General features: G+C 52.8%; 43 protein-coding genes, 2 tRNA genes and 1 pseudogene. 32 read left to right on the top strand and 14 right to left on the bottom strand.

What is annotated here, in order from left to right; genetic code table 11:
* The 3 genes from Q8902_15615 to ruvA all read left to right on the top strand — a co-directional run.
* The coding region (locus Q8902_15615; GenBank protein ID MDP4200985.1) for a hypothetical protein at positions 1-524 on the top strand (524 nt) is incomplete at its 5' end.
* Between the two features lie 104 nt (positions 525-628).
* Positions 629-2,641, top strand: coding sequence for a penicillin-binding protein 2 (gene mrdA, locus Q8902_15610; GenBank protein MDP4200984.1), 2,013 nt, complete (start codon positions 629-631; stop codon positions 2,639-2,641).
* A 126-nt stretch (positions 2,642-2,767) separates the two neighbouring features.
* Positions 2,768-3,358 carry a Holliday junction branch migration protein RuvA gene (ruvA, locus tag Q8902_15605; protein MDP4200983.1) on the top strand — a complete coding sequence of 197 codons (591 nt, stop codon included), beginning with the start codon at positions 2,768-2,770 and terminating at the stop codon, positions 3,356-3,358.
* A 13-nt stretch (positions 3,359-3,371) separates the two neighbouring features.
* Here the strand turns inward: ruvA and Q8902_15600 are convergent, their stop codons facing one another.
* From Q8902_15600 to Q8902_15560, 9 genes are all read right to left on the bottom strand, one after another.
* Positions 3,372-4,331, bottom strand: coding sequence for a 4-hydroxy-3-methylbut-2-enyl diphosphate reductase (locus tag Q8902_15600; protein MDP4200982.1), 960 nt, complete (start codon positions 4,329-4,331; stop codon positions 3,372-3,374).
* 52 nt (positions 4,332-4,383) lie between these two features.
* Positions 4,384-4,968: a hypothetical protein gene (locus tag Q8902_15595; protein ID MDP4200981.1), complete on the bottom strand. Its 585-nt coding sequence runs from the start codon at positions 4,966-4,968 to the stop codon at positions 4,384-4,386.
* A gap of 42 nt (positions 4,969-5,010) precedes the next feature.
* Positions 5,011-5,688, bottom strand: a complete 678-nt coding sequence (cmk, locus tag Q8902_15590) for a (d)CMP kinase (GenBank protein MDP4200980.1) — start codon at positions 5,686-5,688, stop codon at positions 5,011-5,013.
* Positions 5,689-5,759: 71 nt separating this feature from the next.
* Positions 5,760-6,392, bottom strand: coding sequence for a hypothetical protein (locus Q8902_15585; protein MDP4200979.1), 633 nt, complete (start codon positions 6,390-6,392; stop codon positions 5,760-5,762).
* Positions 6,393-6,559: 167 nt separating this feature from the next.
* Positions 6,560-6,633: transfer RNA gene (locus Q8902_15580), tRNA-Asp, on the bottom strand.
* 94 nt (positions 6,634-6,727) lie between these two features.
* A tRNA-Ala gene (locus tag Q8902_15575) sits at positions 6,728-6,800 on the bottom strand.
* A gap of 371 nt (positions 6,801-7,171) precedes the next feature.
* Positions 7,172-7,408: a hypothetical protein gene (locus Q8902_15570; GenBank protein ID MDP4200978.1), complete on the bottom strand. Its 237-nt coding sequence runs from the start codon at positions 7,406-7,408 to the stop codon at positions 7,172-7,174.
* A 210-nt stretch (positions 7,409-7,618) separates the two neighbouring features.
* On the bottom strand, positions 7,619-9,199 hold the full coding sequence (locus Q8902_15565) for a YifB family Mg chelatase-like AAA ATPase (GenBank protein ID MDP4200977.1): 1,581 nt from the start codon (positions 9,197-9,199) through the stop codon (positions 7,619-7,621).
* Positions 9,200-9,262: 63 nt separating this feature from the next.
* Positions 9,263-10,828: a hypothetical protein gene (locus tag Q8902_15560; GenBank protein MDP4200976.1), complete on the bottom strand. Its 1,566-nt coding sequence runs from the start codon at positions 10,826-10,828 to the stop codon at positions 9,263-9,265.
* Positions 10,829-11,069: 241 nt separating this feature from the next.
* Between Q8902_15560 and fusA the strand changes: the two genes are divergently transcribed.
* The 4 genes from fusA (at position 11,070) to Q8902_15540 (ending at position 17,424) form a co-directional block, all read left to right on the top strand.
* On the top strand, positions 11,070-13,166 hold the full coding sequence (gene fusA, locus Q8902_15555; GenBank protein ID MDP4200975.1) for an elongation factor G: 2,097 nt from the start codon (positions 11,070-11,072) through the stop codon (positions 13,164-13,166).
* A 114-nt stretch (positions 13,167-13,280) separates the two neighbouring features.
* Entirely contained in the window at positions 13,281-14,504 is a 1,224-nt protein-coding gene (locus tag Q8902_15550; protein MDP4200974.1) for a hypothetical protein, read from the top strand.
* Positions 14,501-15,907: an O-antigen ligase family protein gene (locus Q8902_15545; protein MDP4200973.1), complete on the top strand. Its 1,407-nt coding sequence runs from the start codon at positions 14,501-14,503 to the stop codon at positions 15,905-15,907. The genes Q8902_15550 and Q8902_15545 overlap by 4 nt, the downstream gene beginning before the upstream one ends.
* A complete protein-coding gene (locus Q8902_15540; GenBank protein ID MDP4200972.1) occupies positions 15,904-17,424 on the top strand; it encodes a glycosyltransferase family 87 protein in 1,521 nt (506 codons plus the stop codon). The genes Q8902_15545 and Q8902_15540 overlap by 4 nt, the downstream gene beginning before the upstream one ends.
* Here Q8902_15540 and Q8902_15535 read toward each other — a convergent pair.
* Positions 17,377-19,788, bottom strand: a complete 2,412-nt coding sequence (locus Q8902_15535) for a YfhO family protein (GenBank protein ID MDP4200971.1) — start codon at positions 19,786-19,788, stop codon at positions 17,377-17,379. The genes Q8902_15540 and Q8902_15535 overlap by 48 nt on opposite strands.
* Positions 19,785-22,214: a YfhO family protein gene (locus Q8902_15530; GenBank protein MDP4200970.1), complete on the bottom strand. Its 2,430-nt coding sequence runs from the start codon at positions 22,212-22,214 to the stop codon at positions 19,785-19,787. Before Q8902_15530 ends, Q8902_15535 begins: the two co-directional genes overlap by 4 nt.
* A gap of 448 nt (positions 22,215-22,662) precedes the next feature.
* Here Q8902_15530 and tuf point away from each other — a divergent pair, with 448 nt between their 5' ends.
* The 22 genes and pseudogenes from tuf to Q8902_15420 all read left to right on the top strand — a co-directional run bounded on the left by tuf (position 22,663) and on the right by Q8902_15420 (position 35,802).
* On the top strand, positions 22,663-23,871 hold the full coding sequence (tuf, locus tag Q8902_15525; GenBank protein ID MDP4200969.1) for an elongation factor Tu: 1,209 nt from the start codon (positions 22,663-22,665) through the stop codon (positions 23,869-23,871).
* Positions 23,872-23,949: 78 nt separating this feature from the next.
* The gene (gene rpsJ / locus Q8902_15520) at positions 23,950-24,252 is read left to right on the top strand and encodes a 30S ribosomal protein S10 (GenBank protein MDP4200968.1); all 303 of its coding nucleotides are present in this window, start codon (positions 23,950-23,952) and stop codon (positions 24,250-24,252) included.
* Between the two features lie 106 nt (positions 24,253-24,358).
* Positions 24,359-24,994, top strand: coding sequence for a 50S ribosomal protein L3 (rplC, locus tag Q8902_15515; GenBank protein MDP4200967.1), 636 nt, complete (start codon positions 24,359-24,361; stop codon positions 24,992-24,994).
* A 7-nt stretch (positions 24,995-25,001) separates the two neighbouring features.
* Positions 25,002-25,676 (top strand): 50S ribosomal protein L4, encoded by a 675-nt coding sequence (rplD, locus tag Q8902_15510; GenBank protein ID MDP4200966.1) that lies wholly within the window; start codon positions 25,002-25,004, stop codon positions 25,674-25,676.
* Positions 25,677-25,688: 12 nt separating this feature from the next.
* Positions 25,689-26,006, top strand: a complete 318-nt coding sequence (gene rplW, locus Q8902_15505; GenBank protein MDP4200965.1) for a 50S ribosomal protein L23 — start codon at positions 25,689-25,691, stop codon at positions 26,004-26,006.
* Positions 26,007-26,009: 3 nt separating this feature from the next.
* Entirely contained in the window at positions 26,010-26,846 is an 837-nt protein-coding gene (gene rplB / locus Q8902_15500) for a 50S ribosomal protein L2 (protein MDP4200964.1), read from the top strand.
* A 21-nt stretch (positions 26,847-26,867) separates the two neighbouring features.
* On the top strand, positions 26,868-27,149 hold the full coding sequence (gene rpsS / locus Q8902_15495) for a 30S ribosomal protein S19 (GenBank protein MDP4200963.1): 282 nt from the start codon (positions 26,868-26,870) through the stop codon (positions 27,147-27,149).
* Positions 27,150-27,155: 6 nt separating this feature from the next.
* A pseudogene (gene rplV, locus Q8902_15490) lies at positions 27,156-27,488 on the top strand (50S ribosomal protein L22).
* Between the two features lie 144 nt (positions 27,489-27,632).
* A complete protein-coding gene (rpsC, locus tag Q8902_15485; protein MDP4200962.1) occupies positions 27,633-28,550 on the top strand; it encodes a 30S ribosomal protein S3 in 918 nt (305 codons plus the stop codon).
* 25 nt (positions 28,551-28,575) lie between these two features.
* On the top strand, positions 28,576-28,995 hold the full coding sequence (gene rplP, locus Q8902_15480) for a 50S ribosomal protein L16 (GenBank protein MDP4200961.1): 420 nt from the start codon (positions 28,576-28,578) through the stop codon (positions 28,993-28,995).
* Positions 28,996-29,005: 10 nt separating this feature from the next.
* Positions 29,006-29,212, top strand: coding sequence for a 50S ribosomal protein L29 (gene rpmC, locus Q8902_15475; protein ID MDP4200960.1), 207 nt, complete (start codon positions 29,006-29,008; stop codon positions 29,210-29,212).
* Between the two features lie 8 nt (positions 29,213-29,220).
* Positions 29,221-29,520, top strand: a complete 300-nt coding sequence (gene rpsQ, locus Q8902_15470; protein MDP4200959.1) for a 30S ribosomal protein S17 — start codon at positions 29,221-29,223, stop codon at positions 29,518-29,520.
* Between the two features lie 44 nt (positions 29,521-29,564).
* Entirely contained in the window at positions 29,565-29,933 is a 369-nt protein-coding gene (gene rplN, locus Q8902_15465) for a 50S ribosomal protein L14 (GenBank protein ID MDP4200958.1), read from the top strand.
* Positions 29,934-29,974: 41 nt separating this feature from the next.
* Positions 29,975-30,298 (top strand): 50S ribosomal protein L24, encoded by a 324-nt coding sequence (gene rplX, locus Q8902_15460; GenBank protein ID MDP4200957.1) that lies wholly within the window; start codon positions 29,975-29,977, stop codon positions 30,296-30,298.
* A 59-nt stretch (positions 30,299-30,357) separates the two neighbouring features.
* Positions 30,358-31,071: a 50S ribosomal protein L5 gene (rplE, locus tag Q8902_15455; protein ID MDP4200956.1), complete on the top strand. Its 714-nt coding sequence runs from the start codon at positions 30,358-30,360 to the stop codon at positions 31,069-31,071.
* A gap of 32 nt (positions 31,072-31,103) precedes the next feature.
* Positions 31,104-31,289, top strand: coding sequence for a type Z 30S ribosomal protein S14 (locus Q8902_15450; GenBank protein MDP4200955.1), 186 nt, complete (start codon positions 31,104-31,106; stop codon positions 31,287-31,289).
* 44 nt (positions 31,290-31,333) lie between these two features.
* Positions 31,334-31,720, top strand: a complete 387-nt coding sequence (gene rpsH / locus Q8902_15445) for a 30S ribosomal protein S8 (protein ID MDP4200954.1) — start codon at positions 31,334-31,336, stop codon at positions 31,718-31,720.
* Positions 31,721-31,817: 97 nt separating this feature from the next.
* Entirely contained in the window at positions 31,818-32,357 is a 540-nt protein-coding gene (gene rplF / locus Q8902_15440) for a 50S ribosomal protein L6 (protein MDP4200953.1), read from the top strand.
* Positions 32,358-32,376: 19 nt separating this feature from the next.
* Positions 32,377-32,733 carry a 50S ribosomal protein L18 gene (rplR, locus tag Q8902_15435; protein ID MDP4200952.1) on the top strand — a complete coding sequence of 119 codons (357 nt, stop codon included), beginning with the start codon at positions 32,377-32,379 and terminating at the stop codon, positions 32,731-32,733.
* Positions 32,734-32,748: 15 nt separating this feature from the next.
* The gene (gene rpsE / locus Q8902_15430) at positions 32,749-33,252 is read left to right on the top strand and encodes a 30S ribosomal protein S5 (GenBank protein ID MDP4200951.1); all 504 of its coding nucleotides are present in this window, start codon (positions 32,749-32,751) and stop codon (positions 33,250-33,252) included.
* Between the two features lie 17 nt (positions 33,253-33,269).
* The gene (rpmD, locus tag Q8902_15425; protein MDP4200950.1) at positions 33,270-33,461 is read left to right on the top strand and encodes a 50S ribosomal protein L30; all 192 of its coding nucleotides are present in this window, start codon (positions 33,270-33,272) and stop codon (positions 33,459-33,461) included.
* Positions 33,462-33,849: 388 nt separating this feature from the next.
* Positions 33,850-35,802 (top strand): FAD-dependent oxidoreductase, encoded by a 1,953-nt coding sequence (locus Q8902_15420; GenBank protein ID MDP4200949.1) that lies wholly within the window; start codon positions 33,850-33,852, stop codon positions 35,800-35,802.
* A gap of 431 nt (positions 35,803-36,233) precedes the next feature.
* Here Q8902_15420 and Q8902_15415 read toward each other — a convergent pair whose 3' ends face one another.
* From Q8902_15415 to Q8902_15405, 3 genes are all read right to left on the bottom strand, one after another.
* On the bottom strand, positions 36,234-37,088 hold the full coding sequence (locus tag Q8902_15415) for a tetratricopeptide repeat protein (GenBank protein ID MDP4200948.1): 855 nt from the start codon (positions 37,086-37,088) through the stop codon (positions 36,234-36,236).
* An 8-nt stretch (positions 37,089-37,096) separates the two neighbouring features.
* Complete coding sequence (locus Q8902_15410; GenBank protein MDP4200947.1) at positions 37,097-37,408, bottom strand: HU family DNA-binding protein; 312 nt, start codon at positions 37,406-37,408, stop codon at positions 37,097-37,099.
* Between the two features lie 93 nt (positions 37,409-37,501).
* On the bottom strand, positions 37,502-38,677 hold the full coding sequence (locus Q8902_15405; protein ID MDP4200946.1) for a glycosyltransferase family 1 protein: 1,176 nt from the start codon (positions 38,675-38,677) through the stop codon (positions 37,502-37,504).
* A 240-nt stretch (positions 38,678-38,917) separates the two neighbouring features.
* Here Q8902_15405 and Q8902_15400 point away from each other — a divergent pair, with 240 nt between their 5' ends.
* The 3 genes from Q8902_15400 to Q8902_15390 all read left to right on the top strand — a co-directional run bounded on the left by Q8902_15400 (position 38,918) and on the right by Q8902_15390 (position 40,829).
* Positions 38,918-39,145, top strand: a complete 228-nt coding sequence (locus Q8902_15400) for a hypothetical protein (GenBank protein MDP4200945.1) — start codon at positions 38,918-38,920, stop codon at positions 39,143-39,145.
* A gap of 5 nt (positions 39,146-39,150) precedes the next feature.
* Positions 39,151-39,495, top strand: coding sequence for a type II toxin-antitoxin system PemK/MazF family toxin (locus tag Q8902_15395; protein ID MDP4200944.1), 345 nt, complete (start codon positions 39,151-39,153; stop codon positions 39,493-39,495).
* A 74-nt stretch (positions 39,496-39,569) separates the two neighbouring features.
* Positions 39,570-40,829, top strand: coding sequence for a hypothetical protein (locus Q8902_15390; protein ID MDP4200943.1), 1,260 nt, complete (start codon positions 39,570-39,572; stop codon positions 40,827-40,829).
* Positions 40,830-40,921 lie beyond the last annotated feature (92 nt).

The following is a 40,921-nucleotide window of genomic DNA, read 5'->3' as shown; positions in this document are numbered from 1 at the left end:
GCGAGGAAACCCATCACCCTGTCCTCTCCCCACAAGGGGAGAGGGAAACAGTAGAAGAGAATCCTGTCGTCATCATCAACTCGTTCGAGTATGCGCCGCTGAACCGGAATGGCAAGTGGTGGATGGCACGCGAGATACTCGAGTTGCAGGAGTCGCTCTCGCTGACGGTAATCCTATTCTCGCATGAGATGCGGAGCGATTTGGAATCAGGATTGCCGGGTCGTGGATCAGTGGGACTCATCAGTGGTCAGGCAGCCTCGGTTGTGCGACTTACGGACCCGTTCGAACACCTGATCCGCAGTCGGAAACCCAGAAAGCAGCCAGAACGGGCCACTATTCATGAAGCACAAATGCTCGCGCCGGGCTTCTGTGAAGATCAGAATATTTCTGAAGAAGGGCAGGAAATCGACGTCATTGCGATGAGCGCGGAGCGCGAAGAAGCAATCCCGCGCACGAAGTCAATCGGACTTCGCACGCGGGACCGCGCCGTCGGCCTTCGGCCTGCGCGCAATGACGTATCGTAGTGAAGTGAGGTATAGACCGCAAGAAAAAGGAAAATGAAGGACGAATAACTGAGGATACATTCGCACAGCGATTGAATTCTCAGAGTCAATTGTTAGTGTAACGCATGGCCGATCTTAACGAACACGAGTTTGCATCTACTCTTCGGGGAAAAATATTTGCGGGGGCGATCATTGTCGTATTCCTCGGATTCCTCGTGCGCTTCGTTCAGCTTCAGATCATTGAAGGTCCCGCGCTACGCGGCGCGGCGATCGAGCAAGGACTAAAGAAGATCGAGCGAGTGCCGGTTCGTGGCACGATTTACGACCGTCGTGGGCGAGTTGTGGCCGCGAGCGTGCCGTCCTTTAGTGTAGCCGTCACACGGCAGGATTTCGATCCGTACCGCGCGCAAACGTTGCCGTTACTTGCGCGGATTCTGGGTGTCGATACGAATTATATACTCGAGCGTATCAATCAAGGTGGCTTTTACACGCGGTTTCAGCCGATCAAAGTTTGGCGAGATGCCGATCCGCGAATCATCGCTCAGATCGAAGAACGGCAGGACCAGTTGCCAGGAGTTGACATCGTTTCCGAATCGAAACGCGAATACGTAGCACCGATTCGTGCTTCGCATTTGCTTGGCTACACCAAGGAGATTTCGGAGGCAATGCTCGATCGGCTCGATAGTACCGCTGATAGTGAATACTATCACCCTGGCGATGTCGTTGGTACCACGGGGCTGGAGCAGGTGCATGAGCGTGAATTGCGAGGCACCAAAGGATATGAGTTTCTCGCTGTCGATGCGAAGGGTCAAAAGCAGGCTCGATTGAATCGAGGTCTTACCGATATTCCCGGAATCGATGGCGCGAACATTCAGCTCGGAATGGACATCGATTTACAGGAGTATGCCGAGCAATTGCTATCGCCATACCATGGTGCGATCGTCGCGCTCGACCCTCGAAATGGTGATATTCTGGCACTCGTATCGAAGCCCGATTTCGATCTAGACGTGTTTAGCGGAAAGACGACGAAGAAAGAATATCAGGCGGTGATGCTCGATCCCGATCATCCGCTTTACAATCGCGCAACGCAAACGCGCTATCCGCCGGGATCGACGTGGAAGCTGATGATGGCCGCCGCGTGTCTGACGACGAAGACCATTCCATTCGATTTCAAGCTGACGTGTCCAGGTTCGTTCACATTTGGCAATCATACGTACAAGGACGATCAGGTCCATGGAGTGGTCGATGTTCACCAATCGATTGTCCGCTCATGCGATGTGTTTTACTATCGCATGATATTGAAGCTCGGGATCGACTCGATGTACAAATATGCGCGGGAGTTTGGCTTCGATCAGCCGACGGGCGTTGATATTGGTCACGAAGGAAGCGGATACATACCGAACACCAAACGGATGAACAAGCTCTATCCGCATGGATGGACTTTGGGGTATGTCGTGAGTCAAGGCATCGGACAAGGAGAGATCGGTGTGACGCCAATTCAGCAGGCCGCATATATGGCCACCTGGGCGAATCATGGCGTGTGGGTCGAGCCCCATGCTGCCCATCGCATTTACAACATGCAAAGCGGTACTTGGGATACAGTCGCATATAAGTCTCGGCGGCTTGATGTGCCGGATACTGTGATCGAGACGGTGCGTCGTGCCATGCTGGGTGTTGTCAACGAACCGGGTGGGACCGCGCACCAGGCCGCAATTCCGAACTCCAGTATTCTCATTGCAGGTAAGACAGGCACGGCACAGAATCCCCATGGCAAGGACCACGCATGGTTCGATTGCTTTGCACCATACGATCATCCGAAGATCGCAATCTGCGTGCTTGTCGAAAATGCCGGTTTCGGAGGTGTGGTCTCCGCGCCGATCGCGCGCAAGCTGATCAACTATTATCTAACTGGGACGCGTGAAGATCCCACGCCATCGATCGTGCCAAATACGCCAGCCTACGAAGCATGGAAGATGGAGATCTATGGAGGAAAATCAAAAGGTGCAAGGAAAGACAGCGTGGGCACCTCGGCTCCATCTGTGAGCGCACGGCCAACTTCTACCAAGGCTCTTCAACCATCGCGAAAGCGGCATGCCTCTCGAAGCGATTATGAAACACCATGGCGCAGGTTTGGGTGAATGGGACATGGCGAGCTCAGACCAGTGATGGTCTCCTGAAAATTTATTGAAATTGGGAAGGTTCTTTTCATTCCTATTTCCTAATTTCTGAGGATGGCTCGGCGAAGTCCGTAATTTCGTTTGTACATGATCTCGCTACTACACGGCACAGTCCGGCATAAGGTACCATTTTGGATCGTCATCGAAGCGGCCGGTGTCGGCTACGAGGTGTTCTGTACACAGGAGGCGTTCGAGCTGGCAGGGAAGGTTGGTACGGAGGCCGAACTGTGGACGCGCTTGGTGGTGCGCGAAGACTCGCTCACACTTTATGGATTTGCGCGTGTGGAGGAGCGGGCGCTCTTTGACCAACTCGTCGCGATTAGTGGTGTCGGGCCAAAGACTGCAGTCGGTATTCTTTCGGGGCTCGGTGCGGATCATCTCCGCGAGGCTATCGCCACTGGTGATACTGGACGGTTGACAGGTATTCCCGGTATTGGCCGGAAGACCGCCGAGCGGCTTATTGTCGAGTTGCGGGACAAACTTATGAAAGAAGAGACGTACGCTCCTCCAACGACGAGCGGGGCGAGGGTCCGAAGTGATGCCCTGCAAGCGCTTATCGCATTGGGCTATCAGAGAGTGCTGGCAGAGAAAGCAATCAGAAATGTGGTTCGGGATACCCCGGAGGCAGGGAAGAGCGTGGAGGCACTTATTAAAGCAGCGCTGAAGGAAGCAGCTTAGCGCAGATAACGGGCTACTGCAGCACCGGCAACAACTGGGCTTTCTCGGGCTCGCCACACAGCTTGTAAATGGCATCGCCGACGCGTTGCATGAGCCATTGCGGGGTGCTAGTTGCACCTGTCACGGCAACGTTGTTTACTTTTTCGAACCACTCGGGCAAAAGTTCACGCTCATCCTCGATGAAGTAAGTATTCGGGTTGGCATCCTTGGCGACATTAAAGAGGACCTTGCCGTTCGAGCTGTTATGGCCGGCAACAAATATTACCAAATCCTGCTGGCGTGCCAGTTCCGCGAGCTTCGTTTCTCTGCCGGAGACTTGACCGCATATCGTATCTTTGGCCTGAAATTCGACCGCTGTCTCTTCCATCGTATCCACGACAAGATCGGAGATACGCTCTTTCAGGCGGTCCCGTATTTCACGGAAAGTGGGGCGATCCATCGTCGTTTGCGAGAAGAGCACCGTGGGGCGATCGAATTTGATTTTGGCCAATGCCTCTTCGACCGATTTCACCACAATGGCTTCATCGTTGACCACACCCCTAAGTCCGATTACCTCGGCATGTTCCTTCTTACCAAAAATTACGATCTGGTAGTTCTTGTCATAAAACTTTCGAATGCGCTCCTGAACTTTGCCAACGACTGGACACGTCGCATTGACGACTTCGAGGCCAAGCTCTTGCAGCTTCGTATAAGTCGAAGGCGGTTCGCCGTGAGCTCGAATCAGTATCTTAGACTGGATGCCGAGTGTGCGATTCTCTTCAGCAATTCGCTCGAAATCACCATGCCCGATGGTCTCAAGTCCTTCGGAGCGAAGGCGATCGACCTCGACGGGATTGTGGATGATATCACCCAATGAGTATAAACGTGGCGCATGACCATTCCCGGCCTGACCGCTCAACTCCGCCTCGGCCATATTCACGGCCCGGACGACGCCCCAGCAAAACCCGGAATTCTTATCGACAGTGACTTGCATTCGAACAGATAACGTGAAGACAAGCCGAAAGGTTAAGCCGGCTCGTGATACTCTATCGGAACGCGTGGACGTATCCAATTTGGATAGCGGGTTTGAGCTCCCCAAATAGGAACCCAAGCTCCAGATAGAAGCCAGCCGAATTCAACTCGTATGCGGGCCCAATTCCATAGAAATCATGCTCAATTTGCTGATGCGTCATCGTGGTTGCAAGAAGAAGCGAAATGTCCTGAGAAGTATTCTCGGAGCGGGTGATATTGATCGGAATACCAAGCTGGAAACCAGAAATGCCACCGAGATACAGACCACTGAATCGCACGCCGGCCCGCCGTCCAAAATATCCCGCAACGACATTGAACATTGCCGGTGTCCCGATGGTCAGACCGAACTCGCCGAAATCTGACCATCTGTGTCTCGTATAATTGATCGTCATGATTGTCGAGCGCAAAACAAGGAACGGCCTGCCGTCTTCATCGGAGATGAAGACCGAGTCCGCAGTTTCGCGCGAAATATGTCCATTGATGATTTGCCCACTCAGTGTCGTGATTTCTGCAGTGAGATGGTCGTCTGCTGGTTGGGTTTGAGCATGTAGGGATCCAGGGACAAGGAGCACCAAAAGATAGAAACACAGTTTTAGCATAACTCAATAACTCATGTAAAGCCTGAAATTGCATCCGAAATATCAAACCGATCGACTGCTCTTTTCCAGAGCAAGCTCATAGACCCGTTCAACCTGCCCCTCAATCGTCAGACTTGTCGTATCGACCTCGATTGCGTCATCCGCCTTGCGGAGCGGGGATATGGCACGCTCGCTGTCTCGGCGGTCGCGCTCTTCGAGCTGTTGGCGCAACTCTTCGAGCGGCATATGGGTGCCAATTCGCTCCATCTCCAATTGGCGACGCTTGGCGCGGACTAATGCATCGGCGACCAGAAAGATTTTTAGCTCCGCATCAGGAAACACAACGGTGCCAATATCACGACCCTCAAGGACCACACCTCCATCCTTGCCGATCAGGCGTTGTTTCTCGACCAGCTTCGCGCGGACTTCCGGATTCGTTGAAAGTTCGCTGGCAAGCAGTGCAATGTCCGGCTCCTGAATTTCGCGCGAGACGTCGATGCCATCGAGTTGGATGGTCCCGGCAGGAGAGAAGCGGATGTCGGCCTCCTCGATAAGGGTATGGACGCGAGCCGGATCATGACCGTGATGGTCCCGTCGCCGGACCAGCAGCGCGAAGGCGCGATACATCGCGCCGGTATTCAAATGGAGAAAGCCAAGCCGTGCAGCGACTTGTTTTGCAGTCGTGCTTTTGCCGGATGCTGTTGGTCCGTCAATCGCGATGATGATTCCGTTGGTGCGCAAAGTGTCTGAGTAACGAGTAACGAGTCATTTCGTTCAGTCGAACTCGTTACTCGCTGCTGATCCACTGGTTACTACGACCGGAATTCCGTATTCACGATTGTCAGCTCGCCGGGATATCGCATGCTGCCAATCGGTGTGGCCATGGTTGGGACGGCCTTCAGTTGAATGTGCGAGGATCCGCCCTGACCCGAAAGCGCTAGTGCAAGATTGATCATATCGTTATAGCCCTGGTTCGCAAAGAACTGCTTGAGATCGACTGTGACTTGCAGAGGCATAATTGCCGTCGAGCCCCCGGCCGGGACACCAATCGGTGCACCGATGTTGCCCGAGATCGTTTCATGCCCATCGAGCAGAAGTCTCCAAGGAAAATCGGTTACCTGCAATGCGCCATACGCTGCGTTCGGCGCATTCGGATTCTTCGCCGCGACATTCAGCGTGAAGGTCAGTGGAAAGTGCCCCGAAGAGAACGCGCCCATCAGGTTAATCCCGTCCATTACGCTAAAATCGGAAACGCTGTGCTTATTCGCCACGTCGATGCCTGCGAGCCGAACACTCTGGACGTTTTGTAGCATGAACTGAATGCGGGAAAGTCCTGCCAGCGCGTTGAGGGTCGCGCAGGAGTTCAAGCTCGATGATATCACGCCCGCGCCTAAGACGAGTGCTACTGCGGCACCCCAAATACTCGATCGTCTCAATAGCTTCATGGTTGCTCCAATGTGTAAATGTGCGTCCTGCAAGATGCTTGTTATTGGGACGGCGTCAGTGGGAAGAAGTTACGTGAGAAAAGAATCAGTAATGTGCAACGAGTGATGAATGGCGAGTCGAGGAAGCTCGTTACTCGCAATTCATCACTCGTTACCATTGCAGGCTGCGGAGCGGACGGGACTCGAACCCGCGACCTCCTACGTGACAGGCAGGCGTTCTAACCAGCTGAACTACCACTCCAAAACGAAATTCAATACCCATGAAGGGCTGCCGTTAACGGCTAATCCCGGTTGCTAATTCCGCAATAATGATTTTAGATCGTTGTTGTGTCGTGTGGACCCAAGGGGAATCGGACCCCTGACCTCTTGAATGCCATTCAAGCGCTCTACCAACTGAGCTATGGGCCCCAAGTTCTCAATTTGGAATTACGAATTGAAAGCTCTGAAGGCGGGCGCTAAACGGCGTTTGGAGGAGACAGGTTTCCACAAAGTAATGTACGAATTAGTTACGAGTTCGACAGCGATCAATATGCGAACTGAATACTCCGCTTCAGTTCTTCCATGTTACGAACCAATTTCTCCACATAGGAACAGCTTCCTTTAGCCACGCAGGAAAAAAAGAGGCAGAGCCAGCCTTCATTCGAGACTGATTCTGCCTATAAGCGCTCTCTTGTGCCGGTCCCTAATAATAGGGATCAGGCAAACAACTATGATTTCATTGTTCTGAAAATAATTAGACAAACGGTGTGCCGGATCCCTAGAGGTGCCGGATCTCTGTATTAGAGTCCGCCAGCGCCGCTTTCTCCGTAATCGGCGCCTTCGTAGCCATCGGAGCGATAGTCTTCCTCTTCGCCGAACGTGTCACTATTTCCCATGTCATCGAAGAAATCCTGGACCGCTTCCGAACGAACAATAGCATAGATCAGGCCGGTCGCGGCAACCGCCGCTGCAGCCCACGGCATCCAGGCCGGGAGCCCAAGAAGGGTCCGTTTCACTTTGCGACGGGCAGTTTTCATTGTGCGTTTTGCAACTCGAGTGGCTGGGGCAATGACGTGGCGATTCGCTTCGGCTGCTATCGAGTGGGAGCGATTGCGGCGGGATGAGCTACGTCGCTTCGTGGCAATTCCGTTGCCATTTTCCGAATGTGAATTTCCTTGGAAGCTTCTGATGGTTGGCATATGAACTCCTTTCGGATCTGTATTACACAACCGGAGTGCCAGCGCAACCTATGCATTCCAAAATTGCCGGTCAAGACTGCGATACTGGATGGCCTCGCTGAGGTGTGCGGTGGAGATCGATTCTATGCCGGCAAGATCGGCGATGGTGCGCGCGACTTTCAGGATGCGGTCGTAAGCGCGAGCAGAATAGCCCATGCGGTTCATCGCCATCTTGAGAACATTGCGGCCTTCGTCTGAAATTTCGCAGAATTGCTCGACCATCTTGGAAGGCAGGTCGGCATTCTTGTAGATGCGACGTTTGCCGCCAGGAACGGTCGATTCTTTGTAGCGAGCATTCTGCCGGTCGCGTGCGGTGAGCACACGCTCGCGAATTCGCTTGGATGATTCGCCGGTTGATTTCTTCGAAAGCTCCTCGATCTTCACGCTGGGTACTTCCACGTGGATGTCAATGCGGTCGAGCAGCGGACCAGAAATCTTGCTCATGTATCGCTGAATCGATCCTTCGGCGCAACTACAGGAATGAATCGCAGAACCGAAGTTGCCGCAAGGACATGGGTTCATCGCACAGATCAACATGAAGTTTGCTGGATATTCAACGGTCATTCGCGTCCGCGAGATGGTAATCGCTCCATCTTCGAGTGGCTGTCGCAGGACTTCAAGGACGTTCCGCTGAAATTCTGGAAGCTCGTCGAGAAAGAGTACTCCATGATGCGCGAGCGAAATTTCGCCGGGACGAATACTCGCCATGCCTCCGCCGACAAGCGCAGCATCCGAAATGGTATGGTGTGGTGAACGAAATGGACGCGAGGTTAACAAAGGAGTGTTCGGAGCGAGCGTGCCAGCCACGCTATGGATCTTTGTGGTTTCCAGAGCCTCATCAAAGGTGAGTGGTGGTAAGATAGATGGGAAGCGCTTCGCCAGCATACTCTTGCCCGAGCCAGGAGCGCCGACCATGATGAGATTGTGTCCACCTGCCGCCGCAACTTCCAGCGCGCGTTTGACAGCTTCCTGCCCCTTCACGTCGGCAAAATCAAGAATTCCATCGTGTGTATCTTCACGGAAGATCTTGTCGATATCGATCTTGATTGGATCGGGAGTCAGGAGGCCGTTCAAAATATCGACAGACTCGCGCAACGTGCGAACACCATACACTTCGATATCCTGCACAAGGCCAGCTTCATTGGCATTCTCAATCGGCACGATCATACCTTTGAGATTTGGCAGCTTCTCACGGAGCTTCCGAGTGTGCAATGCGACGTTCAGCGATCCTCGAACAGGCCGTACGGTACCGTCGAGAGCGAGCTCGCCGAGTAAAACATACTCCTGCAGCCGTTCCGTCTCGACCACTCCAGCAGTAGCAAGCAGCCCGAGAGCAATTGGCAAATCGAATGCACTGCCTTCCTTGCGGATATCGGCCGGAGCCAGATTGATGGTGATCTTGCGATTCGTGTCGAACGGAAGCGAGCTGTTCTTCATCGCGCTTAGTACACGTTCTTTGCTTTCGCGGACTGCAGAGTCTGGCAGTCCTACAATTGCATAGCTCGGCACATGCGCCTCGACGTGCGTTTCAATTTCGACGGTATAAGCTTCGATTCCTTGGGTAGTAGCAGCGTAACAACGGGAGAACATACGGCGAAAATACGGTGAGGATTGAGTCAGCCGAGGAAATCCATATTGGCATCCGCTACACCATTACTCCCGTCTGCGGTAAATCGTCCAGCCAGGAAACACTGTATCATGCAGGTAATTCATGGCAAGAATGCTATCGAACCCCGGGATATAATGCTGATAATAGAGGGCGCTATGAATGAGTTGGTCGGAATCACCAATGATAATATACCGAGGCCGAACTGTGACGATGGAATCGATAAATTCCCGACGCCACCGTTTTTGATAATCCATCAGCCCGCTTCCAGGTTGCTGGAGGACCAAAGGATTCATCGTTGTAAAGCGGCTCGCCGATGCTGTATGAGTGCGCCAGTAAATGCCAGGCGTCATACCCCAGCACTCAATGCGGCCACCAGCGACGGATTCCTGGTTCAAGTAATCGACAACGGGTTGCATCAAAAGAAGCTTATCAGCCGCCCCATTCGCGTCGTTGCGATATGCATACTCGAGCGGATGCGCCTCGCCCCGCGCGATCGCTTCAATATAAAGAATAGTGAAGTTGTGGCGTAAGAGAAGAAGGATCATCAGCCCAGCAATAATCGCCGGAAATTGGCGCCGGAGAATGGGGAGAACGTTGGTCAAGCGCTCGAGCAAATCCGCGAGGAGAAAGGCAGTTAGCAGAAGTACCATCGCATAATGCTGCGGGAAGAACTTCTGCATAATGAGAATCGAAAGGCGTGCGACCAGCATATAGAGTATGAACAGCATGACGTTGGCGCGAGGGAGTACCCACCTCGATGTTCCGCCCGAGCTTCTCGTCGCAATTGCAATAATGCACCATAGCAATAGAACTGCATCGGAGGCAAGTTCGACTCGATGATGGAGTAGCATTCGAAATGGTGTGGCGTATCCAGGTCTCGCATATACATCGAAATTGAATCGAATTGCTGCGAAATAGAGCGCATGCAGACCTCCGGAAACGAAGAGGTAAGGAAGAATGCTGAGTAAGAATACGCAGGTAAATCCGACCCCAAACGGAATGATATATCTGAATGCCTTCCGTTTATGGATAAAGGCCAGTACGGCGGCGAGCACCATCGCGAAGAGCGCATAGGTGGGCCGGAAGGTTGTGGCCAAGCCAAACAAGGCACCGGTTACACCATGAATTGAGAGTTGACCTATCGTATTTGTCTTGCGGTCGCTGAGAGCTCCCCACTGCAGACAGATTGTGGTGCCGAGGAGAATAAAGACTGTTGCAAATACATCGAGTTGACCGGAAAGCCACGTGCCACACCAAAGATATAGCGCTGCGGAGGAGATTGCAGCGTAGAAAGCAAATCGATTCGAGAAACGATGACTTGAAAGATGAAACACCAACATTGCCTGAACACAGGTTAAAATCAGAGTCACGATTCGCAAGGCAAGCGGTGATGTGCCAAACCAGAATATGATTGCCGCATGAAAATACACGATTCCTGGGAAGTTGTGCGCCCACGTTCCGATACAAGGCAATTGATGAAAATGGGCGAGTTGCCATCCCATAGCTTGGTAGTGATCTACATCATTATTAAGCGGCTGCAAGAGATCGGGCAGCAGAATAATAGCAGATGCAATTAGAGTAGCGATCCACCACGAGCGAGTTGAAAACACCGTTGATTTGCGTTTGGAATCCGTGCAGGAATTCGATTGGAATGAAGCGTTGCCTAACCAAACGATGCTATTCTCCGTGCCAGAGTCTGGTGAAGACCCGCCCGGTATTTGCCTGGCACGAACTAAGAATAGCCCCTGTGGGTTAATGGCCCGCCTAAAAGATTCGTCTTCACTCTTGTTCAAATTTGAGCGAATTGAGGCACAATCTTAGTTAACCAAGGGAAAGATCAGCGAAAGTTTTATGCCACGCAAGTACGCACTCGAGCACACTCGGAATATTGGAATCATGGCGCACATCGACGCCGGGAAAACTACGACTACCGAGCGAATTTTGTTTTATACCGGCGTAGTCCATCGCATGGGTGAAGTCCACGAAGGTGGCGCCACCATGGACTGGATGGAGCAGGAAAAAGAACGGGGGATCACGATCACGTCGGCAGCAACTGCATGCATTTGGCGCGATACTCAGATAAATATCATCGATACACCCGGCCACGTCGATTTCACGGTTGAAGTCGAGCGTTCGCTCCGCGTACTCGATGGTGCGGTCGCGCTGTTTTGCGCGGTTGGCGGCGTCGAACCCCAGTCCGAGACCGTCTGGCGTCAGGCAAACAAGTATGGAGTCCCACGTATTGCGTTCGTCAACAAGATGGATCGTACCGGCGCGGACTTCTTCAATGTCATCACGATGATCAAGGAGCGGCTGAGCGCCAATCCGATTCCGATCAATCTCCCAATCGGCGAAGGCGAGATGTTTGCTGGCGTGATCGATCTCGTGACGAACACTGCTCGGATGTACAATGAGAACACGCTTGGCACGACCTTCGAAGATGTTCCAATTCCAGAGAACCTGAGGGAGCATGCGAAAGAATGGCGGACACGGTTGTTCGAGTCTGTCGCGGAAGTTGATGATACGCTTCTGCTGAAGTATCTCGAAGGTCACGAGATCACCGCCGAAGAAGTCATGCGTGTCCTTCGTGAGGCTGTGATCCAATCCAAGATCATTCCTGTCCTCTGTGGTTCAGCGTTCAAGAATAAAGGCGTTCAGAATCTACTCGATGCGGTCGTTGATTTTCTTCCGAATCCGCTTGATGTCGGAGCGGTTGAAGGGCATCATCTAAACCTCACGGACCACATCAGTCGCGAGCCGCGCGATAATGAGAAGTTCGCCGCTATCGCTTTCAAGATCATGACCGACCCGTATGTCGGCAAACTCACGTTCTTCCGTGTATACTCGGGTACCCTGAAGGCTGGTTCTTACGTGTTGAATTCCATCAGTGGTCGTAAGGAGCGCATCGGGCGCATTCTTCGCATGCACGCAAATCATCGTGAAGATATCGATGAGGCATATACCGGCGATATCTGCGCCGCCGTGGGTCTCAAGCAGACGCGAACCGGGGACACGTTATGTGATGAGGACGATCCGATTGTGTTGGAGCGAATGATTTTTCCGGAGCCGGTCATTTCGCTTGCCGTCGAGCCGAAAACAAAGGCCGATTCCGAGAAAATGTCCGAAGCGTTGCAGAAGCTTGCTGATGAGGACCCAACATTCAGAGTCAAAACTGATGAGGAAACCGGGCAGACGATTCTTTCCGGAATGGGTGAGTTGCACCTGGAGATCCTTGTCGATCGCATGAAACGCGAGTTTCGTGTCGAAGCGAATGTTGGCAAGCCACAGGTTGCATACAAAGAGACGATTCGCAAGAAGGTTACGCAGGAAGGAAAGTTTGTTCGTCAGTCTGGTGGTCGCGGTCAGTTCGGACACGTTTGGATCGAAGTCGAGCCGAACGAGCCCGGCAAGGGTTATGAGTTCGAGAATGCGATCATCGGTGGTGTAATCCCGAAGGAATACATCTCGCCTGTGTCGGCTGGTATCGTCGAAGCAATGAAGAATGGTATCGTCGCCGGCTATCCAGTCGAGGATATTAAGGTCAAGCTATTCGACGGTTCGTACCACGAAGTTGACTCGAGCGAAATGGCATTCAAGATCGCCGGCTCAATGGCGTTCAAGGAAGCGGCCCGCAAAGCCAGCCCGGTGATCCTCGAGCCAATTATGGATGTTGAAGTCGTCACTCCGGAAGACTATATGGGTGACGTGATTGGTGATTTGACGAAACGTCGTGGCAAAATCGAGAGCATGACTGCCCGCTCAGACGCACAGGTTATCAAGGCCTCCGTGCCGCTATCGGAAATGTTTGGTTACGCAACCGTGATGCGATCGATGTCACAGGGACGCGCAATCTATACAATGCAGTTCTCCCGTTACGAGGAAGCTCCACGCTCAATTCAGGAGCAGATCATCGAGGCAGCAAAAGGCAAGACTGCAGTTGCCGCATGAGCGGCGAGTGCCTGGTACATTGCCTTTCGGGGATTTCCAATTGCCCTCAGTTCCGGGAAACGGAGCGAGGGCTTTTGCGTTGATTCTGGGACGAATCGCCCATCTTTAGAAGACATGCCTCAGTTTCATCTGCCATCAGACTCCACGATTTCGGAGCCGGTCGTTCCGGACCTTGAGCCCGATGTGCACCTCCTGCACTATCTCGAGCATGTCGCGCGGCATAAGTGGGTCGCCATGTTTCTTGTTATCGCATTTGGAGCTGCATTTTTGGCGGCCACCTACATAATGCCGTATACATATACGACCTTTGCGCGCCTCCTTCCTCCTGATCGACTCTCATCCTCAGGGCTGCTTTCGAGCCTGAATGCATCATATGCTCTTACGATGCTCAAAGAGATTGAGAATCCTTCTGTCGATTTGATGCAGAACTTGTTGGAGTCGCGGTTCGTATCTGATCGGCTAACACAGGACAGTGTGGTCAGAACATTCTATGCCGATGAAGCAGAGACACAGGATGAAATGGCAAAATTGTTGCGCGATGACTTGCTCGTTGATCCGCACATTTCGAAAGTGGATCTCCACGCAACTGTCTCAACATCCTGGTTCTCGACGGACGCAGAAAAGGAAGTCGCTCGGAAACTTCCGGCACGCATTATTAGTATCGCAGTCCATACGATGGACAGTCTGCTGATGGCACTATCAAAAGGTGATGCGAGCAGCCAATTGCTTTATGCGCAGGAAGACTATCGGACGCGAAAACTCGAACTGGACTCCATCACAGCGGAACAAGAAGCCTTCGAACGCGAGCATGGCATCGTTCAACTGAAGACGCAAACGATTGCGGCGATTGAACAAATGGCAAGCATTCAGGCGGATCGAGATGAAGCGCAAATGGAGGCAGCGACACTCTCACGCGATCTGACTGAACGCAATCCCAAACGTGCCATGGCAACAGCAAGGGCCGTGGCAGCAAGTGAGGCATTACAGCGGTACCGGACTCACTCAACAGTTGGTCCGGCTTTCGATGAGATGCCTGAGGTCAATCGTGAATATGCAAGCATCCTACTTCGCCGCTCGGCGCTTGAACCGGTCGTTTCATATTTGAACCGCGAAGTCGAACAACAGAAGATTAATGTGACACGCGAAAAATCAGTCATTACCGTTTTAGATGCTGCGCACGACCCAGATGTTCGGTCGAGCCCCAAACGGATGACAATGCTCCTTCTTGGATTTGCGGTCGGAGTGCTCGCATCTTGTCTATATCTCGGCTTTCAGGCAATGCGGGTATCAGTCCGGAGGGCCAGGTACGTTTCCACCACTGTACAGACCAGCAGATGACGACCCTCGATAAAGGTCTGGAGTGGGGTGCGCAACAGTCCCGCGAGATCTTCACGTTTCGGAATCTCAAATATCTTGTTTGCTGGCTCATGCTCTGGCAGGACAGCATGATTGGGGGCTCTATTCTTGAGCTCAGCACAATATTTGGTGAAATTCCCGGAACACGTACCGTCGAAGTGTTCGCAATGCTTCTTGCCCTGATCGCGATCTGCGAACGCACACTCTCCGGTGATTTCAAGCTGCGACGATCATATTTCTCCGCGCCTCTCATATTGATTCTTGTGATTTTCTTTTTCTCCTGGTGTAGAGGCCAGATTATGTTGCAGCGATTTAATCCGGTGCTCGAAGCTCATGATGCCTTTGCGTGGCCATTTGCCTTCTTCATTGTGATCAACGCATTTCGGGATGATGAAGATCGACGAGCCCTCTGGAGAATTATTATGCTCGCGGTCATTCCAAAGGCTGTCGAAGGTGTCTACATCTATTTCTTCACTCCTCCCAACTCCGGTAAGGACTGGGGCGTCGTGCAGCTCTGGCGCGATGCATATTTGCTTGGCATCGGGTCAGTCTCGCTGATGTTGTTTGCCCATTATCGTGGGACCACGCTCCGCTGGATCAAATGGGCGCTGTACCTATCCACTCCGTTCCTCGGTTTTACGTTCATCATGAGTATGCGGCGGACATTTCTTGTCAGTGCTCTTGCCGCTGCCGCATTGATGTTCTTCACGCTGCCTAAGGAGCGACGTCGCCGGCATTTGGCGGTGGCGAGTGGATTCCTTGGCTTTATGATCTTCTTCACCTTGATTACCGACCCAATGGCACTGATCGGTCGGCTCTCCGGAATCGTCGCTCCACAGAATGAAGGTTCTGCATATATCCGCCTCATGGAGTGGCCCAATGTGCTTCTTAACATTTGGCATCATCCACTTCTTGGGGTTCCAGTTGGGGTACCATGGAAAACATACTACCGAATGCCAGTATCTGCTGTGTACACGACGCTCGGAACCCATAACACCTATCTCTACTGGCCCCTGCGAGCGGGCATCCTCGGTGCGGTTGCGTTCTTTTGGCTGCTTGGGAAGTTGTGGAAGACCGCTCTCATAAACAACCGATTGAGAAGAACAGAGGACGATTTCATATTCGGCCAATTGGCAATTCACTTGCTCATTTTGTATCAGGTATCCTGCTTCTTTGGGCTCATGTACGCGGAAGACTTGCCGGTATTTATGGCCGTCGTCATGACGACATTCCAATTGCAGTCCAAGTACATCTCAGGCCGATACAGTTACTCTGAAGTTTCACTGCGGGAAACTCTGCGTGCTGGCAAACTTGTGTTCACTCCGCGAGCGATTCGGCGCGCATCGCGGCAGAAGGTCACATCAATACTCCCTGTAACGGTATGATTAACGCCCTGGAATGGATCCGCGTCCGACTATTCGGAAGTGCGAGAGCGATCGCAGTCATAGTCTCACTTGCCTTCGTTGTGTTTTTTCTGGTTGTGGCGATTTGGCATTTGCAGTATCCCTATGAGATCGAGTGGTATGAGGGCCTCATGATGGACCACATCATGCGCGTGGTAAACGGACTTCCAATCTATGCTGCACCCGATCTATATTTTTCGGCAGCGTTGTATCAACCGTTGTATTACTATGTTGTTGCTCCGTTAATTCATTGGACTGGACCAGCGTTCTTGGCAGGCAGGATCGTGACAGTCGCATCCACGGTCCTTACGGCAATGGTCATTCTGTTTACGGTATCCCGGCTGACGCACCGTTCGAAATTCGCGATGTGCGTTGCAGCAGGTCTATTCTTCTCAACATACAATCTAACCGAACTGGTCCAGACCGTCGTGCGTGTCGATTCACTTTATGTGCTCTTCATAATAACCGCCTTCTACGCGATCTCTCAGCGGCGAATGCTGACAAGTATTCTTGCGGGCGTGTTGTTAGCGGCCGCATACTTTACCAAACAAGAAGCAATCTTCTTTTACCCTTTGCCATTTCTTTGGCTGTTCCTCATCCATCGTCATCAGGCTGTCATCAGTGTTGCAGTACTAGTGGGGTTGATTGCCGTTGGAACACTATTGCTGCAATCGTCATCGCATGGTTGGTACAGCTATTATGTCTATGGTATGCCACGAGCGAAGGGACAGTACTATGGTTATATGCGAGTCATCGCGGCATTCCCCACGGAAATTCTCAGGTATTGGGGCGTCGCCGCATTGATACTCGGAATGTTTATAGGACTCGTTCGGGGCAAGGCATTCTCATTGAAGAGTCCGGAAGGCTTTTGGGCGTTGGCAGTACTTTCGGCGGTCCTACAGCTTTGTGCCCATCGTGGCGATCAGATGTCAGGCAACAATGTCTTGCACCCACTCTCGGCGATGCTTGCGGTCTTTATTCCCTATGCGGTTTGGCGCACTTCTCAGGAGCGCCATTCGCTGGCAAGAGTTTTTGAATGGGGGCTTGTGATTCAACTGGTTGTCTTTATCGTGGATCCACGATGGCAGCCGATGCTTCTGCCTGGCGCTTCGGAACGAACGCGTGCCGATCACTTCGTTGCATATCTGCATTCCTTGCCGGGGGATGTCGTGATTCCAGCGCACGGCTTTCTCGGACCCATGGCTGGGAAGCAGACGCATACTCACTGTCAAGTCGAGGACGATGTCCTTGTAATGCGCGACAGCATTTCACGACACTATCAAGATGGTTGGCGAGATGCGTTAGTGAATCGAAAATTCGCTGCATACATCTGGGATGACGGAGGATCCCCAAGGCCTGATTCGATTCCGGGATATACCTATGCAGGCATGCTTCCAGATAGCCTTAGAATTGGCTGCAAGATGGGACCAAGAATCATTCGACCGACATTTCTATATCTGCCGGTTGGCTCGGCGATGCCCAAATATCGCAGTGAGTAATGATGAGAGAGAAGTGAAGATGGTGATCCAGAGTCCCGCATTGAACGAATCGGGACGGAATTCGAACTCGATAACGTGATCGCCGGCATGGAGTAGAATGGCTCGCATCGCATAATTGCAGCGGAGAAGATTGACTTCCGCGCCATCGACTCGACATTTCCATCCGGGATAATAGGTGTCTGTTAACACAAAATATGCGACCCGATCCGAATGCGCATGGAAGCTTATTTCACTGCCAAGGTCTTGGAGAAGTGCGATGGATTCTCGCTGAGGTGTCGCATCGTGGAGAGATGTGATGGTCTGATCTGGAGTAAAGAGAGCAGCGGGCCACGAACTGCCGTGCCGAAGTGAATCGAGTACTATTTGATCGTTGGAGAGAGTCGCGGTGCTTCGGGCAAAAAAGGCGCGTGGTGTTGCCGTTGGCACTCGATAGATCCAAATTGGTCCTTGATTCAACGATACGAGATGTGTTGCGTCCCCGATCGGAGTGGCTGTACAAATGGTCCCGACATTGAAGCGCGAGAGCAATCGCTGTGTGGCCATGTCCGGGGTCACACCAATCTCATTAAAGAGACATCGGGGCACGAGGCTCTTGTAGCCAGTGGCTTCGCTGATGCCATAAATGACATTCTCATTATCGATAAACATCGTCTGCGTATTGGGCGCTATCTGGCGGAAGAAGCACACGCGGGAATCGCGGCTTAGGGAGTGTAGCAATCTTGTTTCTTGAGTTGAAGGATAGATGGGAAATCTATCGGTGTTCGTTGCCGGCAGCCAGGATCGCGCGAAAAGAATAAGCTGGAATGAGATAATTATCCATAGACTTGTCAGCATAATTCTATGCAAGACGATCTTTTGCTTGAGACCCACCCATAGTAGTGCGAGAGAGAACAGGCAACTTGCAGTAGTCGCAATCCAGATGGGACGAAGAAGGCTCCAATACTCGACCGATTCTTTAATGCGAGCAACAATCCAATTGTTATTTCCGGAAGCGAATGCTGCCGATGTGAATCTCGGCATGAGAGACTGCATTGCACCGGACAAGATCCGGTCATGCTCAAAGTGAAGGATGACGGTAGATAGTGTGAGAAGAGCAATCAGCACTATCAGAATGACGAGCGCGTAATGCAGCCATCGAAAGAAGTGACGCTGCAACTGCTCGTCCTTCAAGATCGCTTCAAATGCAATTGCCCCTGTGACGCAGGCTCCAAGAAGAAAGACGACAAAGAAGCGATGATAAAGAAAATGAAACAGTGGCGTACAAATCGGAATTGCGAGGCCAACAGTTGCCAAGATGACGAAGGGGCGAATGGCTTGAAGTCGCTTCCATAGGTGGATGGCACCCCAAAATGCAAGCAACAGCGGTAGAAAACCAATCGCCCCTTGAAAGTCAATAGGATAGACTCCAACAGCGGCTTGAACCGTTACGCCGCGAATTGATCCCGCCAGTTGCGGCACAAAGAACGTAAGGCACATTGGAAGGCTCAGAATGCGCGATAGTAGAGTGTAGCCTCGTTGAAAGCTCGTTGAGAAAGAAACACCTCCGTTTGCGACAGCATACAAGAGTTCGATCGCCGGAAGTATGTATGCCATCCCAATTCCGATTCCAATGAGAAGCGCCAGAGCAAGCGGTCCAAAATGAACGCGACGTTTTTCTGACCACCGCAACGTGAGCCAATAGCATGAAGTAAGGATGAGTAGAAACGCTGCAGTCTGAACATTCCCCGCGAGTATGCCGAGGCCTAATGCAGTGCCGGCGAGTGCGAGATCGCGTCGGGTGGAGCCTTGGCCGTAACGATGTAGGAACAACAATACATATGGTGCAAAGCTAAACGCCGCAGGAATAAAATGTGCTAACAGATGCGAAACAAAGAGGGCGTTTAGCATATAAGCCGTCGCAAAAATGCGAGCCACCCCGATGCGAATATCATAATCTCGCAGTAAAAGGTACATTCCAAATCCGGCGACGAGAAGCGGAAAGATCAGGAGCAAATTGAACTTCGTCTCGAACGAGAATGGCAAAAGGAGTATTGGATTGTATGTCCACATGCCTTCGACATACTCTGGATAACCATTGAGAATATATGGATTCCAAAATGCAAGGTGTCCATTAGCCAGGGCCTGTGCAGTGAAGTGCTTTAATGGATAAGACTGCAGATAGCCATCGGTGACAAGCGAGTTATATGCATGGGGCGGTTGGTAAGTCTCCGAAAAAGGAAGCGTCATCGTATCGATGAGGTCGCTTGGTAGCAAAGACTTCCCCTCAAAGAGAATGGGATAAAACGCCGCGACAAGCACGATCAGAAGTGCAGCAAGCGTAACGAAGGCCTGTCGCACTTCAATATTCAAGCTCGTGAATCTCATGGGCGTCGTTCGCGGCGCGTTGCCTGCACGAGGCCAAGCCCTAAAATACTGGCAAATGAAAGAATTGATATCCACTTGCCAAGCTGGAAGCTCATCGGATCGAAAACAAACGAAACATGATGTCGGCCTGCATCAAGATAGACCGCGCGCATGGCATAATTAGCTCGCAATATGTCATGCTTGCGTCCATCCACAAAGCACTCCCAGCCTGGATAGTAACTGTCCGAAAGGACCAAATATCCGGAATGATCGCTTGAAGTTTCAATCCTAATCAATTCGGGTTTATCCTCAATGATCGTTGGTAGTTGAGGGGCCATAACCAGCGGCGGCGGGATCGCAGCGTACTTCTCATCCTTGAATATAACCTCGCGTAAATCGAACGAAGTATCCACGAGTTGCGCGAGCGTGGACGAATCGCTCGGCGAATTTACTACTCGATCGGATAGCCATGCTCGTAGTGTCACGTGCCGGTTTTGCCACAGCCGCCATGTGCCTGTGTCAAGCAAAGCAAAGTCGCCACTCGGAAGATGACTGGTCGCTCCGGTCAGAACGTACTTCACATTGAGAAGTCCCAACATTTTCGCTGGCATTGTGGAATCCGTTGCAAGTTTAGGAATATGCAGATAGAAGCTGCGAGTAAGCAGACTTTCATAGCCGCTCAACATGGCAATACCATAGGCCGCATTATCATTATCGATGAAAAGATATTGTTCGTTGGGATGCCAACGGCGATCGACAAAAACGCGAGTGGAAGAATCGCGACGAAGAAAATCGGTAAGCTTCACATCCGGCAGTAATGGAAATCGTGCGGGGTCAACATGCGGAAACCAGGAATATGCGAACATCCCAACCTGCAAGCCGGTGATTGCCCATATTCCCGCTAACTTCGCGTTACGCTTCAGCCCGGAACTGTGGAGAAGACTGCTCAGGAGGTAGTAACCAATAGCGATCGAAGCAAGTGAGATGAACAAGCTCGGGGACGAGAGTGAGTAGTTGTCGATCGTTGCTCGTAATCGATCAAATACCCACGCTCGATTGCCTTCCGCGAAAGACATATGCTCAATTCGTGGCAGGAGGTGGGTGAGTGCCCACTCCCACGTTCGCTGGTAATTCGTCAGGATCAAGAATCCAACGATCAGAATCAACCCAGCGGCTGCCGCGAAGATGTTGCGCGAAATTCTAACCCATCGTTGAAACGCCGTACGGTCCAAATCGCCATCAAGAATTCGTTGGAAACCAAGCGCGCCCGCACCGCAGAGACCGAAGATGCCAATGATGAAAAAGCGATGATACAGAAATCGAAATAGTGGTGTTGCGATTGGGAGGAGAAATCCACAGACTGTCAGTAAAGCGAATGGACGAACGTCACTGTCGCGCCACCGAGCGATCACAGCCCATATGCCAAGAAGCAGTGGCAAATAACCTATCGCTGCATTGAAATCCACCGTGTAGACGCCAAACGCATTGTAAAGTGTGACTCCTCCCGCGCTTCCAGCCAATTGTGGAATAAAGAATGTCAGCATCAATGGCAGCGTGAGAATACGCTGAAGAATCGAATAGCCGCGCGTATAGCTCGTCGAAGCAATCAAACCGCTTTGGACCACGCTCCAGAAGAACTCAAGGGTCGGAAGCCACATGATCGCACTCAGGAGTAGCCCGAGCGCGATGGTTTTGGTGATGACTCCAAATCGCCGGGAGATAGAGGTTTCCTTCTTCGGGTAACTCAATGCATAAAGCGCCAGCAGAAAAACGAGGAAGCTGGCAGTTTGGATATTCCCCCCCAGGAATCCGAAGCAGAGCGCAAGGGATGCGAATACTAGGTACCTTGCACTTCCTTCATCGTAATGTCGCTTAATGAACAACGCAAGAAGAGGCGCCCAACACATCGAGCCTGCAATAAAATGATTAAGGAGGTGCGTAATGAAGACACCGCATAGCATGTAGCTCATCGAAAATATTCTTGCGACCCAGATATCGATGTTGTAACTCATCAGGAAAAAGTAGAACGCTATCCCTGCGATGAATAGAGGCAGAATTAAGTAGATCTCGAAGACAAACGGCATCTTCCCAAAGAGCAGAACTACATTAAGGACATCGAAATTGGTAGCCATACTCTCGGCATAGGCCGGGTAGCCACCAAGATTAAGCGGATTCCAAAACGCGAAACGGCCATGTTGCCATGCTTCACGCAGAAGTAACTTATAGGGGTAAAACTGAAATAAGCCATCTGAAATATAAGCGTTTTCTGCCTGAGGCGGAGAAAAGCTTTGAGAAAAAGGCAACGTCATTGTATCCCCTAAGTCCGTTGGTAGCAATAACTTACCTTGGAATAGGATTGGTCCAAACGCAATAACGAGAACCCCCAGAAGGAGGAGGATCGAGAGAATATGTCGCTTCAGGGGCATGTTCTGAGGTATTCGGCGCATGCAGATGTCTCAAAAATAGCGAAGAACGGCCAAGAATTTCGAAACTCTTCGCGTCAGAGGCCAGTTATACGCCCGCCTCGAAGGAAAGAACGCAAGGAATGGGCGAACAATCGCTTGATTCTTAATCTTTCATCGAGGGTTCATTGAAACGATCCGCCTCTGCATCCATTCGGCGCTAAGAATAAACGACTTCGGTAATACCGGGGGACGTATTCTGCCAGACCTTCCTCGCGAAGGAACGGCATTCCGAGCGCTCCGCACACGGATCTGGAAAGTGGCCACGACTTGCTCGGATGGCCTCTCGTAAAGCGTCAACGTGCTTTGTGCTGACGCTTTCAATGCAACGAAACATGTAATTTTCTGGAGTATGAGTTTGCACTCGTAAGAGTGTAGCTTTGCGCTCCACTCAGGTTTTTCTGACCGTAGTGACGTCTAATTAAACACTGCAATGGCAAAAGCAAAATTTGACCGCTCCAAGCCGCACGTCAATGTAGGCACCATTGGCCACGTTGATCACGGCAAGACCACGCTTACCGCCGCCATTACCATGGCGCTGGCGAAAAAGATGCCGGGCACCCAGGTTCGCACGTTCGACTCGATCGATAATGCGCCGGAAGAGCGCGCCCGTGGAATCACAATCGCCACCGCGCACGTCGAGTATGAGACGGCCAACCGTCACTACGCGCATGTGGACTGCCCAGGTCACGCCGATTATGTCAAGAACATGATCACCGGCGCTGCGCAGATGGACGGTGCAATCCTTGTTGTAGCAGCAACCGATGGCCCGATGCCGCAGACCCGCGAGCACATCCTACTTGCTCGTCAGGTCGGTGTGCCCCGTATTGTCGTCTTTATGAACAAGGTCGACGCCGCTGACCCTGAACTGCTTGAGCTCGTTGAGCTTGAAGTTCGTGAGTTGCTCAGCAAGTATGAGTTTCCTGGTGATGAGATTCCGATTATTCCTGGGTCGGCGCTTCATGCGCTCAACGCAGGCTCCGATCCGGCTGCAACTCCGGACGATCCGCGTCTGAAGTGCATCTACGATTTGATGGATGCGGTTGACAGCTATATCCCGACTCCTGTCCGCGATGTCGATAAGCCGTTCCTTATGTCGATCGAGGACGTATTCTCGATCACGGGTCGTGGTACGGTCGGAACGGGTCGTATTGAACGTGGAAGAGTCCACGTCGGTGATGAAGTCGAGATCGTCGGTCTTGGCCAACACAAAAAGTCTGTTGTTACCGGCGTTGAGATGTTCCGCAAGGAGCTTGACGAGGGTCAGGCTGGCGACAATTGCGGCTTGCTCCTGCGCGGCGTTGAAAAGACCGAGCTCGAGCGCGGTCAGGTGATCGCGAAGCCAGGTTCAATCACGCCACACACCAACTTCGAAGCGAAGGTCTATGTCCTTTCGAAGGAAGAGGGTGGACGTCATACGCCGTTCTTTAATGGCTATCGACCACAGTTCTACTTCCGCACAACGGATGTGACGGGTGTCGCGACGCTCCCAGAAGGAGTCGAGATGGTCATGCCGGGTGACTCCGTCCAAATGAAGATCGAGCTCATCAGCCCGATTGCCATGGAAGAGGGACTCCGCTTTGCCATTCGCGAAGGCGGTCGTACCGTCGGTGCCGGAGTCGTGGACAAGATCACGAAATAATTTCCAAGGCGCGCATTCTTAACGGAATGCGCGCTTTCTTTTACCCTTTCACTGATGAAGGGGGTAAGGTAAGGGATCATGCAGAAGATTCGAATCAAACTGAAGTCGTACGATCATAACCTGATCGACAAGAGCGCGGAGAAGATTATCCGGACCGTCAAGCCTACCGGCTGCGTCGTGTCTGGGCCGATTCCGCTGCCAACAAAGAAGTCGATCTATACGGTCAACCGTTCGCCGCACGTGGATAAGAAGAGCCGCGAGCAGTTCGAGATCCGCGCCCACAAGCGGCTCATCGACATTTTGAATTCGAATAGCCGCACTGTCGATTCGCTGATGAAGCTTGAATTGCCGGCGGGCGTGGAAGTAGAAATCAAGGTGTGACGCTTAATTATTAGTTACGAATGACGAATTACGAATGGGTCGTAATTCGGAATAAAGCCGATATGGCGCATTCGTAATTCGTAATTCGTAATTCGTAATTGACACAATGAGCGCACTATTTGGAAAAAAAGTTGGCATGACGGGCGTCTTCGACGATCAGGGGCAGTATGTCCCCGTGACCGTGTTGGAAGTCGGACCGTGCTATGTCACGCAGGTCAAGACGAAGGCGCGCGATGGCTATGATGCTGTCCAGCTTGGCTTCGAAGACATTGCGGAGCGGAAAGTGAATAAGCCGGAGAAGGGACACTTCGATAAGGCTGGGACCGCGCCGAAGCGGTATGTGAAGGAAGTCCGATCATTCTCGGAGGAGAAAATCGCGGCCTTTGCTCCCGGAGCAGAAATTAAGGTGCCGGATGTCTTCGCTGAGGGCGATATCGTGCACGTCGTCGGGACCTCAAAGGGTCGTGGCTTTCAGGGCGTCGTCAAGCGTCACCATTTCGGTGGTATTGGACAATCGACGCACGGTCAATCAGACCGCCAGCGCGCGCCGGGATCAATTGGCTCGTCAAGCTATCCGTCGCGCGTCTTCAAGGGGCAGCGTATGGGTGGTCGCATGGGTGGCAAACAGATCACGACGCGGAATTTGCGAGTCGTCAGAATCGTGGCCGATCAGAACTTGATACTGGTCAGCGGCTCATGCGCCGGAGCCAAGAACCAGGTAGTGGAGATCGTTAAGGCTTAGTGACAATATGGAACTCGAAGTATTAGACAAGAGCGGATCAGGTACGGGTCGAACGATCGCACTGGCCGATGACATTTTTGCCATCGAGCCACACGAGCACGCAATGTGGCTCTCGATCAACTCGTATTTGGCTGCACAGCGACAGGGTACAGCCAAGACCAAGGGTCGAAGCGAAGTTGCTGGATCGACCAAGAAGCTGTTTCGGCAGAAGGGTACCGGCCGTGCACGTCAGGGTGATATCAAGAGCCCGCTCCATCCAGGTGGTGGTACAATGTTCGGCCCCAAGCCGCACAAGTACACGCAAAAGCTTACGCGTAAAGTTAAGCAGCTCGCACGGAAGAGCGCGCTCTCTGAGAAAGTCAAAAACAACGCGTTTGTCGTTGTAGAAGATTTGAATTTGGATACCGCTCGGACCAAGCAAGTTCAGGACGTGCTCAATGCGCTGCAGCTTCACAAGAAGCAGGCGCTGTTCCTGACGGCGGGTGATAATGGTACGATCTTCCTCAGCGGTCGGAACATTCCGACTCTGACGGTACTTGCGGCCGATAAGGCTTCGATGTATGACATTTGGAAGTCGCGTGCCGTGATTGCTGAAGAATCCGCGATCAAGATGATCGAGAATACATTCAACGGCCTGGCCAACGAGAAGCCGGAAGTCGAGCACATTTCCATGCCGGCATAAAAGGGAAGAAGAATGGTACGAGAAGTATTAAAACGACCGCTGCTAACCGAGAAGGCGACCTTGCAGGCTGAGAAGGGAATCTACCACTTCGAAGTTCTGCCAGATACGAATAAGATTGAGATCGCTCGTGCGGTTGCGCATAAGTTCGGCGTCACGGTCTCCAGTGTGCAGACCGCGTGGCAAAAGTCGAAGCATAAGACGCAATTCACGCGGAAGGGTGTGCGGCGCGGCATAAAGGCTGGTTTCAAGAAGGCGATCGTACACCTGAAGCCAGGTCAGACGATTGACATTTTCGCACCGGTCGAGGCGAAAGATAAAGGAGCGTTGTAAGCGATGGCTATTAGGAATTTAAAACCGAGAACGCCGGCGACGCGGTACTATTCGATCTCGACATTCGACGAGGTCACGAAGACCACGCCGGAAAAGTCACTGCTTGAGCCACTCCGTAAGTCGGGTGGTCGTGGCAACACGGGCCGCATCACATCACGGCATCGTGGTGGTGGTCACAAGCGAATGTATCGCGTGATCGATTTCAAGCGAGACAAACTTGGAATTCCAGGTAAGGTCTCGGCTATTGAATACGATCCGAACCGAAGTTGCCGTATCGCACTCATCACGTATGCGGATGGCGAGAAGCGATATATCATCGCTCCCGGCGGACTACAAGTTGACTCGACGATTACGTCCGGACCCGATAGTGAGATCAACGTGGGCAATGCGCTCCCGTTGAAGAACATGCCGCTTGGTACGTTCGTCCATAATGTGGAGCTTCGTGCCGGACATGGCGGGCAGTTGGCTCGCTCCGCTGGCAACGCATGTCAGGTCATGGCCAAGGAAGGCGAGTTCTGTACCATTCGGCTGCCATCCGGCGAGACGCGAAAGATTCGTCTCGAGTGCTATGCGACGATTGGACAGGTTGGAAATTCCGACTTCTTCAATATTAGCTGGGGCAAGGCCGGCCGTTCACGTTGGCTTGGTATTCGCCCACAAACGCGCGGCATGGCGATGAACCCGGTCGATCACCCGATGGGTGGTGGTGAAGGCAAGTCGAAATCCGGCGGTGGACGCAAGCATCCGAAATCGCCGTGGGGTCAACTTTCTAAGGGCCTCAAGACGCGAAAGCGTAAGAACGCATCGAATAAGTACATCGTTAAGCGCCGCACGAAATAAGGCTGATCGTAATAAAAGAGTATGTCACGTTCGCTGAAAAAAGGACCGTTCATTGACGAGAAGCTCCTCCGCAAAGTGGAGACGCTCAATGCTTCGCGTCAAAAGAAAGTGGTAAAGACCTGGTCGCGGTCGTCGACGATCTCGCCAGATTTCGTTGGCCACACGTTCACGGTCCACAATGGCAATAAGTTTATTCCGGTTTACGTAACGGAAAACATGGTAGGTCATAAGCTCGGCGAGTTTGCGCCGACGAGGACCTTCCGAGGACATTCTGGGACTAAGACGGAAGTAGCGTCGAAGTAATTGAATATGAAGAAAGCGCACGCAATCAAGCGTAACATTCAGAGTTCGCCGCGAAAAATGCGGATTGTGCTCGATCAGATCCGTGGCAAACGGGTGCCGGAGGCTTTATCAATCCTCCACTTCACACCGAACCATGCATCGGTCATAGCAGAGAAGACGCTCCGCAGCGCGATCTCAAATTTCCAGACGGACCCCGAGAACGCTCGGTTCGATGTCGAAGAGCTATACGTTCGTGAGTGCTCCGCCGATGGTGGTGCAATGCTCAAGCGCGTATTGCCGGCGCCGATGGGGCGTGCATTCCGTGTGCGAAAGCGCTCAAACCACCTTCGTATCGTCGTGAGCGACGAGTTGGGTGTACGGGATTCGCGCAAGCCCGTTCGGGGAAATAAAAAAGATACGACCGCGAACACGCGGCCAACGGCCAAAGCGAAAGCAACGGCAAAAGCAACAACCACCGTAGGTTAAAGACGATAGGAAGATAATTTGGGACAAAAAACAAACCCCATTGGCTTCAGAGTCGCGGTAACCAGACCGTGGGATGCGCGCTGGTACGACGATAAGAATTTTGCGCAGAAGCTCGAAGAAGATAATCTTATTCGAGCCTATGTGAAGAACCGCTTGAAGCGCGCGGGAATCTCCAAGCTTACGCTGGACCGCACGACGAAGCGCGTCGTCCTTACGGTGCATACCTCGCGACCGGGTGTCGTGATCGGTAAGAGCGGCAAGGAAATCGCGCAACTCGAAGAGGAGCTGAAGAATATTACAGGGGGTAAGGAAGTGAAGATCCTTATCAATGAAGTAAAGCGTCCGGAGACGGATGCACAACTCGTTGCCGATCAGATCGCGCAGCAGCTCGAAGGACGTATCTCCTTCCGGCGCGCGATGAAGGGCTCGATCTCAGCTGCGATGCGCGCCGGTGCTGAAGGCATCCGCGTTATGTGTGGCGGTCGGTTGGGCGGCTCTGAAATCGCACGCAGCGAGCAATATAAGGAAGGTCGTATTCCTCTGCACACGCTTCGGGCCGATATTGATTTTGCACGTTCCACTGCGCAAACAGTATATGGATCGATCGGCGTAAAAGTATGGGTATGTCACGGAGACATCATCGGCCAGACGCCTTTGCAGATTGCTGCGGAGACGGCGGTTAATGGAGTCGAACAGAAGGACAAGCGGCCGATCGTGTCTGCAGCCGGCGGTGAACGCCGACGACGCGGTGGACGACGCGGCGACGATTCCGGTGAAGGGGGAGGCGAGCGCTCGGGCGAGCGTGAGCCACGACGTGGTGGACGCGGAGGTGGTGGACGCGGAGGAGCGGGTCGTAGCGACGCAGGTCGCGGCGATGCTGGTCGAAGCGATGCTCGGCCTCAGCTTCGGACCCGTGCGCAATCAGCGACAGAATAACATAGCAGTGTAGATATAGAAGAAGATGCTTCTTCCAAAGAGAGTAAAATATCGTAAAGCAATGCGCGGCAAGGTCTCGGGTAACGAGACCCGCGGAACGCAGGTCGCATTCGGCTCATTCGGCCTCAAGGCACTCGAATCGGGTTGGATTACGAGCCGGCAGATCGAAGCCGTTCGCGTAACGCTTTCGCGCACCATGAAGCGCGACGGAAAAATTTGGATTCGGATCTTTCCGGACAAGCCGGTGACGAAAAAGCCCGCTGAGACTCGTATGGGTTCCGGCAAAGGCTCCCCGGAGTTTTGGGTCGCGGTCATTCGACCGGGGCGCATCATGTTCGAGGTCGGCGGCGTTCCGAAGGAACTGGCCGAAGAAGCCTTCCGTCTGGCGGGACATAAGTTGCCGGTCAAGACCAAGATTGTCATCCGACCAGATTACGTAGAATAAAGGGATTGCAATGAAGGGTACGAAATACGCAGAGCTTGCGAATCTGAACGAGACCGAGGTGCAAAAGCAAATCGCCGATACGCGATCGCGCCTTGTTGCACTCAAGTTTCAGAAGACAATTGGGCAGCTTGATAATCACGCGCAGTTTGAAACGCTCCGTCGCGACATTGCTCGGATGGAAACGTCTCTCCGCATGCGCAAGCCGTTAGCGAAATAAAGTTGAACATGGACGAGAATCAAACGAGCGGAACAGCAAGCGCATCGAGCGCTCCGACACGAGGACATCGCAAAGAGCGCGTCGGCAAGGTCATCAGCGACAAAATGCAGAAGACCGTGATTGTGAGCCTCACGCGCCAGGTGCCGCATCCGCTCTATAAAAAGTATTTTAAGAAGACCACAAAGTTTGTGGCCCACGATGAGAAAAGTGATGCCAAGACCGGCGACACGGTCCGCATCATGGAGACTCGGCCACTTTCGAAGACAAAGCGGTGGCGTGTAGTGGAAGTGCTCGAGCGAGCGAAATAATGTTTTCCTTCTCCCGGTGGGAGGAGGTTTTGGGTGAGGAATTTATGGTACAGGAAGAGACAAACCTAATCGTAGCCGACAACTCGGGCGCCAAAAAGGTACGCTGCATTCGCATACTTGGCGGGCATGACCGACGTTATGCTGGCCTGGGCGACGTAGTCGTCGTCAGTGTGAAATCGGCCATTCCGAACGGGCAAGTGAAGAAGGGCGAAGTCTCGAAGGCCGTGATCGTGCGGACGAAAAAAGAGTACGCTCGTAAGGATGGCAGCTACATTCGGTTCGATGAGAATGCGGTTGTTCTCCTCAATGCTCAGGGTGAACCCCGTGGGACCCGCATTTTTGGACCGGTTGCTCGCGAGCTCCGCGAACGACAGTATATGAAGATCGTCTCGCTGGCACCAGAAGTAATCTAATTTTTTGAAGTCGGGGTTTCATACCCAGGCAAGGTGAAGTAATGAGAGTTAAGAAAAACGACATCGTCGAAGTGATCACGGGCAAGAGTCGCGGCAAGACCGGTAAGGTTCTGCGCGTCTATCCCGAGACGAACAAAGTGCTCGTCGAAGGCGTGAACACGCAGTATAAACACGAGCGTCCGTCGCAGCAGAATCAGAAGGGCGGCATTACGCAGCGTGAAGCGCCGATCGATGCGTCGAACGTTATGCTCCTCGATCCAAAAACGAATCTTCGGACACGGATCGGCAAGCGCGAGCTCACAGGTACCGAGGGAAAGGTCCGCTTCGAACGGTTTTCGAAGCGTTCCGGAGATGTGCTCGCATAATTGAAATTTGGAGCAACGGCGCATCGTTGGCGATGCACTATCGTTGCTAAGGAAAAAAGATGGCAGAAGAGAAAGCAAAAAAACAACCGAAGGCTGCTGGCGAAGGAAAGCCAAAGACGCCGAAGGGTGAAGGTAAGGCGAAGGGCGAGAAGCGCGGTGGTGGGGGACATGATAGTCACTCCGATGCTGCGCCTTTGAAAGATCGCCCGGTACCACCCGCGCGTTTGCTCAATAAGTATCGCACTGAAGTTGTGCCTTCGCTTATGAAGCGCTTTGGTTATGACAATGTGAACCAAGTGCCCCGAATCGACAAGATTGCGATCAATATTGGTGTCGGTGCTGCGGCGAGCGATCCAAAGTTGCTCGATGCTGCGATGCACGATCTTGAGGCCGTCACCGGACAAAAGCCTGCGGTCACGAAGTCAAAGAAGTCAATTTCGAACTTCAAGCTCCGCGAGAATCAGTCGATCGGCTGTCGCGTAACATTGCGACGTGCGCGCATGTATGAATTTTTGGACCGGCTCATGACGACGGCCATCCCACGTATTCGCGACTTTCGCGGAATTCCGGATAAGTCGTTCGATGGCCGTGGAAACTACACGCTTGGCATTCGCGAACAAATCATTTTCCCCGAGATCGACGTCGATAAAGTATCGCGTATCACGGGTATGGATATCACGTTTGCGACCAGTGCCAAATCGGACGAAGAGGCGCTCGAGCTTCTGAAAGCATTTGGATTGCCGTTCCGGAAACGGGAAACGCAAGCGGCCTAACATCAGCACTTTAGATATATAGCACTTCAGAGATGGCACGATTAGCCCTGAGAGTCAAAGCGAAGCGCAAGCCGAAGTTTGCAACGCGCGTTCATAACCGCTGCAATCGATGCGGACGGTCGCGGGCGTATTACCGAAAGTTTGGGATTTGCCGGCTATGTTTTCGCGAGCTGGCATTGGAGGGAAAGATCCCAGGGGTGCGGAAGTCAAGCTGGTAGACCTCGCTGCGATGCGAAGCAGATAAACGATTTTTTTTGGATAGATGGATACTATTGGAGATTTCTTAACCAGAGTGCGGAACGCCTTGAAGGCGCGGCATAAGTATGTTGATGTTCCGGCATCCAACCTCAAGATTGCGATGGCGGAGATTATGCGGGAGCAAGGCTATGTGGATTCGATTGAGCGGATTGAAGACACGAAGCAGGGTATGTTGCGCGTAACGCTGAAATATACCAACGGCCAGCCTGCCATCATGGGTCTCAAGCGGATTTCAACGCCCGGTCTTCGCAAATACACGAAGGCAACGGAGACACCACGCGTGCTTTCAGGGCTCGGGATCGCAATCCTTTCGACGCCGAAGGGCCTCATGACCGATAAGCAGGCCCGCCAGGCGAATGTTGGTGGTGAAATTTTGTGCTACGTTTGGTAAGGATTTTCAAGAATTTGTAGATCTATAGTAGTTATAGAGTCTATCAAAATGCTGCAGCATCCGGGGAACGGATTGGCGTAAGCGAAACGAACAGATTATGTCAAGAATTGGAAGAAAAGTGATCACGATCCCGAAAGGGGTGACGGTGGTAAATGCAAACGGTGAGATTCAGGTCAAGGGGCCAAAAGGTCAACTTGCTAAGCGTCTGCCCGTCGGCATTACCGCAACGATCGAGCAGGACCAGCTCACATTTTTTCGCTCAAGCGATGATCGCCGTGTCCGGGCCTTGCACGGACTTTCGCGTGCACTGGCGAATAATATGGTCGAAGGCGTGACCAACGGATTTACGAAAAAGCTTGAACTCGTCGGCGTTGGTTACAAAGCTGAGAAGAAGGGCAAGTGGGTACAATTTGCATTAGGCTATTCACATCCAGTCATACTCGTACCGCCACCGGAGATTTCGGTGGAGGTACCAGTCCCGACACAGATCACGGTGACCGGGATTGACAAGCAGTTGGTCGGTGCGGTAGCCGCAAAGATTCGATCGATCCGGCCGCCAGAGCCTTACAAGGGTAAGGGTGTGAAATACTCCGACGAGAAGATCATCCGCAAGGCTGGAAAGACTGCCGGAAAATAAGCAAAGACTAGGAATCCTTATGGCATCGAAACTTCATTTGCAGGAAAAGGCGAAGCGTCGCGAGCGACGTAAGCATTCAATTCGGAAGAAAATACATGGCACTGCGGAGACCCCGCGGCTCGTCATCTTCCGGAGCAACACCGGTGTTTATGCGCAGCTCATCAATGATGCGCAAGGTTTTACTCTGGCCGCCGCAAGTAGCAAGGGGCTTAAGGGACCGAAGACCGATCTTGCAAAGCAAACCGGAAAGGCGCTTGCAGAAATGGCGACCCAGAAGGGCATCAAGACTGCCGTCTTCGATCGCAACGGGTATCTTTATCACGGCCGTGTCAAAGCACTTGCTGATGGCGCGCGCGAAGGTGGACTGGCATTTTAATCCGAGGAACATAGCGTGTCAAAAATTCGCTCAGCAGAACTGAACCTCAAGGACAAGCTCGTCGCGGTCAACCGTGTTGCGAAGGTTGTGAAGGGTGGGCGCCGGTTTAGTTTCAATGCAATTGTCGCGGTCGGTGATGGTCAAGGCCACATCGGCATTGGGCTTGGCAAGTCAAACGAAGTGGCAGACGCCGTTTCAAAGGCAACCGAGGACGCCAAGCGTAACGTCCACTCGATTCCTCTCCGCCGCGGTACGATTCCACATATGACCTACGGTAAGTTTGGTGCGGGCAAAGTTATGCTCAAGCCGGCATCTCCGGGAACGGGTTTGATTGCAGGCGGCGGTGTTCGGGCAGTGCTCGAGCTTGCCGGAGTGCAGGATATTCTGACAAAGTCTCAGGGATCATCGAATCCGCATAACTTGGTTAAGGCGACTATGGCGGCGCTCGAATCGCTCAATGATGCCTCTATGGTTTCCGAGCGACGTGGCGTTTCGCTGACAAAAGTGTTTAACGGCTAAGAATAAAGGATAGGGTCATGGCAACGACGAAGAAGATTCTCATTCGGCAAACGCGTTCGATTTGTGATACACTCGAGCGTCATAAGCGCACAATCAAGGCGCTCGGCCTCGGGCGCCCGAACTACGTTGCGGTGCACGACGATACACCGGCCGTTCGTGGGATGGTTCGGGCCGTCCAGCATTTGGTTGTAGTCGAAGAGACAAAGTAGCTACGGAATTCATCATTCCCTGGCGCTACATAACGCCGAACCCGGAACTCCTCACGCCGAGATATGATTGCTAATGTCAGGCCTCCCAAACGTGTGAGGCAGTAGAAGGGTGTATATGCCGGTCGCGCCGCAGGAATGATGAGCGGGCTGGTTGTTTGAAAATCTGTGGAAGACTCTCACTGAATTCGATTGCCTTTCCACGTGCTCTTTTTCTCCAGAGGGAGAGAATACAACTGAATTATTACATGAGCGGCCGCGTACAAGTCACGCAGTGCCAACTAGAATTTGTTCTTGTGGACGCATACCCACTTGGGGGGAAGTCCCATTTCCGATCAGCAGACCCACATTTAGCTCGCTTGACTCAACCTACCATTAATTCCTCACGACTATGATCACAGTAATTGGCGGAGGCTTTGCCGGCCTTTCCGCCGCCTATTTTCTCCACCGCGCCGGAAAAGACGTTACCGTCCTTGAGTGGTCGCGCGGCTTAGGTGGACGCGCTTCCACCCGCAACGTCGGCTATCGAACGATGGATTCGGGTGCTCAGCGCCTCGATCTATCGCCGCTGAGCGTCAATAAACTTGAAACAGATGCTCGCGCCCTATTACGGGCAGTCTGCGAAGAGCGGGGCGTTCTCGAACATCTTCTGCCATTCCCTGGCCCGGTCTACCGGTTCGATGGCCGTTCTATATCCTCGGCTCAACAAGTCGAAGTCCCCAACTGGAGTTTTCTTGACGGAGGCTTTAAGGTTCTTGCGGATGCCCTAGTTCAAGATATTCCCGTTCGCACACACACGCGCATCAGCGATCTTGTCTTCGAAGACAAGGGCTATACGCTCCGGAATCAGCGTGGCGAGGCAATGCCATCTGATGGGGTAGTGATTGCAATGCCCGCCCCCTATGTTCTTGCGTTGCTCTTGCCACATGCCGAGAAGAACAAGAAAGTCAAGAAGATCTGCGATCTCCTGAACGAGGTGAATTATGAGCCGATGATCGGCGCAATGTTCGGCACGACGAAGATTAAGTTCAAAGAGCAATTCGCCGCCCTCTTCACGGATGATGTAACCGCCCCGGTATTTTGGCTGTCGCAGGAAGGTGAGCGGCGCAAACTTGGACTCCGCAAAAATGAAATGGCATTCGTGCTCCAGTTGGGAGCCGACATCAGCCGCGAGTACGTCCTGAAGTCGGACAAGGAGACATTCGCAGCGATCGAGCGCGTTTTTGAAGATGTGCTCGATGTCGCGTTGCCCGACGTAGTATATGGCGAGATTCAACGCTGGCCTGCCGCATTCCTCTCATCATCACCCTTCACGGTTGATACGATCAAGCAGGACGAATTCAAAGCTCCTCTCTATCTTGCCGGTGATTTTGTTGCCGGCCAAAGTTCAGTTGCCTCGGCATTCTGGAGCGGCAAGAAGATCGCTGACAAGATCCTCGGCGCGGATTCATTCCAGTTCATCGAAGCTCCCGTGCGCGAACAGGCTCGATTGGAGGAATCCGCCTGGAGCGCTACAGTGCCACCTGTGCGCAAAGAGCGTGCAGCGCGACCCAAACCTCAGCGTAAGGCGAAGAAACGATTCGATGCCGCCAAAGGCAAGCGTGTTCCGTTCGCTAAAGGCGCCCGCAAACCATTTAAGCGTGGCGGTGCTAAGCCGGGTCAACGAAAAATTGAAGTTGCGCCAAGTGCTGGAGGTCGAGGGCGCGGTCCTCAGGGACCCCCACGTGGACCACGGCAAGGTGGTCCTGGTGGACCAAGACCAATGGGTCAGGGAGCACGCAGAGGCGGACCTCCACAGCGCGCTCGTCAGGGTGCCGGTGGATGGCAGCCACAGGGCGGGCAAGGTGGGCCGCCGAGACCGCAACGCCAGGGCGGATACGCTCGGCCGAGTGGAGGATATGAGCGTCCAGCCGGTGGAGGCTATGGGCGTCCAGCTGGTGGGGGTTATGAGCGTCCTGCTGGTGGTGGTTATGAGCGTCCGGCGGGCGGGGGATACGGCCGGGGGGGAGGCCGTCCACAGCGTGGCCAAGGTCAAGCCGGTGGATACGGCGGTCAGGGTGGTTACGGCGGAGGACAAGGAGGCTACGGCGGAGGTCGTCCTTATGGCGGCGGTGGCAGACCACAAGGTGGTCCTCAGAGAGGACGGCCACAAGGTCGCCCATCTGGTGGTGGCCCTGGCCCAGCTCGAGAGTATGGTGATCGGCAACCTCCGACGAATGACTACCGTCCGAAGCCAGGCGTGCGCGGGCAGGTTGTTTACTCGACGAATGTCCGTCCCACGCAAGGGCCGGCGCGTCGTGGACCCCGTCGTCCATTTGAGGACGACAATGTGGGCAACAGGTAATTCGGCTTGACAGCTGTGGCCGCCAGGCCACAGCCAACTGACAGAAATACAAAAGCCTCATGCAGCAGATTGCCGCATGAGGCTTTTAATTTTGGACACGCCTGCGTTACCGCATCCCTCCTAAGGAAGAGGAGGGATATCAACTACATTATTCTAACGCAGCCGCTTCTTATGACGATTCTTGCGCAGACGTTTCTTCCTTTTGTGGGTGGCCATTTTATGGCGCTTACGCTTTTTTCCGCTTGGCATTCTGGAGTCTATTAAAAGATAAAAATTGTCGGGCAGGTAAACAGCACGAGTCTGAGAGAGTTTCAGGTATCTAAGAATGAGAAGCCAGCCCGAGCCAATAATCGACCCATTTTATGCTAAATTGTCTTCCATTGTGGGCAATGGCAATGGCTGCGAGCCTGATTTGTTTTCGTCCGATTGGGTTATTTTGCCATCCGTTGCCCGGTCTTATCGATCTCTGATAGCAGAGTATCTATACGCATCGCCATCGCAGGGTTATCTTTTGACGCAAGCTCTTTGGCTCGCTGGAAATACTTCCGTGCCCGGGCCAGAGTCTCCGCATGGTTGGAGTCCGAGATCGTTTGTGTTGTGAGGATCCCCGCGTTGATGAGCGCATTGAGATGATTCGGGTTAAAAAGAAGCGCGGAATCGATTTGATTTAGCGCGCGGTGAAGATCACCACTCGATTGTGCGATCGCATAGGCGTAGTCCACACGGGCATCAGCATCACGCGGTTTCATCCGCAAATACGTTTGAAATTCAGAAACACTTTCGGACCAATCACCTGCATCATAGGCCACATCAGCAAGACCCAGATGCGCGGACGTATCATTGGGATTCGCCTTGAGGACAGCACGGAACGAGTCGATCGCTGGCTGGAACATCAGATGTCGCTTTACCATCTCGGCTGTGTCCACACCTGTCGGCGGAGCATATGTGTCCGGCTTCGATGTGAATCGAAAAATACCATAGCTCAGTGCGAGGATTGCCACCACGATCACTCCAAACACAGTCCATGGGATTGGTTTGTGAGCCGGCGGTTCTTCGACAAAGCGCTTGAGTAATGCTTCTTCGGTGGAGGCTCGGCGCGTGGGTTCTGGTATTAGAACCGCCGACTCTCCAACAGGCTCTTTACCTGAGGAGGTGGCATTGGGGGAAAATTCTGTTCCGCAGTTCAGGCATTGGATACGATCGACGGGCTGATCGGGAAGCGGAACGCGCGCAGCGCAGCTCGGGCAAAAGACGGAGTGTTGTTCTGGGGTTGAAGTATCGTTCAAGGTCGCAGTTATTTTGGTGATCGGGAGGAAGTCGTGCTCTTTTGTCGATCGTCGATCAGTTGCCGAAGATCGCGCGACGGTTTGAACGTCGGTACAAAATGCTCGTCAAGCGCGACCGTTTCTCCCGTGCGGGGGTTGCGGGCCATGCGTGGACTCCGCTTCTTGGTCCGGAATGTCCCGAAGCCGCGAATCTCGATGTGATCGCCGTTGGCGAGCGCATCGGCCATCGTTTTGAAAAAGCCATCCACCAGAATTTCTGTCTCGAGTTTGGTTACACCGGTCGCGGTTGCAACGCGGTTTACGATGTCGGCTTTTGTCATCTCGGGCTAAATAATGGGGCTGAAGGGGAAAGCGGTCAATGGGGCCAAGTTATCCGTACAACTGGCTGATAAGAAACGACTTACTGGCGGGGATTATTCCATTTTCGGTCGCGAGTTGCTAACATTTTCGATGAGGCGGAGCGTTCGCTCTACCGTTCGCGACCAGGTAAATTCTTCGGCGCGGTGTGCCCCGCGAGCAATGAGTTGCGTCGCAAGCGCATCGTCTTCAAGAAGCAATCTCAGGGTCCTCGCAATATCTTCTACACTCGTTGGATCGAACAGCAACCCGGCATCGCCAACGATTTCGGGAAATGAGTGGACATTGGCGGTCGCGACTGGAACACCGGATGCCCACGCCTCGAAGATCGGATTGCCAAAGCTCTCGTAACTCGATGGAAAAACGAACGCGCGAGCATGAGCGTACAGATAACGCAAATCCTGTTGCGCGAGGCCGCCGGTAAAAATGACGAGGTCTTCCGTGCCGAGCGATCGAGTCAGACTGTGCAGGCTAGCAATATATTCGCGCTCGGTGCCGGTGCCTTTGCCGGCGAGCACGAGTTTGAGATGGGGATACCCTTCGGCCACCAGGATAGCATGAGCGCGTATTAGTTGGTCCTGATTCTTGTATCGCCAAAGGGCCGACGCATAGAGGAGATAGCTTTTGGGCGCAAGTCCAAATCGAGAGAGGACCGCCAGACCTTCAGCACTCATTCTGTTTTGATCGCCATCGAACAGCGCGAGATCGACGCCGTGTGGGATGACGTGAATCTTGCTGGCCGGGGCGCCGGTGAAGCGGATGACATCTTGCTTGATGTCGTCACTCGGGGTGATAATCGCTCGCGCGTTTCGTGCCGAGGGCGGCATGAGCAGCGAGCGGACGATGCGCCGCACGCCGCGAATGCCGTACTTCGCGCCATAAAAATGCGCAGCCGATCGAATGGCAAGAACTGCCGGCGTGCGCGAGGTAAGAGCAACGAAATTGCCGGGATAGTACATAACGTCAATCTTCCCAAGCCGGATTGCGGCGGACAGTTTGATTTGCTCGCCAATCACCTTGTGCAGCGGTGTCCGTTTCGAATTTGGAATGGTGATGACACGGATGGAAGCATCGCTCGGAAGCCCGAGCGCCTCATGCTCGCCTTCGGAAAGGAAGAGCACGAACTCATGAGGCGGATGTTGCCGCACGAGTTCCTCCACGAAGTGGACGAGGTAATTCCGGCCGCCCGTGTCCTCAGCGACCCGCCCCAACGATGCGATTCCGATCCTCATTCTAACTGCTTAAAGTTGCGCGCGAGCGTTTGTGCTTCATGAATTGTGTTGAATGCAGCCCAATAACGGCAGTTCGTGAATGAATTAATTTCTCTCTTGTATTTGATTTTAATGAATGCCCCATCTGTCTTCATCTTTCATATCTCATGTTTTCTCTCAGCATGGTGCCCATCATCACGGGTGTAATATACAATAATTTGAGTGAGGGACTCAAAATTGAGTTCTGGCGTTAATATCAACATGTCCAAGAGTCTTTCGCTGACAATCGATGACGACCTCATCCGCGAAGCGGACGAGGCCGCGCGAACGCTCCACGTTCCGCGGGATACGTTCATCGTTCAGGCCATTAGGAAATACGCAGGTGAAATCTCGCACCGCCGCCGTCTGCGAAATCAGCTCCGTAAGGAGTCCTCGCTCACGGCTGCTGAGTCATTGAGCGTGCTTCGGGAGTTCGAGGAAATTAGCTGAGCACCGTGGAATTCCGACAGCGCGAAATCTGGCTGGCGAATCTCAATCCACAAAAAGGCAGCGAGCCGGGAAAAGTCAGGCCGGTCGTTATTCTGCAAACTGACGATCTCAATGCAGGACACCCGTCCACGATTGTCTGTCCGATCACCTCGAATGTACTTCCTGCTTCAGAGCTTCTTCGCGTCCATCTTCATCCTGGGGAGAGCGGGCTTGAAGTCGATTCCGATGTATTGATCGATCAGATCCGAGCCATTGATGGGACGCGACTCCTGCGTAAGCTCGGTTCGATCGATGAGAGTACACTCGACCGCATCAAGGCAAACATGCAGATACTGCTTGACATGGCATAGGTCACAATTCGCTGCCCGGCGAACCCGCGCCACGCACGACTCGTTGAAACGTCAGTTCGATTAAGCATGGAGGCATGATGAAGCAGATCGTTCTCTGGGTTACATGCACGGTACTCGCACTCGCCATTCCACGAGTGGCGAGTGGGCAGAATGTTTGGGAGCCGGCGAATGGAGCACCATTCGGAACCGTGAGAGCATCCGCCGTGAGACAGGACGGATCGATATTGGCATTAACGGATGGGGGTACTTTCTTCGTCTCAAGCGATACCGGAAGGATATGGTCGCAACGAAACGATCTGTCCAACGACTTCAACTCGCAGGTCCTCATTTGGGTATCCGAGGGTGAAGAAGGTCTTGATAGTAAGGGCAGAATCATTGCTCCATATTTCAAATCAGGGGACACTCTACGCGGGGTGTATCAATATGTGATCGGAATCCAGATATCGAGCGATGAGGGCGTCTCGTGGCAGATCAGAGATCTGGCTTCTGGCAGCGCCGAAACTTTCTCAGGGATTGAGGGTGAAAGGGTATCGGCCCTTTATGTCAACGGAGGTGACACAATCGTAGCAGGGACAACCTATGGTAACGTATTCGAGGTTTCAGACAGCGTTGTGGTAGCACTGGGTGGCCCAATATGGTACCCAAAATACCGAATCAACTCCGTCACGATCTCGCCGGACGGCAGCATCTATGCGGCCATGACCCAAGGTCTCTACCGGTATCGCATAGGCGGGTGGGAATCTTTGAATTCAGAGATTCCTGACACCGACCTCATTCAAATCAAAGTGAACACTAAGGGAGCACTTTTCGCATTGAGCGGCAACCTCGTTACATACAATCATGGGATATTCCGTTCCTTGGACGGAGGTGATACATGGCACGCAGTAGACTCAGGTCTTCACGGTTTTCCGACCAATATTGCAATGGCGCCTGACGATCGGTTACTCGTTGGCACATGGGCCGGGTTCTTTGTTTCTACGGACCAAGGAACACACTGGCGAACTCTCAGCTACGGGCTTCCCTATGTGTTCGAAGCCCTTTGGGCAGGAACCCATGACGATATAAACGTCAGTATTTCTTCGGGTACGCTTTTTTCTTCGAGCGATAGAGGGAATCACTGGGTCATAACTGGCTCTTTTCCCGAATTCTACTTGAACGGGTACTTCGCTGGCTTTTGGGGTTTTGCCGAAGACGAGACCAATTATTATGTGAACAGCGGGTATGGCGGGTTCTGCCGTTCAACCGATTTTGGAAAGACCTGGAGCCAACATAACATTGGCCTCGATCCTTGTATACTGCTCACATTCTGTAGCAGCCTTTGTTACGGTATATAAACCGCAACAGACGGAGTGTAGCAGAAGCGTGGTGAACTTCACCGTTCCTTAGCGGCGATACTGTTAGATGCATTATCGACCCTGTTCCGGAG

The sequence above is a fragment of the Bacteroidota bacterium genome (genome assembly GCA_030706745.1).
Lineage (GTDB): Bacteria > Bacteroidota > Ignavibacteria > Palsa-1295 > Palsa-1295 > PALSA-1295.
Note: the sequence above shows the minus strand (reverse complement) of the source record. Positions and strands in the feature narration are given on the sequence as shown.

Bases quoted from the DNA above. Each gene is read 5' to 3' on its own strand.
- mrdA (MDP4200984.1), top strand. From the start codon at position 629: ATGGCCGATCTTAACGAACACGAGTTTGCATCTACTCTTCGGGGAAAA.
- ruvA (MDP4200983.1), top strand. From the start codon at position 2,768: ATGATCTCGCTACTACACGGCACAGTCCGGCATAAGGTACCATTTTGG.
- Q8902_15600 (MDP4200982.1), bottom strand. From the start codon at position 4,331: ATGCAAGTCACTGTCGATAAGAATTCCGGGTTTTGCTGGGGCGTCGTC.
- Q8902_15595 (MDP4200981.1), bottom strand. From the start codon at position 4,968: ATGCTAAAACTGTGTTTCTATCTTTTGGTGCTCCTTGTCCCTGGATCC.
- Q8902_15585 (MDP4200979.1), bottom strand. From the start codon at position 6,392: ATGAAGCTATTGAGACGATCGAGTATTTGGGGTGCCGCAGTAGCACTC.
- Q8902_15570 (MDP4200978.1), bottom strand. From the start codon at position 7,408: ATGAAAACTGCCCGTCGCAAAGTGAAACGGACCCTTCTTGGGCTCCCG.
- Q8902_15565 (MDP4200977.1), bottom strand. From the start codon at position 9,199: ATGTTCTCCCGTTGTTACGCTGCTACTACCCAAGGAATCGAAGCTTAT.
- fusA (MDP4200975.1), top strand. From the start codon at position 11,070: ATGCCACGCAAGTACGCACTCGAGCACACTCGGAATATTGGAATCATG.
- Q8902_15550 (MDP4200974.1), top strand. From the start codon at position 13,281: ATGCCTCAGTTTCATCTGCCATCAGACTCCACGATTTCGGAGCCGGTC.
- Q8902_15545 (MDP4200973.1), top strand. From the start codon at position 14,501: ATGACGACCCTCGATAAAGGTCTGGAGTGGGGTGCGCAACAGTCCCGC.
- Q8902_15540 (MDP4200972.1), top strand. From the start codon at position 15,904: ATGATTAACGCCCTGGAATGGATCCGCGTCCGACTATTCGGAAGTGCG.
- Q8902_15535 (MDP4200971.1), bottom strand. From the start codon at position 19,788: ATGAGATTCACGAGCTTGAATATTGAAGTGCGACAGGCCTTCGTTACG.
- Q8902_15530 (MDP4200970.1), bottom strand. From the start codon at position 22,214: ATGCGCCGAATACCTCAGAACATGCCCCTGAAGCGACATATTCTCTCG.
- tuf (MDP4200969.1), top strand. From the start codon at position 22,663: ATGGCAAAAGCAAAATTTGACCGCTCCAAGCCGCACGTCAATGTAGGC.
- rpsJ (MDP4200968.1), top strand. From the start codon at position 23,950: ATGCAGAAGATTCGAATCAAACTGAAGTCGTACGATCATAACCTGATC.
- rplC (MDP4200967.1), top strand. From the start codon at position 24,359: ATGAGCGCACTATTTGGAAAAAAAGTTGGCATGACGGGCGTCTTCGAC.
- rplD (MDP4200966.1), top strand. From the start codon at position 25,002: ATGGAACTCGAAGTATTAGACAAGAGCGGATCAGGTACGGGTCGAACG.
- rplW (MDP4200965.1), top strand. From the start codon at position 25,689: ATGGTACGAGAAGTATTAAAACGACCGCTGCTAACCGAGAAGGCGACC.
- rplB (MDP4200964.1), top strand. From the start codon at position 26,010: ATGGCTATTAGGAATTTAAAACCGAGAACGCCGGCGACGCGGTACTAT.
- rpsS (MDP4200963.1), top strand. From the start codon at position 26,868: ATGTCACGTTCGCTGAAAAAAGGACCGTTCATTGACGAGAAGCTCCTC.
- rplP (MDP4200961.1), top strand. From the start codon at position 28,576: ATGCTTCTTCCAAAGAGAGTAAAATATCGTAAAGCAATGCGCGGCAAG.
- rpmC (MDP4200960.1), top strand. From the start codon at position 29,006: ATGAAGGGTACGAAATACGCAGAGCTTGCGAATCTGAACGAGACCGAG.
- rpsQ (MDP4200959.1), top strand. From the start codon at position 29,221: ATGGACGAGAATCAAACGAGCGGAACAGCAAGCGCATCGAGCGCTCCG.
- rplN (MDP4200958.1), top strand. From the start codon at position 29,565: ATGGTACAGGAAGAGACAAACCTAATCGTAGCCGACAACTCGGGCGCC.
- rplX (MDP4200957.1), top strand. From the start codon at position 29,975: ATGAGAGTTAAGAAAAACGACATCGTCGAAGTGATCACGGGCAAGAGT.
- rplE (MDP4200956.1), top strand. From the start codon at position 30,358: ATGGCAGAAGAGAAAGCAAAAAAACAACCGAAGGCTGCTGGCGAAGGA.
- Q8902_15450 (MDP4200955.1), top strand. From the start codon at position 31,104: ATGGCACGATTAGCCCTGAGAGTCAAAGCGAAGCGCAAGCCGAAGTTT.
- rpsH (MDP4200954.1), top strand. From the start codon at position 31,334: ATGGATACTATTGGAGATTTCTTAACCAGAGTGCGGAACGCCTTGAAG.
- rplF (MDP4200953.1), top strand. From the start codon at position 31,818: ATGTCAAGAATTGGAAGAAAAGTGATCACGATCCCGAAAGGGGTGACG.
- rplR (MDP4200952.1), top strand. From the start codon at position 32,377: ATGGCATCGAAACTTCATTTGCAGGAAAAGGCGAAGCGTCGCGAGCGA.
- rpmD (MDP4200950.1), top strand. From the start codon at position 33,270: ATGGCAACGACGAAGAAGATTCTCATTCGGCAAACGCGTTCGATTTGT.
- Q8902_15420 (MDP4200949.1), top strand. From the start codon at position 33,850: ATGATCACAGTAATTGGCGGAGGCTTTGCCGGCCTTTCCGCCGCCTAT.
- Q8902_15410 (MDP4200947.1), bottom strand. From the start codon at position 37,408: ATGACAAAAGCCGACATCGTAAACCGCGTTGCAACCGCGACCGGTGTA.
- Q8902_15405 (MDP4200946.1), bottom strand. From the start codon at position 38,677: ATGAGGATCGGAATCGCATCGTTGGGGCGGGTCGCTGAGGACACGGGC.
- Q8902_15400 (MDP4200945.1), top strand. From the start codon at position 38,918: ATGTCCAAGAGTCTTTCGCTGACAATCGATGACGACCTCATCCGCGAA.
- Q8902_15390 (MDP4200943.1), top strand. From the start codon at position 39,570: ATGATGAAGCAGATCGTTCTCTGGGTTACATGCACGGTACTCGCACTC.